This is a genomic window from Enterobacter sp. 342, from assembly GCF_036663495.1.
In the GTDB taxonomy this organism is placed as follows: Bacteria; Pseudomonadota; Gammaproteobacteria; order Enterobacterales; family Enterobacteriaceae; genus Enterobacter.
Window position 1 is genome coordinate 1 of sequence record NZ_JAWUEI010000025.1, and the last position, 57,671, is coordinate 57,671.

At 52.7% G+C, this 57,671-nt stretch carries 50 protein-coding genes and 7 tRNA genes; 48 read left to right on the forward strand and 9 right to left on the reverse strand.

What is annotated here, in order from left to right:
* Positions 1 to 563: 563 nt before the first annotated feature.
* Complete coding sequence (locus V6E55_RS18075) at positions 564 to 770, reverse strand: YbfA family protein (protein WP_028019445.1); 207 nt, start codon at positions 768 to 770, stop codon at positions 564 to 566.
* A gap of 309 nt (positions 771 to 1,079) precedes the next feature.
* Between V6E55_RS18075 and kdpF the strand changes: the two genes are divergently transcribed.
* The 9 genes from kdpF (at position 1,080) to potE (ending at position 13,012) form a co-directional block, all read left to right on the forward strand.
* Entirely contained in the window at positions 1,080 to 1,169 is a 90-nt protein-coding gene (gene kdpF / locus V6E55_RS18080) for a K(+)-transporting ATPase subunit F (RefSeq protein WP_014069365.1), read from the forward strand.
* A complete protein-coding gene (gene kdpA, locus V6E55_RS18085; protein ID WP_316943526.1) occupies positions 1,169 to 2,848 on the forward strand; it encodes a potassium-transporting ATPase subunit KdpA in 1,680 nt (559 codons plus the stop codon). The genes kdpF and kdpA overlap by 1 nt, the downstream gene beginning before the upstream one ends.
* Before the next feature lie 18 nt (positions 2,849 to 2,866).
* Positions 2,867 to 4,915, forward strand: a complete 2,049-nt coding sequence (kdpB, locus tag V6E55_RS18090; RefSeq protein ID WP_114980070.1) for a potassium-transporting ATPase subunit KdpB — start codon at positions 2,867 to 2,869, stop codon at positions 4,913 to 4,915.
* A 12-nt stretch (positions 4,916 to 4,927) separates the two neighbouring features.
* Complete coding sequence (kdpC, locus tag V6E55_RS18095) at positions 4,928 to 5,503, forward strand: potassium-transporting ATPase subunit KdpC (protein WP_114980069.1); 576 nt, start codon at positions 4,928 to 4,930, stop codon at positions 5,501 to 5,503.
* Positions 5,504 to 8,191, forward strand: a complete 2,688-nt coding sequence (gene kdpD / locus V6E55_RS18100) for a two-component system sensor histidine kinase KdpD (protein ID WP_236921269.1) — start codon at positions 5,504 to 5,506, stop codon at positions 8,189 to 8,191.
* The gene (gene kdpE / locus V6E55_RS18105; RefSeq protein WP_028019450.1) at positions 8,188 to 8,865 is read left to right on the forward strand and encodes a two-component system response regulator KdpE; all 678 of its coding nucleotides are present in this window, start codon (positions 8,188 to 8,190) and stop codon (positions 8,863 to 8,865) included. The genes kdpD and kdpE overlap by 4 nt, the downstream gene beginning before the upstream one ends.
* A gap of 279 nt (positions 8,866 to 9,144) precedes the next feature.
* Complete coding sequence (gene speFL / locus V6E55_RS18110) at positions 9,145 to 9,249, forward strand: leader peptide SpeFL (protein WP_003858645.1); 105 nt, start codon at positions 9,145 to 9,147, stop codon at positions 9,247 to 9,249.
* Between the two features lie 254 nt (positions 9,250 to 9,503).
* Positions 9,504 to 11,702: an ornithine decarboxylase SpeF gene (gene speF / locus V6E55_RS18115; protein WP_114980067.1), complete on the forward strand. Its 2,199-nt coding sequence runs from the start codon at positions 9,504 to 9,506 to the stop codon at positions 11,700 to 11,702.
* A complete protein-coding gene (gene potE / locus V6E55_RS18120) occupies positions 11,699 to 13,012 on the forward strand; it encodes a putrescine-ornithine antiporter (RefSeq protein WP_014831099.1) in 1,314 nt (437 codons plus the stop codon). The genes speF and potE overlap by 4 nt, the downstream gene beginning before the upstream one ends.
* A gap of 34 nt (positions 13,013 to 13,046) precedes the next feature.
* On the opposite strand, the gene pgm is transcribed toward potE, so the two are convergent.
* Both pgm and seqA read right to left on the reverse strand, forming a co-directional pair.
* Positions 13,047 to 14,687 carry a phosphoglucomutase (alpha-D-glucose-1,6-bisphosphate-dependent) gene (gene pgm, locus V6E55_RS18125; RefSeq protein WP_129996440.1) on the reverse strand — a complete coding sequence of 547 codons (1,641 nt, stop codon included), beginning with the start codon at positions 14,685 to 14,687 and terminating at the stop codon, positions 13,047 to 13,049.
* 24 nt (positions 14,688 to 14,711) lie between these two features.
* Positions 14,712 to 15,260, reverse strand: coding sequence for a replication initiation negative regulator SeqA (gene seqA / locus V6E55_RS18130; protein ID WP_129996441.1), 549 nt, complete (start codon positions 15,258 to 15,260; stop codon positions 14,712 to 14,714).
* A gap of 183 nt (positions 15,261 to 15,443) precedes the next feature.
* On the opposite strand from seqA, the gene ybfF reads away from it, so the two are divergent.
* The 4 genes from ybfF to fur all read left to right on the forward strand — a co-directional run bounded on the left by ybfF (position 15,444) and on the right by fur (position 18,056).
* Positions 15,444 to 16,217 (forward strand): esterase, encoded by a 774-nt coding sequence (ybfF, locus tag V6E55_RS18135; protein WP_316943531.1) that lies wholly within the window; start codon positions 15,444 to 15,446, stop codon positions 16,215 to 16,217.
* A gap of 128 nt (positions 16,218 to 16,345) precedes the next feature.
* Complete coding sequence (ybfE, locus tag V6E55_RS18140) at positions 16,346 to 16,633, forward strand: LexA regulated protein (RefSeq protein WP_014883017.1); 288 nt, start codon at positions 16,346 to 16,348, stop codon at positions 16,631 to 16,633.
* 155 nt (positions 16,634 to 16,788) lie between these two features.
* Positions 16,789 to 17,319 (forward strand): flavodoxin FldA, encoded by a 531-nt coding sequence (fldA, locus tag V6E55_RS18145; protein WP_008501067.1) that lies wholly within the window; start codon positions 16,789 to 16,791, stop codon positions 17,317 to 17,319.
* A gap of 290 nt (positions 17,320 to 17,609) precedes the next feature.
* The gene (gene fur / locus V6E55_RS18150) at positions 17,610 to 18,056 is read left to right on the forward strand and encodes a ferric iron uptake transcriptional regulator (RefSeq protein ID WP_014169146.1); all 447 of its coding nucleotides are present in this window, start codon (positions 17,610 to 17,612) and stop codon (positions 18,054 to 18,056) included.
* Positions 18,057 to 18,163: 107 nt separating this feature from the next.
* On the opposite strand, the gene chiQ is transcribed toward fur, so the two are convergent.
* The 4 genes from chiQ to nagE form a co-directional block, all read right to left on the reverse strand.
* Entirely contained in the window at positions 18,164 to 18,493 is a 330-nt protein-coding gene (gene chiQ, locus V6E55_RS18155) for a ChiQ/YbfN family lipoprotein (protein ID WP_114980073.1), read from the reverse strand.
* A 15-nt stretch (positions 18,494 to 18,508) separates the two neighbouring features.
* On the reverse strand, positions 18,509 to 19,906 hold the full coding sequence (gene chiP, locus V6E55_RS18160; RefSeq protein WP_236919990.1) for a chitoporin ChiP: 1,398 nt from the start codon (positions 19,904 to 19,906) through the stop codon (positions 18,509 to 18,511).
* A 448-nt stretch (positions 19,907 to 20,354) separates the two neighbouring features.
* A complete protein-coding gene (gene glnS, locus V6E55_RS18165) occupies positions 20,355 to 22,022 on the reverse strand; it encodes a glutamine--tRNA ligase (protein ID WP_316943534.1) in 1,668 nt (555 codons plus the stop codon).
* Between the two features lie 169 nt (positions 22,023 to 22,191).
* A complete protein-coding gene (nagE, locus tag V6E55_RS18170) occupies positions 22,192 to 24,213 on the reverse strand; it encodes an N-acetylglucosamine-specific PTS transporter subunit IIBC (protein WP_316943536.1) in 2,022 nt (673 codons plus the stop codon).
* 326 nt (positions 24,214 to 24,539) lie between these two features.
* On the opposite strand from nagE, the gene nagB reads away from it, so the two are divergent.
* The 12 genes from nagB to V6E55_RS18230 all read left to right on the forward strand — a co-directional run bounded on the left by nagB (position 24,540) and on the right by V6E55_RS18230 (position 31,409).
* Positions 24,540 to 25,340 carry a glucosamine-6-phosphate deaminase gene (nagB, locus tag V6E55_RS18175; protein WP_023310765.1) on the forward strand — a complete coding sequence of 267 codons (801 nt, stop codon included), beginning with the start codon at positions 24,540 to 24,542 and terminating at the stop codon, positions 25,338 to 25,340.
* 55 nt (positions 25,341 to 25,395) lie between these two features.
* A complete protein-coding gene (gene nagA / locus V6E55_RS18180; RefSeq protein WP_316943538.1) occupies positions 25,396 to 26,544 on the forward strand; it encodes an N-acetylglucosamine-6-phosphate deacetylase in 1,149 nt (382 codons plus the stop codon).
* Positions 26,545 to 26,552: 8 nt separating this feature from the next.
* Entirely contained in the window at positions 26,553 to 27,773 is a 1,221-nt protein-coding gene (nagC, locus tag V6E55_RS18185; RefSeq protein ID WP_316943539.1) for a DNA-binding transcriptional regulator NagC, read from the forward strand.
* A gap of 45 nt (positions 27,774 to 27,818) precedes the next feature.
* Positions 27,819 to 28,571: a ribonucleotide monophosphatase NagD gene (gene nagD, locus V6E55_RS18190; RefSeq protein WP_023310763.1), complete on the forward strand. Its 753-nt coding sequence runs from the start codon at positions 27,819 to 27,821 to the stop codon at positions 28,569 to 28,571.
* A gap of 249 nt (positions 28,572 to 28,820) precedes the next feature.
* Positions 28,821 to 30,485 carry an asparagine synthase B gene (gene asnB / locus V6E55_RS18195; protein ID WP_114980060.1) on the forward strand — a complete coding sequence of 555 codons (1,665 nt, stop codon included), beginning with the start codon at positions 28,821 to 28,823 and terminating at the stop codon, positions 30,483 to 30,485.
* 226 nt (positions 30,486 to 30,711) lie between these two features.
* Positions 30,712 to 30,788 (forward strand) — tRNA-Met (locus V6E55_RS18200).
* A gap of 8 nt (positions 30,789 to 30,796) precedes the next feature.
* Positions 30,797 to 30,881, forward strand: a tRNA-Leu gene (locus V6E55_RS18205).
* 23 nt (positions 30,882 to 30,904) lie between these two features.
* Positions 30,905 to 30,979 (forward strand) — tRNA-Gln (locus V6E55_RS18210).
* Positions 30,980 to 31,011: 32 nt separating this feature from the next.
* A tRNA-Gln gene (locus V6E55_RS18215) sits at positions 31,012 to 31,086 on the forward strand.
* A 17-nt stretch (positions 31,087 to 31,103) separates the two neighbouring features.
* A tRNA-Met gene (locus V6E55_RS18220) sits at positions 31,104 to 31,180 on the forward strand.
* 44 nt (positions 31,181 to 31,224) lie between these two features.
* Positions 31,225 to 31,299 (forward strand) — tRNA-Gln (locus V6E55_RS18225).
* Positions 31,300 to 31,334: 35 nt separating this feature from the next.
* A tRNA-Gln gene (locus tag V6E55_RS18230) sits at positions 31,335 to 31,409 on the forward strand.
* Between the two features lie 108 nt (positions 31,410 to 31,517).
* On the opposite strand, the gene ubiF is transcribed toward V6E55_RS18230, so the two are convergent.
* The gene (gene ubiF, locus V6E55_RS18235; protein WP_236919993.1) at positions 31,518 to 32,693 is read right to left on the reverse strand and encodes a 3-demethoxyubiquinol 3-hydroxylase; all 1,176 of its coding nucleotides are present in this window, start codon (positions 32,691 to 32,693) and stop codon (positions 31,518 to 31,520) included.
* A 135-nt stretch (positions 32,694 to 32,828) separates the two neighbouring features.
* On the opposite strand from ubiF, the gene miaB reads away from it, so the two are divergent.
* From miaB to rihA, 10 genes are all read left to right on the forward strand, one after another.
* Positions 32,829 to 34,253 carry a tRNA (N6-isopentenyl adenosine(37)-C2)-methylthiotransferase MiaB gene (gene miaB / locus V6E55_RS18240; protein ID WP_316943540.1) on the forward strand — a complete coding sequence of 475 codons (1,425 nt, stop codon included), beginning with the start codon at positions 32,829 to 32,831 and terminating at the stop codon, positions 34,251 to 34,253.
* A gap of 154 nt (positions 34,254 to 34,407) precedes the next feature.
* Complete coding sequence (locus tag V6E55_RS18245) at positions 34,408 to 35,454, forward strand: PhoH family protein (protein ID WP_028019464.1); 1,047 nt, start codon at positions 34,408 to 34,410, stop codon at positions 35,452 to 35,454.
* The gene (ybeY, locus tag V6E55_RS18250; RefSeq protein ID WP_003858677.1) at positions 35,451 to 35,918 is read left to right on the forward strand and encodes an rRNA maturation RNase YbeY; all 468 of its coding nucleotides are present in this window, start codon (positions 35,451 to 35,453) and stop codon (positions 35,916 to 35,918) included. The genes V6E55_RS18245 and ybeY overlap by 4 nt, the downstream gene beginning before the upstream one ends.
* 90 nt (positions 35,919 to 36,008) lie before the next feature.
* Positions 36,009 to 36,887, forward strand: coding sequence for a CNNM family magnesium/cobalt transport protein CorC (gene corC / locus V6E55_RS18255; RefSeq protein WP_028019465.1), 879 nt, complete (start codon positions 36,009 to 36,011; stop codon positions 36,885 to 36,887).
* 5 nt (positions 36,888 to 36,892) lie between these two features.
* A complete protein-coding gene (gene lnt, locus V6E55_RS18260; RefSeq protein ID WP_316943541.1) occupies positions 36,893 to 38,431 on the forward strand; it encodes an apolipoprotein N-acyltransferase in 1,539 nt (512 codons plus the stop codon).
* 384 nt (positions 38,432 to 38,815) lie between these two features.
* Positions 38,816 to 39,721, forward strand: a complete 906-nt coding sequence (locus V6E55_RS18265; RefSeq protein WP_014069338.1) for an amino acid ABC transporter substrate-binding protein — start codon at positions 38,816 to 38,818, stop codon at positions 39,719 to 39,721.
* A gap of 155 nt (positions 39,722 to 39,876) precedes the next feature.
* A complete protein-coding gene (locus V6E55_RS18270) occupies positions 39,877 to 40,617 on the forward strand; it encodes an amino acid ABC transporter permease (protein ID WP_316943542.1) in 741 nt (246 codons plus the stop codon).
* Positions 40,617 to 41,291, forward strand: coding sequence for a glutamate/aspartate ABC transporter permease GltK (gene gltK, locus V6E55_RS18275; protein ID WP_014883002.1), 675 nt, complete (start codon positions 40,617 to 40,619; stop codon positions 41,289 to 41,291). The genes V6E55_RS18270 and gltK overlap by 1 nt, the downstream gene beginning before the upstream one ends.
* The gene (locus tag V6E55_RS18280; RefSeq protein ID WP_014883001.1) at positions 41,291 to 42,016 is read left to right on the forward strand and encodes an amino acid ABC transporter ATP-binding protein; all 726 of its coding nucleotides are present in this window, start codon (positions 41,291 to 41,293) and stop codon (positions 42,014 to 42,016) included. The genes gltK and V6E55_RS18280 overlap by 1 nt, the downstream gene beginning before the upstream one ends.
* Positions 42,017 to 42,136: 120 nt before the next feature.
* Positions 42,137 to 43,078 carry a pyrimidine-specific ribonucleoside hydrolase RihA gene (gene rihA / locus V6E55_RS18285; protein ID WP_236919996.1) on the forward strand — a complete coding sequence of 314 codons (942 nt, stop codon included), beginning with the start codon at positions 42,137 to 42,139 and terminating at the stop codon, positions 43,076 to 43,078.
* A gap of 55 nt (positions 43,079 to 43,133) precedes the next feature.
* Here the strand turns inward: rihA and V6E55_RS18290 are convergent, their stop codons facing one another.
* Complete coding sequence (locus V6E55_RS18290) at positions 43,134 to 43,616, reverse strand: zinc ribbon-containing protein (RefSeq protein WP_028019469.1); 483 nt, start codon at positions 43,614 to 43,616, stop codon at positions 43,134 to 43,136.
* Positions 43,617 to 43,830: 214 nt separating this feature from the next.
* Here V6E55_RS18290 and leuS point away from each other — a divergent pair, with 214 nt between their 5' ends.
* From leuS to V6E55_RS18355, 13 genes are all read left to right on the forward strand, one after another.
* Positions 43,831 to 46,413 (forward strand): leucine--tRNA ligase, encoded by a 2,583-nt coding sequence (gene leuS, locus V6E55_RS18295; RefSeq protein ID WP_316943544.1) that lies wholly within the window; start codon positions 43,831 to 43,833, stop codon positions 46,411 to 46,413.
* Positions 46,414 to 46,427: 14 nt separating this feature from the next.
* Positions 46,428 to 46,997 carry an LPS assembly lipoprotein LptE gene (lptE, locus tag V6E55_RS18300; protein ID WP_236919997.1) on the forward strand — a complete coding sequence of 190 codons (570 nt, stop codon included), beginning with the start codon at positions 46,428 to 46,430 and terminating at the stop codon, positions 46,995 to 46,997.
* Complete coding sequence (gene holA / locus V6E55_RS18305; protein WP_316943545.1) at positions 46,997 to 48,028, forward strand: DNA polymerase III subunit delta; 1,032 nt, start codon at positions 46,997 to 46,999, stop codon at positions 48,026 to 48,028. Before lptE ends, holA begins: the two co-directional genes overlap by 1 nt.
* Complete coding sequence (gene nadD / locus V6E55_RS18310) at positions 48,021 to 48,686, forward strand: nicotinate-nucleotide adenylyltransferase (RefSeq protein WP_236919999.1); 666 nt, start codon at positions 48,021 to 48,023, stop codon at positions 48,684 to 48,686. The genes holA and nadD overlap by 8 nt, the downstream gene beginning before the upstream one ends.
* A gap of 269 nt (positions 48,687 to 48,955) precedes the next feature.
* Entirely contained in the window at positions 48,956 to 49,273 is a 318-nt protein-coding gene (rsfS, locus tag V6E55_RS18315) for a ribosome silencing factor (protein ID WP_003858696.1), read from the forward strand.
* Positions 49,274 to 49,276: 3 nt separating this feature from the next.
* Positions 49,277 to 49,744, forward strand: a complete 468-nt coding sequence (rlmH, locus tag V6E55_RS18320) for a 23S rRNA (pseudouridine(1915)-N(3))-methyltransferase RlmH (protein WP_003858701.1) — start codon at positions 49,277 to 49,279, stop codon at positions 49,742 to 49,744.
* Between the two features lie 29 nt (positions 49,745 to 49,773).
* Positions 49,774 to 51,675 (forward strand): peptidoglycan DD-transpeptidase MrdA, encoded by a 1,902-nt coding sequence (mrdA, locus tag V6E55_RS18325; RefSeq protein WP_129996453.1) that lies wholly within the window; start codon positions 49,774 to 49,776, stop codon positions 51,673 to 51,675.
* A gap of 2 nt (positions 51,676 to 51,677) precedes the next feature.
* Positions 51,678 to 52,790, forward strand: a complete 1,113-nt coding sequence (gene mrdB, locus V6E55_RS18330) for a peptidoglycan glycosyltransferase MrdB (protein ID WP_014169118.1) — start codon at positions 51,678 to 51,680, stop codon at positions 52,788 to 52,790.
* 16 nt (positions 52,791 to 52,806) lie between these two features.
* Complete coding sequence (rlpA, locus tag V6E55_RS18335; protein ID WP_316943548.1) at positions 52,807 to 53,919, forward strand: endolytic peptidoglycan transglycosylase RlpA; 1,113 nt, start codon at positions 52,807 to 52,809, stop codon at positions 53,917 to 53,919.
* Positions 53,920 to 54,058: 139 nt separating this feature from the next.
* A complete protein-coding gene (gene dacA, locus V6E55_RS18340) occupies positions 54,059 to 55,270 on the forward strand; it encodes a D-alanyl-D-alanine carboxypeptidase DacA (RefSeq protein WP_028019477.1) in 1,212 nt (403 codons plus the stop codon).
* A gap of 105 nt (positions 55,271 to 55,375) precedes the next feature.
* Positions 55,376 to 55,639, forward strand: coding sequence for a DUF493 family protein YbeD (gene ybeD, locus V6E55_RS18345; RefSeq protein ID WP_003858718.1), 264 nt, complete (start codon positions 55,376 to 55,378; stop codon positions 55,637 to 55,639).
* Between the two features lie 94 nt (positions 55,640 to 55,733).
* Positions 55,734 to 56,375: a lipoyl(octanoyl) transferase LipB gene (lipB, locus tag V6E55_RS18350; protein ID WP_129996455.1), complete on the forward strand. Its 642-nt coding sequence runs from the start codon at positions 55,734 to 55,736 to the stop codon at positions 56,373 to 56,375.
* A gap of 291 nt (positions 56,376 to 56,666) precedes the next feature.
* Positions 56,667 to 57,620 carry a YbeF family transcriptional regulator gene (locus tag V6E55_RS18355; RefSeq protein WP_316943550.1) on the forward strand — a complete coding sequence of 318 codons (954 nt, stop codon included), beginning with the start codon at positions 56,667 to 56,669 and terminating at the stop codon, positions 57,618 to 57,620.
* Positions 57,621 to 57,671 lie beyond the last annotated feature (51 nt).

Genomic DNA, 57,671 nt, shown 5'->3' on the forward strand with positions numbered 1-57,671 from the left:
GAGTCCGGTACAATACCGAACTCAGGCCATGTCAGCCGCCAGTTAAGAAAGTGTCCAATATATGGGGTTCACTTCACGGGGCGGCCTTAACGCTACTTGTCCTGCGCTATCGTGGTTAAAGTAACAAACACATCCGGTTCATCACTTTTTACAACGAGTACGCTGGCGACAATGAACGCGATGCATATATAGCGTTTCATTATGCGGTCCCTGCAGCTAACCGCTCCACCGTTCACCACCGGTGATAAGTCGGTGGACACAAGCTCTGTGTGGAGCCTGACTCACGGTTGTGGAAATACCTCTCCCGTGACCGGTGCCCATTTGCGAGATGGCGGAAAGGGACGCTGCATAGTAATCTCCACACGAACGAAGCGTAATCCATTAAAATGGTTTTTAAGAATATATTTATGATCTAAGCATTTGAATATTAGACTTGCAGAAGTATGCTTGGAAACCTCTGTGTGAGAGCTTGAAAACCACCCAACGGACCGCGAATCCCGAGGGACAAAAAAACCGCCACATTGCTGTTGGCGGTTTTTTTATTGCTGTGTGTAATCTTTGTATCAGTAGAAATCGCAGGTCGCTTTCTCTGCCTGGTCCATCCACACCGGCTTCTCGCTGGTTTTCGCCCAGACGCGGTGCAGATAGCTGTAAAAACGTGCGCGATCTTTCCAGAACAGCATCACCGGCAGAGCCAGCACACCAGCCACTACGGCGAAAGTGCGACGCATGAAAACGATATGAGCCGGAAACTCTTTATAAAGATCCATATTTTTCTCCCCTATAGTTGGCCGGAAACGTCATCCGGAAAATTCAAAATCTGTGACTTGGATAAAATAATATCGCTTTGTTTGTAATTTTACTACTCATCCGACCACTTATTTTTATCCGTTTAGTGAAAATTTACACTCGCGCCGTAATTAAGTTACAAAAAAGTTAACAGTTTACTTATCAATGGTTAAATTGTGGGCTTTGTCATTTTTATACTTTTTTTACACCCGCCCTCCCCATTTTTGCGAAATCTTTGCGCCAGAAATCCTACCGTTAACACAACAACAAAAGTCACCCGGAGGTGGATTGTGAGTGCAGGTCTTATTGCCGGCATCGTGCTGGTGTTCCTGTTATTGGGTTATCTGGTTTATGCCCTGATTAATGCGGAGGCATTCTGATGGCTGCTCAGGCGTTTTTGCTTATTGCCAGCTTCTTAGTGGTATTGTTCGTTCTGGCAAGGCCACTGGGAACAGGACTGGCACGGCTGATCAACAACGTACCTTTGCCGGGCACGGGAAGCGTTGAAAAAGGGATCTGGCGTGTACTGGGAGTTCGTGATCAGGAAATGAACTGGCGTCAATATCTGACAGCCATTCTGCTGCTGAATATCGTTGGGCTTATTGCCCTTTTTGCCATGCTGATGTTGCAGGGTATCCTGCCGTTCAATCCGCAACAATTACCAGGCCTGTCCTGGCATCTTGCGTTGAACACGGCAGTCAGCTTTGTCACCAATACCAACTGGCAATCCTATGCCGGTGAAACCACGCTCAGCTATTTCAGCCAGATGGTCGGTTTAACCGTGCAGAACTTCCTCTCGGCGGCCACAGGTATCGCCGTTATCTTCGCGCTGACGCGTGCTTTTGCACGTCAAAAAATCAGTACGTTGGGTAACGCCTGGGTGGACCTGACGCGCATCACGCTGTGGATCCTGCTGCCGATTGCTCTGCTGATCGCGCTGTTCTTTATTCAGCAAGGCACCCTGCAAAACGTGCTGCCTTACGCGCCTTATACCTCACTGGAAGGTGCAAAACAGCTCCTGCCGATGGGGCCGGTAGCATCGCAGGAAGCCATTAAGATGCTCGGAACGAACGGTGGCGGCTTCTTTAATGCTAACTCGTCTCATCCGTTTGAAAACCCAACCGCCTTGACCAATTTTGTGCAGATACTGGCGATTTTCCTGATCCCTGCCGCACTCTGCTTTGCCTTTGGTGATGTGGTCAATGATCGACGTCAGGGACGTACGCTGCTGTGGACCATGTCGCTGATCTTCGTGGTCTGTGTTGCGCTGGTCATGTGGGCAGAATGGCAGGGTAATCCGCATTTCCTCTCACTGGGTGCTGATAGCGCGATCAACATGGAAGGTAAGGAGAGCCGCTTTGGCATTCTCGCCAGTAGCCTGTATGCCGTCGTCACCACAGCGGCATCCTGCGGGGCGGTAAATGCTATGCATGATTCCTTTACGGCACTGGGTGGCATGATCCCAATGTGGCTGATGCAGATAGGCGAAGTGGTATTTGGCGGGGTAGGTTCTGGTCTTTACGGCATGCTGCTGTTTGTGCTGCTGGCGGTGTTTATTGCCGGTCTGATGATTGGACGAACCCCGGAATATCTCGGTAAAAAAATCGACGTTCGCGAGATGAAATTAACTGCACTGGCGATTCTGGTCACCCCTGCTCTCGTGCTGCTCAGCGCGGCGCTGGCGCTGATGACCGAAGCCGGACGCAGCGGCATCTTTAATCCAGGTATTCACGGTTTTAGCGAAGTGCTGTATGCCGTCTCCTCTGCCGCTAACAACAACGGTAGCGCCTTTGCCGGCTTGAGCGCCAACTCGCCATTCTGGAACTGCCTGCTGGCGTTCTGCATGTTCTTTGGTCGCTTTGGCGTCATTGTGCCGGTCATGGCCATTGCCGGATCGCTGGTGAGTAAAAAAATTCAACCGACCACCACTGGCACATTGCCGACCCACGGCGCGCTGTTTATCGGCCTGTTGACAGGCACCGTGTTGCTGGTCGGCGCCCTGACCTTTATCCCCGCCCTCGCGTTAGGCCCGGTCGCGGAATTCCTCTCTTTACGCTGATTTTGCGGAGAAATTGTCATGAGTCGTAAACAACTGGCCCTGCTCGAACCGTCATTAGTTCGCCAGGCGCTTATGGATGCGGTGAAAAAGTTGAGTCCGCGCGTCCAGTGGCACAACCCGGTGATGTTTATTGTCTGGGCGGGCAGTGTTCTGACCACCGCCCTGGCGATTGCCATGGGAACTGGCCACATGCCGGGAAATACGATGTTTACCGGCGCCATCAGCCTGTGGCTGTGGTTTACCGTGCTATTTGCCAACTTTGCAGAAGCATTGGCGGAAGGCCGGAGTAAAGCGCAGGCCAACAGCCTGAAAGGGGTAAAAAAGACCGCCTTCGCGCGCAAGTTGCGTGAACCGAAATACGGTGCACAGATGGATCACGTTCCGGCGGATGAACTGCGTAAGGGTGATGTGGTACTGGTGGAAGCCGGCGACATTATCCCTTGTGACGGTGAAGTGATTGAAGGCGGCGCATCTGTGGATGAAAGCGCCATCACCGGTGAATCCGCGCCGGTTATCCGTGAGTCCGGCGGTGATTTCGCCTCCGTGACGGGCGGGACGCGCATTCTCTCTGACTGGCTGGTGATCCAGTGTAGCGTTAACCCAGGGGAAACGTTCCTCGACCGGATGATCGCCATGGTAGAAGGCGCGCAGCGTCGTAAAACACCTAACGAAATCGCACTGACCATTCTGCTCGTGGCCTTGACGATCGTCTTCCTGCTGGCAACCGCGACGCTGTGGCCGTTCTCCGCCTACGGTGGCACTGCGGTGACCATTACCGTTCTGGTGGCGCTGCTGGTCTGCTTGATCCCAACCACGATTGGCGGCCTGTTGTCGGCTATCGGTGTGGCAGGTATGAGCCGTATGCTTGGTGCCAACGTCATCGCTACCAGTGGACGTGCCGTTGAAGCCGCTGGTGACGTGGATGTGTTGCTGCTGGATAAAACCGGGACCATTACCCTCGGCAACCGCCAGGCATCTGAGTTTTTACCTGCCCCAGGCGTGGATGAAAAAACGCTGGCAGATGCCGCGCAACTCTCTTCTCTTGCCGATGAAACACCGGAAGGCCGCAGTATCGTGATTCTCGCCAAGCAGCGCTTTAACCTGCGCCAGCGCGACGTTCAGAGTCTGCATGCCACTTTCGTGCCCTTCACCGCGCAAACCCGCATGAGTGGGATTAACATTCAGGATCGCATGATCCGTAAAGGCTCCGTTGATGCCATTCGTCGCCATATTGAAGCCAACAACGGTCATTTCCCACCGGAAGTAGACAACCTGGTTGAGAGTGTTGCGCGTCAGGGTGCCACACCGCTGGTGGTGGCAGAGGGAGCGCATGTTCTGGGGGTGATTGCCCTGAAGGATATCGTCAAAGGCGGCATCAAAGAACGTTTTGCCCAGTTGCGTAAAATGGGGATCAAAACGGTGATGATCACCGGGGACAACCGTCTTACTGCCGCGGCGATTGCCGCCGAAGCGGGAGTCGATGATTTTCTTTCCGAAGCAACACCGGAAGCCAAACTGGCATTAATCCGCCAGTACCAGGCGGAAGGTCGTCTGGTGGCAATGACCGGGGACGGCACCAACGATGCCCCTGCCCTGGCGCAGGCCGACGTGGCAGTGGCGATGAACTCCGGTACCCAGGCGGCAAAAGAAGCGGGCAACATGGTCGATCTCGACTCTAACCCGACCAAGCTAATTGAAGTGGTGCACATCGGCAAACAGATGCTGATGACGCGCGGTTCGTTGACCACGTTCAGTATCGCCAATGACGTGGCAAAATATTTCGCCATTATTCCGGCCGCATTTGCTGCGACCTATCCACAACTGAATGCACTGAATGTGATGCACCTGCACTCTCCGGCCTCGGCCATTCTGAGCGCAGTGATCTTTAACGCCTTGATTATTGTCTTCCTGATCCCGCTGGCGCTGAAAGGCGTGAGCTATAAACCGCTCACTGCGGCCGCCATGCTGCGCCGCAACCTGTGGATTTACGGCCTGGGCGGACTGGTGGTGCCCTTCATCGGCATCAAGGTTATCGACCTGCTGTTGACGCTGTTCGGCCTGGTTTAAAAGGTGAATCAAATGACGATGTTACGCCCCGCTATACTTCTGTTTATTCTGCTGTCTCTTATTACTGGCGGGCTGTATCCGCTGGTGACCACCGCGCTGGGCCAGTGGTGGTTTAAGGATCAGGCCAATGGCTCGCTGATTATGCAAAACGGTGAAAATCGCGGTTCGCGCCTGATTGGACAGAACTTTACGGATGCCCGTTACTTCCAGGGACGCCCTTCCGCCACTGCTGAAAGCCCGTATAATCCGATGGCTTCCGGCGGCAGCAACCTGGCAGGCAGCAACCCAGAGCTGGACAAAGCCGTCGCTGAACGAGTGGCAGCCCTGCGCACCGCCAATCCGCAGGCCAGCCGTGAGGTTCCCGTGGAACTGGTGACGGCCTCTGCCAGCGGGCTGGACTATAGCCTGACGCCAGCAGCAGTGGCATGGCAGATCCCGCGCGTCGCCGCTGCCCGTCAGTTGACCGTCGAGCAGGTCAGCCAGCTGGTTGCTGAGCACACGCAGAAACCACTGGTCAGTTTCATCGGCATGCCTGTGGTAAATATTGTTGAGCTGAATCTGGCGCTGGACGCGCTAAGGAAAAACTAAATGACCGACGAGCCCATGCGCCCGGATCCGGACAGGCTGCTAGAACAGACGGCTGAAGCCCATCGTGGCAAATTGAAAATCTTCTTCGGCGCCTGTGCAGGCGTCGGGAAAACCTTTGCCATGCTGACAGAAGCCCAGCGGCTTCGGGCACAGGGGCTCGATATTCTGATCGGCGTGGTGGAAACCCACGGACGCAAGGAGACAGCGTCACTGCTGAAGGGGCTGGCTACCCAGCCGCCCCGACGCATTAGCCACCGTGGTCGGTTAGTCACCGAATTCGATCTCGATGCCGCCCTCGCCCGTCGTCCCGCGCTTATCCTGATGGATGAACTGGCGCACAGCAATGCGCCAGGCTCACGCCATCCGAAACGCTGGCAGGATGTTGAAGAGTTACTTGAAGCCGGTATTGATGTTTTCACCACGGTAAATGTTCAGCACCTCGAAAGCCTGAACGACGTGGTCAGTGGCGTGACCGGTATTCAGGTACGTGAGACCGTGCCTGATCCTTTCTTCGATTCCGCGGACGAAGTGGTGCTGGTCGACCTTCCGCCTGATGATTTGCGCCAGCGCCTGCACGAAGGCAAAGTCTATATCGCCGGCCAGGCCGAGCGCGCCATCGAACATTTCTTCCGCAAAGGCAACCTGATTGCCCTGCGCGAACTGGCTTTACGCCGAACCGCTGACCGTGTTGACGATCAGATGCGTGCCTGGCGTGATCTGCAAGGCCAGGAACGCGTCTGGCATACGCGGGATGCCATCCTCCTGTGTATAGGTCACGGCAGCGGCAATGAAAAACTTGTCCGCACCGCCGCTCGCCTTGCGGCCAAATTTGGCAGTATCTGGCATGCCGTGTATGTCGAAACGCCGCAGCTTCACGCGCTACCTGAAAACCAGCGCCGGGCAATTCTGAGTTCGCTGCGCCTGGCCCAGGAGCTGGGCGCGGAAACGGCGACCCTGTCCGATCCTCAGGAAGATAAAGCTATTCTGCGCTACGCACGTGAGCACAACCTGGGGAAAATCGTGATTGGTCGTCGCCAGCATCGTCGCTGGTTTAGCCGCGAATCTTTTGCCGACAAACTGGCCCGCCGTGCACCCGATCTTGATCTGGTGGTCGTGGCGCTGGATGACAAACCCACGCCGTTACCCAACCGCGCGCCTGACAGCCGAACCTTTGCTGATAAATGGCGAATTCAGCTTCGCGGTTGCTTTGTCGCCGTGATGCTTTGCGCCCTGATTACCGTGATTGCCAGCCAGTGGCTGATTGCCTTCGACGCCGCTAACCTGGTGATGATTTATCTTCTCGGCGTGGTGGTGGTGGCGCTCTTTTACGGACGCTGGCCGTCAGTACTGGCGACAGTGATTAATGTCATCAGCTTTGATCTGTTCTTTATTGCCCCCAAGGGAACGCTTGCTGTGTCGGATGTGCAATACATCCTGACCTTTGCCGTGATGCTTACTGTCGGGCTGGTGATCGGTAATTTGACAGCGGGTGTACGCTATCAGGCGCGTATTGCCCGTTATCGCGAACAACGCACGCGTCATCTCTATGAGATGTCGAAATCGCTGGCGGTGGGCCGCACACCGCTGGATATCGTGCAGACCAGCGAGCAGTTTATTCGCTCGACGTTTCATGCCAGCAACCTGATTTTACTCCCGGACGAACACGGCAAGTTGCGCCCACTGACGTCGGCCTCAGGCATGACCCCCTGGGATGAAGCCATCGCGCGTTGGAGCTTTGACAAGGGGTTACCTGCAGGCGCGGGGACAGACACCCTGCCCGGCGTGCCTTATCAAATTTTGCCGCTGCGCAGTGCCGATAAAAACCAGGGGTTGGTTATCGTTGAGCCGTCAAATCTGCGTCAACTGATGATCCCTGAGCAGCAACGACTGCTGGAAACCTTTACGCTGCTGGTTGCCAGCGCACTGGAACGGCTGGCGCTGACTGCCAGCGAAGAACAGGCTCGTCTGGCAAGCGAGCGTGAGAGTATTCGTAACTCATTGCTTGCGGCGCTCTCTCACGATCTGCGGACCCCGCTCACCGTCCTGTTTGGTCAGTCAGAAATCCTGACCCTGGATTTGGCGGCAGAAGGGTCAAAACATGCCCTTCAGGCCAGTGAGATCCGTCAGCATGTACTGAATACCACGCGTCTGGTGAATAACCTGCTTGATATGGCGCGTATTCAGTCAGGCGGATTTAACCTCAAAAAAGAGTGGCTCACGCTCGAAGAGGTGGTTGGTAGCGCGCTGAAAATGCTGGAGCCAGGCCTTGGCGGGCGCCATATTGCGTTGAACATGCCCGAACCGCTTACCTTAATTCACGTTGATGGTCCGCTGTTTGAACGGGTGCTGATCAACTTGCTGGAAAATGCCGGTAAGTATGCGGGATCCAGCGCCCAGATTGGGGTCGATGCGACAGTGGAAGATCAGACGCTTCGTCTTGAAGTCTGGGATACCGGGCCAGGTATTCCTGCCGGACAAGAGCTGGCCATTTTCGAAAAATTCGCGCGTGGCAATAAGGAGTCGGCCATTCCGGGCGTTGGGCTGGGTCTGGCCATTTGCCAGGCGATTATTGATGTCCATGGCGGGACCATTTCCGCAGAGAACCGTCCGGATGGGGGGGCGCGTTTTTGTGTTACACTTCCTCTGGAAACCCCACCAGAACTTAATGAATTACCAGAGGATTTGTGATCAACGTTCTGATTGTTGAAGATGAGATCGCCATTAGCCGGTTTCTGCGTGCTGCGCTGGAAGGAGATGGCTTGCGCGTTCATGATGCCGGCACACTCCAGCGAGGGTTGATTGAAGCCGCCACGCGCAAGCCGGACCTGGTGATACTCGATCTGGGGTTGCCGGATGGTGACGGTATCGATTTTATCCGTGAAGTACGTCAATGGAGCCAGATGCCCATTCTGGTGCTTTCAGCACGTACTGAAGAGACGGATAAAATCGCGGCGCTGGACGCCGGAGCAGATGACTACCTTATTAAACCTTTCGGCATAGGCGAGCTCCAGGCTCGCCTTCGTGTGGCGCTGCGTCGTCACAGCGCCACCACGCCCGCCGATCCCACCTACACGTTTGGTGATATCCAGGTTGACCTTGCCGCCCGGCGCATTGTGCGTGGTGAGGAGGAGATCCATCTTACCCCAATAGAATTTCGACTGCTTGCCGTGTTGCTCAATAACCACGGGAAGGTGCTCACCCAACGCCAACTACTGAGCCAGGTGTGGGGGCCAAATGCCGTGGAGCATAGTCACTATTTACGCATATATATGGGACACCTTCGTCAGAAACTCGAAGTCGACCCCGCTCGCCCTCGTCATTTATTAACTGAAACCGGTATCGGTTATCGGTTTATGCTTTGAATAATTATTCATTTTATTTATAAATAAAAATAAGCTCGCTTATTAAATATTCGAAAAATAACCCTATGGTTATTTTTCTGTCTTATTTTTGCCCATTCAAAACATTAATAACACAACCCATTAACGCATAACCAACAAATCAGCATTTTGATTTGCGATATTCATCAAAAACGAATATTTATTTCTGATTTGATCGGTTAATGGTGATCTTCTTCACAGTTCATTGCCCTTTCCTGGATAAAATGACCATGCTTTCAATTACTGAAAGGAAAATGAAACATGGAAAACAATAATCGCTTAATGCCCCATATAAGGCGGACAACACATATCATGATGTTTGCCCACCGAAACTGCTTTGACTTTCATCTCTTTAATGCCCGGTAGTCCTTCGACTTCTGGCGCACCCGCTTACAGGTCATCCTGAAACTCGTTTATTTACAGGCAATTGTCTGTGAACCCGTGCGCTTATTCATCTTAATTCAGACTCATCTGCAACCGGGCAGACTGAATTTCAATCATCAAAAAGCAATTCACTGATTTTAATCAGCGGTCACTCTTTGCTTTTTTTCCGGAAAATTATCGATTTCTTTTTTACAGGGAATCGAGGGACTTCTATTACCTAAAATAAAGAGAGAAAAATGAAAAATTTAAAAATCGCAGCCAGCCGTGCATGCCCGGATTGCTTTACCACCCAGCGTGAACTCGTGGATGTCAGAGCCTCTGATTATATTGATGTTGCCGCTATTGTTCTGGCGGTCAGCGATATTTCCAGCGGCATTCTGGAAGAAATAGAAGCCACCGGGTTTGGCATTCCTGTTTTTGTCGCAACGCACAAAGAAGAGATCATCCCGGCAGACTATTTATCGCGCATTCACGGCGTTTTCGAACATTCAGACACCAGCAACGACTATTATGGACGTCAACTGGAAGCGGCGGCCCAGAAGTATGAAACCCAGTTGCGCCCACCGTTTTTCCGCGCCCTGGTTGACTACGTGAAACAGGGCAACAGTGCATTTGACTGCCCGGGGCATCAGGGTGGGCAGTTCTTCCGCCGCCATCCTGCCGGTAATCAGTTTGTCGATTTCTTTGGCGAGACGCTCTTCCGTTCCGATCTGTGCAACGCCGACGTAGCGATGGGCGATCTGCTGATCCATGAAGGTGCACCGTGCATTGCACAGCAACATGCGGCGAAAGTCTTTAATGCTGATAAGACCTACTTCGTGCTGAATGGAACGTCATCATCCAACAAAGTGGTGCTTAACGCCCTGCTCACCCCTGGCGACCTGGTCCTGTTCGACCGTAACAACCATAAATCGAACCATCACGGTGCCCTCCTCCAGGCAGGTGCAACACCGGTCTATCTGGAAACTGCGCGTAACCCGTACGGCTTTATCGGGGGTATTGACGCCCACTGCTTTGAAGAGAGTTATCTGCGCGAGCTGGTATCAGAAGTCGCACCAGGCAGAGCACGTGATGCACGTCCGTTCCGCCTGGCTGTGATCCAGCTAGGTACTTACGATGGCACCATTTATAACGCTCGCCAGGTGGTGGATAAGATTGGCCCTCTGTGTGACTACATCCTGTTTGACTCGGCCTGGGTAGGTTACGAGCAGTTTATTCCGATGATGGCCGACTGCTCTCCACTGCTGCTGGAACTGAACGAAAACGACCCGGGCATTCTGGTGACCCAGTCCGTGCATAAACAGCAGGCTGGCTTCTCGCAAACCTCGCAGATCCACAAGAAAGACAGTCACATCAAAGGTCAACAGCGCTATGTGCCCCATAAGCGTCTGAATAATGCCTTTATGATGCACGCCTCCACCAGCCCGTTCTATCCGCTGTTTGCCGCACTGGATATCAACGCTCGCATGCATGAAGGCCAGAGTGGCCGCAACATGTGGATGGACTGCGTGGTCACCGGTATCGAAGCGCGTAAGCTGATCCTGCAGAACTGTCAGTATCTGCGTCCATTCGTGCCAGATATGGTGGATGGTCGTCCGTGGGAAAGCTGGGAGACGGCGGAAATCGCTACCGATCTGCGCTTCTTCCATTTTGTTCCCGGTGAGAACTGGCATGCTTTTGAGGGCTACGCCGAACATCAATATTTTATCGATCCGTGCAAACTGCTGCTGACCACGCCAGGCATTAACGCGCGTACCGGCGAGTATGAGGATTTCGGGGTACCTGCCACAATCCTTGCCAACTTCCTGCGTGAAAACGGCATTGTGCCGGAGAAATGTGACCTCAACTCGATCCTGTTCCTGCTCACCCCAGCAGAGGATATGGGCAAGCTCCAGCAACTGGTGGCACAGCTGGTGCGCTTCGAAAAACTGCTCGAGAGCGATGTTCCGCTGAAAGACGTCCTGCCTTCTCTTTACAAACAACATCCTGAGCGTTACGCAGATTACACCCTGCGCCAGATTTGCCAGGAGATGCATGACCTGTATGCCCGTCACAACGTGAAACAGCTGCAAAAAGAGATGTTCCGCAAATCTCACTTCCCACGCGTGATGATGAACCCACAAGACGCGAACTACGCCTATCTGCGCGGTGAAGTTGAACTGGTGTCCCTGCGCGACGCGGAAGGTCGCATCGCCGCCGAAGGTGCACTCCCTTATCCACCAGGAGTGTTGTGTGTTGTCCCAGGGGAAGTCTGGGGCGGTTCCGTACTGCGCTACTTTGCTGCACTGGAAGAAGGCATCAACCTTCTGCCGGGCTTCGCACCGGAACTGCAGGGTGTGTATGTCGAGGAGTGTGAAGGTCGCAAAGAGGTTCGTTGCAACGTCATCAAACAACCCACCGCTCAGCCTGCACTGCTGAAAGGAGAAAAATTATGAGTAAATCCAATAAAATGGGCGTGGTGCAGCTGACCATCCTCACCATGGTGAACATGATGGGGTCAGGGATCATCATGCTGCCGACCAAGCTTGCAGAAGTGGGAACCATTTCGATTATCTCCTGGCTGGTGACCGCCGTAGGGTCAATGGCACTGGCATGGGCCTTTGCCAAATGCGGGATGTTCAGCCGCAAGTCAGGCGGGATGGGGGGCTATGCAGAATACGCCTTTGGTAAGTCAGGCAACTTTATGGCCAACTATACCTATGGTGTGTCATTGCTGATCGCCAACGTGGCGATTGCCATTTCCGCTGTGGGTTACGGTACGGAGCTGTTTGGTGCCACTCTGAGCCCGGTACAAATTGGGCTGGCGACCATCGGTGTGCTGTGGATCTGCACCGTGGCTAACTTTGGCGGTGCGCGTATCACCGGGCAACTCAGCAGCATCACTGTCTGGGGCGTGATTATCCCGGTTGTTGGCCTGTGCATCATTGGCTGGTTCTGGTTTAGCCCAACGCTGTATGCTAATTCCTGGAACCCTCACCATGTACCGTTCTTTACCGCAGTGGGTTCTTCCATTGCCATGACGCTTTGGGCATTCCTCGGTCTGGAATCTGCCTGCGCGAATGCGGAAGTGGTTGAGAACCCTGAGAAGAACGTCCCGATTGCGGTCCTTGGCGGAACGCTGGGCGCGGCGGTGATCTATATCGTCTCGACTAACGTGATTGCCGGGATTGTGCCAAACATGGATCTGGCTAACTCTACGGCGCCGTTTGGTCTGGCCTTCGCGCAGATGTTCACCCCGGAAGTCGGGAAAGTGATCATGGGTCTGATGGTCATGTCCTGCTGCGGTTCACTCCTCGGCTGGCAGTTCACCATCGCTCAGGTCTTTAAATCCTCGGCTGACGAAGGGTATTTCCCGAAAATCTTCTCCCGCGTCACCAAAGCGGATGCACCGGTGCAGGGCATGCTGGCGATTGTCATCTTCCAGAGTGGATTATCGCTGATGACCATTAGCCCGTCGCTGAACAGCCAGTTCAACGTGCTGGTTAACCTGGCGGTCGTGACGAACATCATTCCGTATATTCTGTCGATGGCGGCGCTGGTGATTATTCAGAAGGTGGCGAAGGTGGATCCACGCAAAGCGCGGGCGGCCAATATCGTGGCGCTGATTGGGGCAATCTACAGCTTCTATGCACTCTACTCATCCGGCCAGGAAGCGATGCTTTACGGCGCAATGGTCACCTTTATGGGCTGGACGCTGTACGGTCTGGTGTCACCACGGTTCGAGTTAAAGAATAAGCACAGCTAAAAAAAAGGGAGCCATTCGGCTCCCTTTTTCATTCTTACGCGTTTTTCAACACTTCACTGACAATCTCTACCGCTTCTTTCTCAATCTGCTGACGATGTTCAGCGCCGAGGAAGCTTTCGCAATAGATCTTGTACGCATCTTCGGTACCGGATGGACGCGCGGCGAACCAGCCATTTTCAGTCATCACTTTCAGACCGCCAATAGAGGCTCCGTTACCCGGTGCAGCCGTCAGGCGTGCAGTGATCGGGTCGCCAGCCAGCGTGCTCGCACTGACCATCTCCGGAGAGAGTTTGGACAGGGCGGCTTTCTGAGCTGAAGTCGCGCTAGCCTGGATACGGTTATAGCTTGGTGCACCAAAGCGTGCAGCCAGCTCATTGTAGTGTTCCTGCGGGTTTTTACCGGTGACAGCGGTAATTTCCGCCGCCAGCAGGCACATAATGATGCCGTCTTTATCGGTTGACCATGGCGTGCCGTCGAAACGCAGGAAAGATGCCCCCGCGCTCTCTTCACCGCCAAAGCCGAAGCTGCCGTCATGCAGACCGTCAACAAACCATTTGAAACCAACAGGCACTTCCACCAGCTTACGACCCAGCGCGTCGACCACACGGTCGATCATCGCAGAGGAGACCAGCGTTTTACCCACAGCAACCTCTTTGCCCCACTGCGGACGGTGCTGGAACAGGTAGTTAATCGCCACCGCCAGGTAATGGTTCGGGTTCATCAGCCCTGCCGGGGTGACGATACCATGACGGTCGTAATCCGGGTCATTGGCAAATGCCAGATCAAATTTGTCGCGCAGCGCCAGCAGGCCCGCCATTGCACATTCTGAGGAGCAGTCCATACGGATTGCACCGTCTTTATCCAGATGCATAAAGCGGAAGGTCTGATCGACGTGATCGTTCACGATGGTCAGATCCAACTTGTAATGCTCAGCAATGCGTTTCCAGTATTCAATACCGGAGCCACCGAGCGGATCCACACCCAGTTTCAGACCGGCTTTCTGAATCGCCGCCATGTCGACGATATCCGCCAGCCCTTCAATAAACGGCTGCACCAGATCCTGCTCTTTCACATGACCAGATGCCATCGCAGCATCCAGAGAAATACGTTTCACACCTTTCAGGTCATCTGCTAACAAGGCGTTAGCACGATCTTCCACCACTTTGGTGACGTTAGTATCAGCCGGGCCGCCATTAGGCGGGTTGTATTTGATACCACCGTCTTCCGGCGGGTTATGGGATGGCGTGATAACGATCCCGTCAGCCAGAGCGCCCCCTTTCTTGTTGTGCACAAGAATGGCGTTAGACACCGCAGGCGTTGGCGTGAATCCGTTATTCTCCTGAATAATCACATCAACGCCGTTTGCAGCCAGCACTTCCAGAACAGAAATGAATGCCGGCTCAGACAAAGCATGGGTATCTTTTCCCACATAGCATGGACCGGTAACGCCATTTTTGGCGCGCTCTTCCGCAATGGCCTGAGCAATGGCCAGAATGTGCGGTTCGTTAAAGCTATGGCGCGCCGCGCTACCGCGGTGACCAGATGTACCAAACTTCACGGCGTGTTCTGCATTGCCCACAACCGGCTTCAGAACGTAATACTGCGCGGTCAGCTGAGCGACATTAATCAAATCGCTTTGTTGTGCAGGTTGGCCTGCACGGCTGTGATTTGCCATTACCGGGTCCTTCTGATGCAAGGGTTAAATTGTACCGCAAACCTTTTCAATCAATTCCGCCGGGAACTGCATAGACTGCATGATGTGTTCAATCATGCTGCACTTGCGGCCCGTATTGGTATTGGTGATCACCCAGTACGGAGTGCCAGGGACATGTTTGGGTTTGGTTTGATTGCCATTTTGCAGCAGCGTCTGCTCGTCACCCGCGAAATAGACGCGAGTACGACCGTGCAGCGACTCGGTCGCTTCAGCAAACGCTTTGTTATCCAGTGAGTAGAGTGTAGACAGCACCAGCATAAAGCGGTTAACCGCCTTTTTTTGCTCCGCATATTCATCGGACAGCAGCAGCTCGCGCATCGCCCGCACTTTATCTTTTGCCGGTGTCACGGCAGGTTTTGCTTGTGCAACAACGCTCGGCTGAGACACGACATCTTTGGTAACTGGGGTGACAGGCTGTGAAACGGCGGAAATTTTAAGCATGCGCCGTAAAATGTCGGACGCGCTCTCCCCGATATGCCGCGTCTGGCTGGCAATATACTGATAGAGTTCGTCATCAACTTCGATTGTTTTCATCTTAATCCAGTGCGATATCTTATCTGAATACAAGTCATTGGGATTATAAGGTCAAATCCCAACAGCGGATAGCGTCAAACCAGGTTGGCGGCAAAAGTCAGATTAAACTGGAACCTTGCAGCCGGGCGGCAGAATGGTCAACATGATACCCTAACCTGACATACGTAAAAAAAGAACTTTGCCATGAAATTGAATACCCGAGCGCAAACTGCACAATCGCCGAACAATAATTCTCCCATCGTACTGGTTCACGGACTTTTTGGCAGCCTGGATAACCTGGGCGTGCTGGCGCGCGATCTGGTTAGCGATCACGACATTTTGCAAGTCGACATGCGCAATCACGGTCTTTCAGGGCGCTCAGAAGAGATGACCTACGCGGCAATGGCGCAGGATCTGCTGGATACGCTGGATGCCAACAACCTGCAAAAAGTCACCCTCATCGGGCATTCAATGGGCGGTAAAGCGGTGATGGCCCTGACGGCGCTGGCACCTGAGAGAATTCAGGGTCTGGTGGTGATCGATGTTGCTCCGGTGGATTACGACGTTCGCCGCCATGACGAAATTTTCGCGGCGATCAACGCGGTAACAGCGGCTGGTGCCGCAACGCGTCAACAAGCGGCTGCCGTCATGCGTGAGCATCTTGATGAAGAGGGTGTCGTGCAGTTCCTGCTGAAGTCATTTGTTGACGGACAATGGCGTTTTAACGTGCCAGTGCTCTGGGAGCAGTACAACAATATCGTAGGCTGGGAAACGGTACCTGCCTGGCCGCACCCTACCCTCTTTATTCGTGGCGGCAACTCGCCTTACGTCACCGACGCGTACCGCGACGCATTGCTGGCACAATTCCCGCAGGCTCGTGCCCATGTCATCGCCGGGGCTGGACACTGGGTTCACGCGGAAAAACCTGACGCCGTATTGCGCGCCATTCGCCGCTATCTTGCTGATACTGCAAATTGATTAAAAAGAGAGCGACTGGAAGGCTGCAGGCTTCCAGTCGTTGGCGTGCCGTTTTTGGTGATGTATGATGGCGCGCTTATCGCCCGGGCATTAGCAGGGCGGCTTGTTTCCCCCGAAGTCTCAGAATCATGGCCAAAGAACAAACGGACCGTACGACACTAGATCTGTTCGCGAATGAGCGTCGCCCGGGACGACCGAAAACGAATCCGCTTTCGCGCGATGAACAGCTGCGTATCAATAAACGCAATCAGCTTAAACGCGATAAAAATCGTGGGCTTAAGCGTGTCGAACTGAAGCTCAACGCCGACGCCGTCGATGCGCTTAACGAGCTGGCTGAGGCACGTAATATCAGTCGCAGCGAGCTCATTGAAGAGATGTTGATCGCTCAACTTGAGACATTGCGCAGCCAGGCATAAGTCTGAAAATCCCCTTTATCACCTTTTTCATGTAGCACAGAGTGCAGTCCTGCGCGATAGCTGTTTCCGCAGGGTTGCCAGTTCTGCTATTATTGCCCTTATCCGTGGCCGAATTGCGCCACCATACTATTAAGTTTCAAGAGGTTATTTTACTCATGGCAATCATCGGCATTTTCTTCGGCAGTGATACCGGCAATACCGAAAACATCGCAAAAAACATTCAAAAACAGCTCGGTAAAGACGTTGCTGATGTGCATGACATCGCCAAGAGCAGCAAAGAAGATCTCGAAGGCTATGACATTCTGCTGCTGGGTATTCCAACCTGGTACTACGGTGAAGCCCAGTGCGACTGGGATGATTTCTTCCCGACGCTGGAAGAAGTTGATTTCAACGGCAAACTGGTTGCTCTGTTTGGCTGTGGCGATCAGGAAGACTACGCGGAATATTTCTGTGATGCGCTGGGTACCATCCGCGACATCATTGAGCCAAATGGTGCGGTTATCGTCGGCCACTGGCCAACGGCGGGCTACCACTTTGAAGCCTCTAAAGGCCTGGCTGATGATGATCATTTCGTGGGTCTGGCCATCGACGAAGACCGCCAGCCAGAACTGACCGCAGAACGCGTTGAGAAATGGGTTAAGCAGATCCGTGAAGAACTGCACCTGGATGATATTCTTAACGCCTGATTTTTATCGTGGCGCAACTGCGGTTGCGCCCGAGCCTCAGGTCGTACCGATTAAATTAATTGCTACAATCTTTTAACTTTTTCGCCCAGACCTGTACAATGTCTCCCTGATAAAATGTGGTTTCTATTGAGCAAGTTTGTCGGTGATACCCCATTTTTATAAGCATATTTTGCCTGAGACTTGCTGTTTTCATTTAGACATGGCAGTTCTATAATGAGACGCATTATCCAAGGTGCATTTTCTGTCACTTCCTACAGAAGTGATTCGTTTAGCAACAGGACAGATTCCGCATGACTGACAACAATACCGCATTAAAGAAGGCTGGCCTGAAAGTTACGCTTCCTCGGTTAAAAATCCTTGAAGTGCTTCAGGGTCCAGACAATCACCATGTCAGTGCGGAAGACCTTTATAAACGCCTTATTGACATGGGTGAAGAAATTGGGCTCGCTACCGTCTATCGCGTGCTGAACCAGTTTGATGACGCGGGCATTGTTACCCGTCATAATTTCGAAGGCGGTAAATCTGTATTCGAACTGACCCAGCAACAGCACCACGATCACCTGATCTGCCTCGACTGTGGCAAGGTCATTGAATTTAGCGATGACTCCATCGAAGCGCGTCAGCGTGAAATCGCGGCTCGTCATGGCATCCGCCTGACCAACCACAGCCTGTACCTGTATGGTCACTGTGCTGAAGGTGATTGCCGCGAAGACGATCACGCGCACGACGCTAAATAACTCAAGCTTTCATACTCTGAGCCAGCCGTAAGGTTGGCTTTTTTTTGCCTGCTATTTGACGCAAAAAAGCCCGGTAGCGTTGTGCTACCGGGCATAATGACAGCAAATTATTTGCTGTTGTTACTGCGGATCTCTTTCCAGATCTGGTCGCAACGCTTCGCCACTTCCTGATCGTTTCCGGTTTTACGTGCCTGAATACAGGCCTGGTAATCCATCACGCGAACGTTTTCCTGTGTGGCGAACTGCTCATGTGCCTTCTCTTTCTTCAGCACATTCAGCACGCTCTGACAGGCTTCGATCTTCTCCGGCGAGCCTTCCGCCGTGTTGATGCAGGCGCTATACGCCTCTTTAAGACGCGAGTCCTCTTTCGGTGCCTGCTCCTGCGCACACCCCACCAGCCCCGCAGCCAGCAACGCGACGATTACGATATTTTTCATCATGTTCAGTCTCCATTAGAAGATGGTGAATGGAGCGATAACCATGAATTTCACGTCACGCTCATCCTGGAAGATGTTGCCGTAACCGCCCGCATAGCTCGGAATGTCGGAGTGATTGTCATACTGGGTGAAGTGCAGTTTGAACATCGTGCCTTTAGCGCGGCCGTCCTGCAGGGTATAGATGGCATCCAGGCTGTAAGAAGACTCTTTCAGGCGATAGTTTGGATCGTAGTAAGCATCCGGTGTGGCCATATCTGCAGGTTTTGCATCCCAGGCATAAGCGTACGATGCGCCCACCGCCCAGCCAGGCAGATTCCAGTTTTTCAGGTCATACATTGCACCGAAGAACACCGCTTTTTCGCCGTCGGCGTTGAAGTCAGAGCGGTTATCCCACCAGATATCAAGACGACCGTTAGACGATGCATAGGTTGGGGTCATACGCTGCAGGAAGTACCCCTGCTGCCCTTCTGCCTTCACCCATGTCCCTTCCAGGCGCAAATCAACCTGACCGACTTTGTAGCCGAAGGTGAGAGCCTGCAACCACGCGGTGCCGTCATAGATATCATTGACGCCACCATTACTGACTTTATCGCGCGTACCGTAGAACTGGTAGCTGGTGCTCAGTGGGCTACCCGCGATATCAAATTTATAGCTGGCCTTGGCAAGGTACTGATCGATGTAACCTTGAGCCTGGCCGAATGCCGCCTCAAGTACCAGGTCGTTTTTAAAATCGTATTTAGCACCTACTGAATGGAGGTAATCTACTTTGGTTTTCTTATCGTTCTGGTAGAACTTGTCCATTTCGATATGCCATGGTGCTTTGTACTCGTTGGTCCACATATAGGAGAAGCTCAACGCACCTGCATCACCGTAATCAAAGTTGGCACCCGCTTCCGCCCCCTGGTAAGTACCCGGCATAAAGCTCCAGTGTGGTGCTAACAATGTCTGACCGGTTGGCTGAATATAACCACCGCGCGCCCATACCGGGCCGTATTTGAATTTCGCTGCTGCCTTATACAAGCTGATACCGCTTTTATCTCCGGACCAGTCTTCTTTATAGGCTTTATTACTGGAAGAGAACGCAATTTCGTTTGGGTGGGCACTGTCGCCGTTTTCTGCCATTTCAATTGCCGTGAATGCAGCAATATCCAGACCAAACATATCGGCAGCATAACCAGACTGGAAATCCAGATTGGCGTTCCAGGTGGAGTGAGAAAGGTTGGTTTTGTATTTATCTTCAGTGACGTCTTTACGATCACGCTCACGCTGCCAGTAGTAGATCCCCCCTGTGAGGGTTGAGTCATCAATAAAACCTGCTGCCTTCGCCTCTGGTGCAATCACCAGACCCGACATTGCTGTCACACCGGCAATAGCCAGCGCCAGCGCACTACGTTTGCCACTGAACGTACGCATAGATTATTCCTCTTTGACGAATTAAAACGCCTTAAACGGCGAAAAATATAAAAGACCTAATGGTCAGGGGTAGTTAGAAATACCCTCGAATTAACTACCGCCTTTAGGTTATTTTTCGCGACGCGAATTATCAATGCTTTTCAGCGAACAAAAGTCAGGATTATGACGAAGTGCACATAATTGGTAGTGATTTGTAACATCTGTACCAATGCGAGGATTTACAGGGAATAACGCGTATTTTGAGGGTGCGTCGACCGTTTATTCTGTGTATTTTTTGTCCTTAAGGCTATTCGTAAATATTGAAACTTTTTTTGAGTAAAATAAGTAGCACCTCATTGACCTGAATTTCGCACATACCTTATTTGAGCTGCGCGTTAATGGCCTGATCGTTAAATAAAAAAACGCCGCTTATCGCGGCGTTTGTCTCTCATTGACCAGAATGGCAATATTATTCGCCGATCTTAGCCCAGGTGTCACGCAGACCAACAGTACGGTTAAACACCGGTTTTTCCGCCGTGCTGTAACGGCTATCCAGGCAGAAGTAACCTTCGCGTTCGAACTGGAACGCTTTACCCGCTTCAGCCGCTTTTAAAGACGGCTCTACATAACCCTGTTTAATCACCAGAGATTCCTGGTTGATCGTCGCCAGGAAGTCTTCGGCAGCACCAGGGTTAGGGACACTGAACAGACGATCGTACAAGCGAATTTCAACAGGCACCGCGTGTGCAGCGCTTACCCAATGGATAACGCCTTTCACTTTGCGGCCATCTGCCGGATCTTTGCTCAGGGTTTCAGCATCATAAGAACAGAAGATGGTAGTGATATTACCCTCCGCATCTTTCTCTACGCGCTCGGCCTTGATGACGTAGGCATTACGCAGACGCACCTCTTTACCCAATACCAGGCGCTTGTACTGCTTGTTCGCTTCTTCGCGGAAGTCAGCACGATCGATCCAGATTTCAGCGCTGAACGGTACGTCACGGCTACCCATTTCCGGTTTACTCGGATGGTTAGGCATGGACACCAGCTCGCTTTCACCCTGCGGGTAGTTTTCGATAACCAGTTTCACTGGGTCGATAACCGCCATTGCGCGCGGTGCGTTTTCGTTGAGATCTTCGCGAATGCAGGATTCCAGGGACGCCATTTCAATGGTGTTATCCTGCTTAGTCACACCGATGCGTTTGCAGAACTCACGAATAGAAGCCGCGGTGTAACCACGACGACGCAGACCAGAGATGGTCGGCATACGCGGATCGTCCCAGCCTTCAACATGCTTGTCGGTCACCAGCAGGTTCAGCTTACGCTTGGACATCACGGTGTATTCCAGATTCAGACGAGAGAACTCGTACTGACGTGGATGTACAGGGATAGTGATGTTATCCAGTACCCAGTCGTACAGACGACGGTTGTCCTGGAACTCCAGCGTACACAGAGAGTGAGTAATGCCTTCCAGCGCATCGCTGATGCAGTGAGTGAAGTCGTACATCGGGTAGATGCACCACTTGTTACCGGTCTGGTGGTGTTCCGCAAACTTAATGCGGTACAGCACCGGGTCGCGCATCACGATGAACGGAGATGCCATGTCGATTTTGGCACGCAGACAGGCTTTGCCTTCTTCGAAACCACCGGCACGCATTTTTTCAAACAGCGCCAGGTTCTCTTCCACGCTGCGATCGCGGTATGGGCTGTTTTTGCCCGGCGCGGTCAGCGAGCCGCGGTATTCACGGATCTCATCGGCAGACAGCTCGTCGACGTACGCCAGACCTTTGTTAATCAGCTCTACTGCATAGGCATACAGCTGATCAAAATAGTCAGAGGAGTAGCAGATGTCGCCAGACCAGTTGAAGCCCAGCCATTGCACGTCGTTCTTGATGGACTCAACGTATTCGATGTCTTCTTTTACTGGGTTGGTGTCATCGAAACGCAGGTTGCACTGCCCCTGGTAGTCCTGGGCAATGCCAAAGTTCAGGCAGATAGATTTCGCGTGACCAATATGCAGGTAACCGTTCGGCTCCGGCGGGAAACGCGTATGAATTGTGGTGTGCTTACCACTGGCCAGATCTTCATCGATGATCTGACGAATAAAGTTACTCGGGCGGGCTTCTGCCTCACTCATCGTGGATTCCTCAAAGCGTAAACAACGTATAACGGCATATGATCTTATAAGCCGGACGTAGTGACAACCCTTAAAACGGCTCTGAAGAAAATAATGGGGGCATTTGCTGCAAAAAAAAGCGGCGAGGGATATCCCCCGCCGCTTAAGGCATGACTCTACTCAGGAGCGATTACTTGCCTTTAATCTCATACAGTGGTGTTTGACCCGCAACCACCTGACCTTTCGCCTGAATGACCAGGCCACTGAAGTCATCAATGTTGCTGCAAACAACCGGACTAATCATTGAGCGCGCGTTGGCGTTCAGGAAGTCCAGATCCATTTCCAGGATTGGCTGCCCTGCGACCACTTCAGCACCCTCTTCCACCAGGCGAGTAAAGCCCTGGCCGTTCAGCGCAACGGTATCAATACCCATGTGGACAACGATCTCAGCACCATTCTCGGTTTCGAGGCAGAACGCATGGTTGGTATTGAAGATTTTTACGATGGTACCGGCTGCTGGTGACACCACGGTTTTTTCCGTTGGCTTCACAGCGACACCGTCACCGACCGCTTTGCTGGCGAAGGCTTCGTCAGGTACCTGCTCAATGGCAACCACGTCACCAGTCACTGGGGAAACCAGTGCGGCAATCGTTTTAGCATTTGGTACTGCCTGCGGTTTTACTGCAGCAGGTGAAGCGGCTGGCGCAGCACTTGCTTCCGCAGCGGCTACCGGACCTGTCGTTTTCATGGCATTGGCAATTTTTTCCGCCACAAAGCCAACGATAATCTGCACGCTGGTTTTGTTCAGACGGATAACACCGGATGCACCCAAGCGTTTAGCCAGCGCTTCGTTCACCAGAGAAGAGTCTTTTACGTTCAGACGCAGACGGGTGATACATGCGTCGATACCGGTCAGGTTGTCAGAACCACCGACAGCGGCGATGTATTGACGCGCCAGACCTGCAACATCCTGGTCTTTGTCCGCACTCACATTCACATCCTGACCATCCGCTTCGCTACCGGCAACAGCCAGCTCACGACCCGGGGTCATCAGGTTGAATTTGGTGATAGTGAAACGGAACACCATGTAGTAGATCGCGAAGAACACCAGACCTTGCGGGATCAGCATCCACCAGTGGGTCGCCAGTGGGTTACGGGACGACAGCACCATATCCACCAGACCGGCACTGAAGCCGAAGCCCGCAATCCAGTGCATGCTGGCAGCAATGAACACAGAGATACCCGTCAGCACAGCGTGGATCACATACAGCACAGGTGCCACGAACATGAAGGAGAATTCCAGCGGTTCAGTGATACCGGTGAAGAAAGCTGCAAATGCACCCGCCATCATGATACCCAGAACTTTCGCTTTGTTCTCTGGACGTGCGCAGTGGTAGATAGCCAGCGCTGCACCTGGCAGGCCGAACATCATGATTGGGAAGAAGCCCGCCTGGTAACGACCGGTGATACCGACAACCGCTTTACCTGCTTCGATGGACTGTGCGCCACCCAGGAAGTTAGGAATATCGTTAATACCGGCAACATCGAACCAGAATACGGAGTTCAGCGCGTGGTGCAGACCGACCGGGATCAGCAGACGGTTGAAGAACGCGTATACGCCCGCACCGACAGAGCCCAGCTTCTGGATGTGCTCACCGAAGTTCACCAGACCGTCGAAGATCATCGGCCAGACGTACATCATGATGAACGCAACAATGATCATCACAAACGAGGTCAGGATGGGGACCAGACGGCGACCGCTAAAGAAGGAGAGCGCTTTTGGTAGCTCTACGCTGCTGAAGCGGTTATACAGTTCAGCGGAGATGATACCTACAAGGATACCGACAAACTGGTTGCTGATCTTACCGAATGCCGCCGGAACCTGGTCCGCCGGAATTTTTTGGATCATGGCCACCGCTGCTGGTGAGCAGAGAGTGGTTAACACGAGGAAACCGACAAAACCGGTCAGCGCAGCGGCACCGTCTTTGTCTTTAGACATACCGTAAGCCACACCAATCGCGAACAACACGGACATGTTGTCGATAATGGCGGAGCCTGACTTGATAAAGAACGCCGCCAGCGCGCTGGTATTACCCCAGCCGTTGGGGTCGATCCAGTAGCCGACACCCATCAGGATGGCTGCGGCAGGCAGCGTGGCGACCGGCACCATAAGTGCGCGACCAACCTTTTGTAAATAACCTAGAATACTCACTTTCTTCCCCCTATGAGACCCCGTTTAAGGCATGTTCTCAGCTCTGTTTTTTATTGTGTCACGAACTATAAATACAGTTGATGATTCACTGGCATTGTGAGTGTGTGAAAAATTAATTCGTATCGCAAATTAAACACGTATTTTTTGTGATTTTTGTCACCAAATATCGTTATTAACCCTCCCTTGCACTGGCTAACAGCGAAAACTTATTTTATCATTCAAAAAATCAAGACGGATTGATCCGGCCTGAAAGATTCCAGGTTACGCTTAATTCAGGTTCCGATAGCCATCCGCCCACTCTTCTACTTTAACTCTTGAGGTGAACAATGAGACTGATTCCCCTGGCAACTGCTGAACAAGTTGGTAAATGGGCCGCTCGCCATATCGTTAACCGTATTAACGCATTTAAACCTACTGCTGATCGTCCTTTCGTTCTTGGTCTTCCGACTGGTGGCACACCACTGACCGCGTATAAGGCACTGGTTGAGATGCATAAAGCAGGCCAGGTTAGCTTTAAACATGTTGTGACCTTCAATATGGACGAATATGTTGGCTTACCAAAGGATCACCCGGAAAGCTACCATAGCTTTATGCACCGCAATTTCTTTGATCACGTTGATATTCCATCTGAAAATATTAACCTGCTGAATGGAAACGCGCCTGATATTGACGCAGAATGTCGTCAGTATGAAGAAAAAATCCGTTCCTACGGTAAAATCCACCTGTTTATGGGTGGTGTAGGTAACGATGGTCATATCGCGTTTAACGAACCGGCGTCTTCTCTGGCTTCCCGTACCCGTATTAAAACGCTGACCCATGACACGCGCGTGGCAAACTCCCGCTTCTTTGACGGTGATGTTAACCAGGTTCCAAAATACGCCCTGACCGTAGGTGTAGGTACCCTGCTGGATGCCGAAGAAGTGATGATTCTGGTCCTGGGCGGCGTGAAAGCGCAGGCGCTCCAGGCTGCCGTTGAAGGCAACGTTAACCACATGTGGACCATCAGTTGCCTGCAGCTGCATCCGAAATCAGTCATCGTTTGTGACGAACCGTCCACGATGGAGCTGAAAGTGAAAACGCTGAAATACTTCAACGAATTAGAAGCAGAGAACATCAAAGGTCTGTAATTGAATAACCGCCTCTTCATCAAGAGGCGGCCGCTTTTTTTAACCGGGGGTCGTTATGTACGCTTTAACCCACGGTCGGATTTATACCGGCCATGATATTCTGGATGACCATGCGATTGTTATCGCTAATGGCCTGATTGAACGTGTTTGCCCGCTGGCAGAACTGCCGCCGGAGATTGAACAGCGCTCACTCAATGGAGCAGTAATCTCCCCCGGTTTCATCGACGTACAGCTCAACGGCTGCGGCGGTGTGCAATTCAATGACACTGCGGATGCGGTGACGGTAGAAACGCTGGAGATCATGCAAAAAGCCAACGAGAAATCGGGCTGCACCAGCTATCTGCCAACGCTCATCACCAGCAGTGATGACCTTATGAAACATGGCATCCGCGTGATGCGTGAATACCTGGCAAAACACCCGAATCAGGCGCTGGGTCTGCACCTTGAAGGGCCATGGCTGAATATGGTTAAAAAAGGGACGCATAACCCGAATTACGTGCGTAAACCTGATGCGGAGCTGGTTGATTACATGTGTGCTAACGCCGATGTGATCACCAAAGTGACGCTGGCGCCTGAAATGACAGGTACGGATGTCATCAGCAAACTGGCTGCCGCCGGGATTATCGTTTCAGCGGGTCACTCAAACGCGACGCTGAAAGAAGCCAAAGCGGGTTTCCGCGCGGGCATTACCTTCGCCACGCACCTCTACAACGCAATGCCGTATATAACCGGTCGTGAACCGGGTCTGGTCGGAGCGATTCTGGATGAGCCAGACGTCTACTGCGGTATTATTGCTGACGGCTTACATGTCGATTACACCAACATTCGTAATGCCAAACGGCTGAAAGGTGACAAGCTTTGTCTGGTCACCGATGCCACCGCGCCAGCAGGTGCAAATATTGAGCAGTTCATTTTTGCCGGTAAAACAATATACTACCGCAATGGACTGTGTGTGGATGAGAACGGCACGCTGAGTGGTTCTGCCCTGACCATGATTGAAGGGGTACGCAACCTGGTTGAGTATTGCGGTATTGCCCTCGATGAAGTGCTGCGTATGGCAACGCTTTATCCGGCGCGCGCAATGGGCGTTGATAAACAGCTTGGCGGAATTGCACCAGGTATGGTTGCAAACCTGACGGCATTCACACACGATTATAAAATTATTAAGACCATCGTTAATGGTAACGAGGTCGTCACTGAGTAAGTAAAAGTATGACACCAGGCGGACAAGCTCAAATCGGTAATGTCGATCTCGTTAAACAACTTAACAGCGCGGCAGTTTATCGCCTGATTGACCAGCACGGGCCAATCTCACGCATTCAGATAGCCGAACAAAGCCAGCTTGCTCCCGCCAGCGTGACAAAAATTACACGTCAGCTTATTGAGCGCGGCCTGATTAAAGAAGTCGATCAACAGGCCTCCACCGGAGGCCGCCGCGCTATCTCTATTATTACCGAAACCCGTAATTTTCAGGCGATTGGCGTCCGCCTTGGCCGTCATGACACTACGCTTACGCTCTACGATCTGAGTAGCAAAGCCATTGCAGAAGAGCACTACCCCCTTCCGGAACGCACTCAGGAGACCCTGGAACACGCGCTGCTGAATACCATCGCGCAGTTTATTGAAAGCTGTCAGCGTAAAATCCGTGAACTCATCGCCATCTCCGTGATTCTGCCTGGTCTGGTCGACCCTGAAAGCGGTGTGATCCGCTATATGCCGCACATCCAGGTTGAAAACTGGGGGCTGGTCGAAGCGCTGGAAAAGCGCTTTAAAGTGACCTGTTTTGTAGGCCATGACATTCGCTCTCTGGCGCTGGCAGAGCACTATTTTGGTGCCAGTCAGGACTGCGAAGACTCTATTCTGGTGCGCGTTCACCGCGGTACTGGTGCAGGCATTATCTCTAACGGGCGTATTTTTATTGGTCGCAACGGTAATGTCGGTGAGATCGGCCATATTCAGGTCGAGCCGCTTGGCGAACGTTGCCACTGCGGAAATTTTGGTTGTCTTGAGACCATTGCCGCCAATACGGCCATTGAGCAGCGTGTTCGCCATTTGCTTGAACAGGGTTATCAAAGCCGCGTCACACTGGACGATTGCAAGATAGGAACCATCTGTAAAGCAGCCAATAAAGGCGACGCGCTGGCCTGTGAGGTGATCGAGCAAGTTGGACGTCACCTGGGCAAAACCATTGCTATCGCGATTAACCTGTTTAACCCGCAAAAAGTGGTGATCGCCGGTGAAATTGTTGAAGCGGAAAAGGTACTGCTGCCCGCCATTGAGGGCTGTATTAATACCCAGGCGCTGAAAGCATTCCGCCAGAATCTCCCGGTCGTTCGTTCAAAGCTTGACCATCGTTCAGCGATTGGCGCATTCGCGCTGGTAAAACGTGCGATGCTCAACGGCATTCTGTTGCAGCATTTGCTGGAAAGTTGATCGAACCTTATAGTAACGCCTTCTTTTTTTGATGTCGGACTGTCCATGACCATTAAGAATGTAATTTGTGATATCGACGGCGTGCTGATGCACGACAACGTTGCTGTGCCAGGTGCTGCGGAGTTTCTTCACCGCATCATCGACAAAGGAATGCCTCTGGTTCTTCTCACGAACTACCCTTCTCAGACCGGTCAGGATCTGGCGAACCGTTTTGCCACAGCCGGTGTCGACGTGCCGGACAGCGTTTTTTATACCTCGGCGATGGCAACGGCTGATTTTCTGAAACGTCAGGAAGGAAAAAAAGCCTACGTGGTCGGTGAAGGCGCGCTGATCCACGAACTGTACAAAGCCGGTTTTACCATCACCGATGTGAACCCAGACTTTGTGATTGTGGGTGAAACGCGCTCCTTTAACTGGGAGATGATGCATAAAGCGGCATACTTTGTCGCCAGCGGCGCGCGTTTTATCGCCACCAACCCGGATACGCACGGTCGTGGCTTTTATCCGGCATGCGGCGCGCTCTGCGCCGGTATCGAGAAAATCTCTGGTCGTCAGCCGTTTGTAGTCGGGAAACCTAGCCCGTGGATCATCCGTGCCGCACTGAACAAAATGCAGGCTCACTCTGAAGAAACCGTCATTGTCGGCGACAATCTCCGCACCGATATTCTGGCCGGTTTCCAGGCAGGTCTTGAAACTATTCTGGTGCTCTCTGGCGTCTCTCAGCTTGATGACATTGATTCGATGCCGTTCCGGCCGAGCTGGATTTACCCCTCCGTCGATGAAATTGACATTATCTGATACCAAACCACGCCTCAGGGCGTGGTTTTTCATTTACAGCCCTGCCAAACAAAACCCTATCTAACAAAAATCACGTTTTATTGAATAATCATCAATAAAAGCATGCCTGACATACTCGTTTTTCACTATTCAGCAATTACCATTGCACTATTTCCGTTTTCGCCCGTAAAACGCTTGCGCACCCTGTCCCTTTGCGGCATTTTCATAAGCAAGCAACATCACAATGCAACAGGGTTAACGGAGAAGGTTATGTGTTCTATTTTTGGCGTACTGGATATTAAAACTGACGCGGGCGAACTGCGTAAAAAAGCACTCGAATTGTCCCGCCTGATGCGCCATCGCGGCCCGGACTGGTCCGGCGTTTACGCCAGCGATAAAGCCATTCTGGCTCACGAACGTCTGTCGATCGTAGACGTCAACGCTGGTGCTCAGCCGCTGTATAACGAGAAAAAAACGCACGCGCTGGCTGTCAACGGTGAAATCTACAACCATCAGGCACTGCGTGCAGAGTACGGCGACCGCTACGCGTTCCAGACCGGTTCTGACTGTGAAGTGATCCTCGCGCTGTATCAGGAGAAAGGGCCGGAGTTCCTGGACGACCTGCAGGGTATGTTTGCCTTCGCACTGTACGACAGCGAAAAAGACGCTTACCTGATTGGCCGTGACCACATTGGTATTATCCCGCTGTACATGGGCCACGATGAACACGGCAACTTCTATGTTGCCTCTGAAATGAAAGCGCTGGTGCCGGTTTGCCGCACCATTAAAGAGTTCCCGGCAGGTAGCTACCTGTGGAGCAAAGACGGCGAGATCCGTCAGTATTATCAGCGCGACTGGTTCGAGTACGACGCGGTGAAAGACAACGTCACTGATAAAGCGGAGTTGCGCCAGGCGCTGGAAGACTCCGTTAAAAGCCACCTGATGTCAGACGTGCCATACGGCGTGCTGCTCTCCGGCGGTCTGGATTCTTCCGTGATCTCCGCGATCACCAAGAAATTTGCCGCCCGTCGCGTGGAAGATCAGGAACGCTCTGAAGCCTGGTGGCCTCAGTTGCACTCCTTTGCTGTTGGTCTGGAAGGCGCTCCTGACCTGAAAGCCGCGCAGGAAGTGGCAAACCATCTTGGTACTGTGCACCACGAGATTCACTTCACCGTGCAGGAAGGCCTGGATGCGATCCGCGATGTTATCTATCACATTGAAACCTATGACGTGACCACCATCCGCGCCTCTACGCCGATGTATCTGATGTCGCGTAAAATCAAAGCGATGGGCATCAAGATGGTGCTGTCTGGCGAAGGTTCTGACGAAGTGTTTGGCGGCTACCTCTACTTCCATAAAGCGCCGAACGCCAAAGAGTTGCACGAAGAGACAGTGCGTAAACTGCAAGCGCTGCATATGTTTGACTGTGCGCGTGCCAACAAAGCGATGTCGGCCTGGGGTGTTGAAGCGCGTGTTCCGTTCCTGGATAAGAAATTCCTCGACGTCGCGATGCGTATCAACCCGCAGGACAAGATGTGCGGCAACGGCAAAATGGAAAAACATATCCTGCGCGAATGTTTTGAATCCTACTTGCCAGCTAGCGTGGCATGGCGTCAGAAAGAGCAGTTCTCTGACGGTGTAGGTTACAGTTGGATTGACACCCTGAAAGAGGTGGCGGCAAAACAGGTTTCCGACCAACAACTGGAAACGGCGAGCTTCCGCTTCCCGTACAACACGCCGGGGTCTAAAGAGGCGTACCTGTACCGTGAGATCTTTGAAGAACTCTTCCCGGTTCCAAGCGCGGCAGAGTGTGTACCAGGTGGTCCTTCCGTCGCCTGCTCTTCAGCAAAAGCAATTGAATGGGATGAATCTTTCAAGGCAATGAACGATCCATCAGGACGTGCTGTAGGCGTTCACCAGTCAGCATATAAATGATTGTCTGAATGACTAACAGGCCCTCCGGGGCCTGTTTTTTTTGCATTGTATTAAGCTGGACAAAAACGATTAATAACCAATAATTGCCGAATATTCGGTCACGCTGTTCGCAACCTAACCAAACAGTCACATTCCGGCCATTTTCGTTGAAAAAGGTGTTGACGCTGCAAGGGTCTATACGCATAATGCGCCCCGCAACGCCGATAAGGTAACGCGAAAAAAAGATGGCTACGTAGCTCAGTTGGTTAGAGCACATCACTCATAATGATGGGGTCACAGGTTCGAATCCCGTCGTAGCCACCATCTTTTTTGCGGGAGTGGCGAAATTGGTAGACGCACCAGATTTAGGTTCTGGCGCCGCAAGGTGTGCGAGTTCAAGTCTCGCCTCCCGCACCATTCCCAGGTAAGCGTTGCACGGATGGGGTATCGCCAAGCGGTAAGGCACCGGTTTTTGATACCGGCATTCCCTGGTTCGAATCCAGGTACCCCAGCCATATTTCTTCGATTTTGCGGTTCTCCGCGGTATTGGGGTATCGCCAAGCGGTAAGGCACCGGTTTTTGATACCGGCATTCCCTGGTTCGAATCCAGGTACCCCAGCCATCGAAGATTGCAGTACTGGCTACGTAGCTCAGTTGGTTAGAGCACATCACTCATAATGATGGGGTCACAGGTTCGAATCCCGTCGTAGCCACCAAATTAGTAATCTGTCGGGTAATTCGATAGACTAGAAAAAATTGTTGGGGTATCGCCAAGCGGTAAGGCTCTGGTTTCTGATACCAGCATTCCGAGGTTCGAATCCTCGTACCCCAGCCAATTTAAAAAAGTCGTTAAACACTGTTTAACGCAATTGGGGTGTCGCCAAGCGGTAAGGCTCTGGTTTCTGATACCAGCATTCCGGGGTTCGAATCCCTGCACCCCAGCCACTTAGTAACAAAAAAGCCCGCTCTGCGGGCTTTTTTGTTTTTGTTGCTAGTATTGTGCGGCCTGATGCCCTCACCTTGACCCTCTCCCACGGGGAGAGGGAATAAAGTTTAGAGTCCGAGGGCGTATTTCAACGCCTGACGCTTCAGACCACCGGCACGTTCAGCCGCCATCAATCCAATATTACGCAGAATACGCACCGGCCCTACGTCATTGCTGAACCCTGCGTAGAACAGATCCATCCCTGATTGCATGATGAAGTTATCCGCCATACGCCGCGTCTGGTAACGCTTAAGTACCTGATGGCTTGACCAGTCCTCGGCGTGCCCGCGAGCACTACTCAGCACATCCAGTAACGCATCAACATCACGATACCCCAGGTTTACCCCCTGCCCTGCCAGCGGGTGAATGGTATGCGCCGCATCTCCTACCAGTGCCAGCCCTTCGCGCGTGTATTGCAATGCGTGTCGACGAGTCAGCGGGAACGCTCCTGCCGCAACCGGCGTCACATATCCCAGGCGGCTCGGGAAGTGGCGCATAATTTCGTCTTGCAGTTGTGCCATCGAAAGCCCCTGCAACTGACGAATACGCGCCGGTTTGTCGTACCACACCAGCGACGCCCAGTTATCAAACAACGGTAAAAACGCGTGCGGACCATTCGGTGTAAAGTGCTGCCAGGTGCTCTCTCCTGGGGCATTCTCACACTGAACAGTAATCAGCATACAGGACTGTTGATACTGCCAGGCATGAACCCCAATCCCCGCCATCTCTCTGACCTGTGAGTTGGCACCATCAGCGCCCACCACCAGCTTCACGGCTAATTCATCATCATTATCCAGCGTCAGGCGATATCCATTGTCATGACGATGCAGGGCTTTGAGCGACGATGGGACACGCAACGTTACCTTCGGGTGTGTCTCCAGCGCCTGCCAGAGCGCCCGCTGGAGGACGTTGTTTTCCACCATATAGCCCAGACGGGGCAGTTTGAGTTCAGCGGCATCAAACGCGACGTGGGCATTTTCCCACTCCCACGTTTCGAGACGGCTGTAAGGGTGAGCACGCATCGTCAGCACCGTGTCCCAAACGCCCAGTCCGCGCAGTAGATCAACTGAGGCGGCACTGATCGCGGAAATACGCACATCCGGCTTTGCCGTCGGGTCAAACGTAGCAGGAGCAGCCTGCTCGATAACCGTTACCTCAAATCCCTGCTGCGCCAGCCCCAGCGCCAGTGCGCCGCCGACCATACCGCCGCCGACAACGGCGATTTCGGTTTGTTGGAGTGTCATGGTCAATTTTCCTTATTGCAGAATCCCTTAAGTTTACCGGATTTTTGGGGTAAGGAGGTTGACAACCTTCATACTGGTCACAACCGCACCAAAGCATTACAATACGCGGCTTGCAATCCTGAGCTGAGCAAGTCGATGACTAAAAAACTCCATATAAAAACCTGGGGCTGTCAGATGAACGAATACGATTCATCCAAGATGGCCGATCTGCTGGATACAACCCACGGATACCAGCTGACTGAAAATGCGAAAGAAGCCGATGTGCTGCTGCTAAACACCTGTTCTATTCGTGAAAAAGCGCAGGAAAAAGTCTTTCATGTGTTAGGTCGCTGGAAACTTCTCAAACGAAAAAATCCGGACCTGATCATAGGTGTTGGCGGTTGTGTTGCGTCGCAGGAAGGGAAACTGATCCGCCAGAGAGCCCCGTATGTGGATATTGTCTTTGGCCCTCAGACCCTGCACCGCCTGCCTGAGATGATCAATCAGGTTCGCGGCAATCGTAGCCCGGTTGTTGACGTCAGCTTCCCGGAGATTGAAAAATTTGACCGTCTGCCTGAGCCGCGCGCTGATGGCCCGACCGCTTTTGTCTCTATCATGGAAGGCTGCAACAAATACTGTACTTACTGCGTGGTGCCTTACACGCGCGGTGAAGAGGTTAGCCGCCCAGCAGATGACATTCTGTTTGAAGTCGCGCAGCTTGCCGCGCAGGGCGTACGCGAAGTGAACCTGCTGGGTCAGAACGTTAACGCCTGGCGCGGTGAGAACTATGACGGCAGCACCGGCAGCTTTGCTGAACTGCTGCGTCTGGTTGCTGCCATTGATGGCATCGACCGCATTCGCTTCACCACCAGCCACCCGATGGAATTTACCGATGACATCATTGATGTTTATCGCGACACGCCGGAACTGGTGAGCTTCCTGCACCTGCCTATCCAGTGTGGTTCTGACCGCGTGCTGAACCTGATGGGGCGCCCACATACGGTACTGGAGTACAAATCCACGATCCGTAAGCTGCGTGAAGCCCGTCCTGATATCCAGATTAGCTCGGACTTTATCGTCGGCTTCCCTGGCGAAACTGCCGATGACTTTGAGCGCACCATGAAACTCATTGGCGACGTGAATTTTGACGTTAGCTACAGCTTCATCTTCTCTGCACGTCCTGGAACACCTGCGGCAGATATGGTTGACGATGTGCCGGAAGAAGAGAAAAAGCAGCGTCTGTATATTCTGCAGGAGCGTATCAACCAGCAGGCCAATGCCTGGAGCCGTCGTATGCTTGGTACTGTCCAGCGTATTCTGGTTGAAGGCACCTCCCGCAAGAGCATAATGGAACTCTCCGGTCGTACCGAAAATAACCGCGTGGTGAACTTCGAAGGCACCCCGGATATGATCGGTAAATTCGTGGACGTCGAGATTGTGGAAGTGCTGACCAACTCGCTGCGTGCGAAGGTGGTACGTACCGAGAACGACATGGGTCTGCGTATAGCAGAATCTCCGGAATCCGTCATTTCCCGTACCCGTAAAGAAAACGATTCTGGCGTGGGTATCTATCAGCCTTAATGCGTTCAGGCCTGCCTTTCTGGCAGGCCTTGTAATTCCCCTCTTCGCCCCCAATATCCATCGCAATGCTTGCGCCTTTATTCTGTGGCGTGAATAATTTCGGTAATGACAGTTTTATGATGCCAGCCCGACTAAACACTCAAAGAGGAACGGTTTGAATATAGACACGCGTGAAATTAGCCTTGAGCCAGCAGACAACGCTCGCCTGCTGAGCCTGTGCGGGCCGTTTGATGACAACATCAAACAACTGGAGCGACGTCTGGGTATCGAAATCAATCGTCGCGATAATCATTTCAAACTGACCGGACGCCCTATCTGCGTCAACGCCGCTGCGGATATTCTGCGTAGTCTGTATGTGGATACCTCCCCAATGCGCGGCGAAATTCAGGATATCGAACCAGAACAGATCCACCTCGCCATTAAAGAAGCGCGAGTGCTTGAGCAGAGCGCAGAAAGTGTGCCTGACTACGGCAAAGCGATTAACATCAAAACCAAACGTGGCGTGATTAAGCCGCGTACGCCAAATCAGGCGCAGTACATCGCGAATATCCTCGACCATGACATCACCTTCGGCGTAGGACCGGCCGGTACCGGTAAAACCTATCTGGCGGTCGCCGCGGCAGTGGATGCGCTGGAGCGTCAGGAGATCCGCCGTATTCTGCTGACCCGCCCTGCGGTTGAAGCGGGCGAGAAACTGGGCTTCCTGCCAGGCGATCTGAGCCAGAAAGTCGACCCGTACCTGCGTCCTTTATACGATGCGCTATTCGAAATGCTCGGTTTTGAAAAAGTTGAGAAACTTATTGAGCGTAACGTTATCGAAGTTGCTCCGCTCGCTTATATGCGCGGTCGTACACTGAACGATGCGTTTATCATTCTCGATGAAAGTCAGAACACCACCATCGAACAGATGAAGATGTTCCTGACGCGTATCGGCTTTAACTCGAAAGCGGTCATTACCGGTGACGTCACCCAGATTGACCTGCCGCGCAGCACCAAATCTGGCCTGCGTCACGCCATTGAGGTGCTGGCCGAGGTCGAAGAAATCAGCTTTAACTTCTTCCACAGCGAAGACGTCGTACGCCACCCGGTTGTCGCGCGTATTGTTAACGCCTACGAGGCTTGGGAAGAAGCCGATCAGAAGCGTAAGGCCGAACTGGCAGCAGAACGTAAGCGCGAAGCGCAGGAGCAAGAACAAAAATGAGTCAGGTGATCCTCGATTTACAGTTGGCCTGTGAAGATAACTCCGGCATGCCAGAAGAGGCGCAGTTTCAGAAATGGCTGGATGCCGTTATCCCCCAGTTTCAGGAAGAATCAGAAGTCACGATTCGCCTGGTGGATGAAGCCGAAAGCCATGAGCTTAACCTGACCTATCGTGGGAAAGATAAGCCGACTAACGTGCTCTCTTTCCCGTTCGAAGCTCCACCGGGCATTGAGATGCCACTGCTGGGCGATCTGATCATCTGCCGCCAGGTGGTTGAGCAGGAAGCCAAAGAGCAGCAAAAACCCCTTGAAGCCCACTGGGCGCATATGGTGGTACATGGCAGCCTGCATCTGCTCGGCTACGATCATATAGAAGATGACGAAGCAGAAGAGATGGAGTCCCTCGAGACAGAGATAATGCTTGCTCTGGGCTATGAGGATCCGTACATTGCCGAGAAAGAATAGTCAGTCTCCCCCACTGACTAACATGCCGCCACGTAAGGAAATCGCGTGGCGGTAAACGTTGAACTAACAAGAGAACCCTTAACAAACGCCATGAGCGACGACAATTCACACAGTAGCGACACGACAAACGGTAAAAAGGGATTTTTCTCCCTCATTCTGAACCAGCTTTTCCACGGCGAACCGAAAAACCGTGATGAACTGCTGGAGCTGATTCGTGATTCCGGGCAAAACGACCTTATCGATGAAGATACGCGCGAAATGCTCGAAGGGGTCATGGACATCGCCGACCAGCGTGTTCGCGATATCATGATCCCCCGTTCGCAAATGATCACCCTGAAACGTAACCAGACCCTGGACGAGTGCCTCGATGTGATTATCGAATCCGCTCACTCACGTTTCCCGGTCATCAGCGAAGACAAAGATCACATCGAAGGGATTTTGATGGCGAAAGATCTGCTGCCGTTTATGCGCAGCGATTCTGACGCTTTCAGCATGGAAAAAGTGTTACGCCAGGCCGTGGTTGTGCCGGAAAGTAAACGTGTGGATCGGATGCTGAAAGAGTTTCGCTCTCAGCGTTACCACATGGCGATTGTTATTGATGAATTTGGCGGTGTGTCGGGTCTTGTCACGATCGAAGATATTCTTGAGCTGATCGTGGGAGAAATCGAAGATGAGTATGACGAAGAAGAAGATATCGACTTCCGTCAACTGAGCCGCCACACCTGGACTGTGCGTGCGCTGGCCTCGATTGAAGACTTTAACGACGCCTTCGGTACCCACTTCAGCGATGAAGAGGTCGATACCATTGGCGGTCTGGTGATGCAGGCCTTTGGCCACCTCCCGGCGCGCGGTGAGACCGTTGACATCGACGGTTACCAGTTCAAGGTGGCGATGGCCGACAGCCGACGTATTATACAGGTTCATGTCAGAACGCCGGATGACTCACCGGTGCCAAAACTGGAAGATTAATGTAAATGGCATTTGCCCCACTGCTTGAACGCCAGCGCGTCCGTTTGCTGCTGGCGCTGTTACTCGGAGCCAGCGGTACGCTGGCTTTTTCTCCTTACGATTTCTGGCCCGCCGCCATACTCTCCCTGATGGGGTTACAGGGGCTTACCCTGAATCGTCGTCCGGTGCAGGCCGCTGCAATTGGCTACTTCTGGGGATTGGGGCTGTTTGGCTCCGGTATCAACTGGGTCTACGTCAGCATTGCTCAGTTTGGCGGTATGCCTGGGCCGGTGAACGTTTTCCTGGTCGTCCTGCTCGCCGCCTATCTCTCGCTCTATACCGGGCTGTTCGCCGGCATTCTTTCTCGTCTGTGGCCAAAAACGACCTGGCTGCGCGTCGCCATTGCGGCGCCGGTTGTCTGGCAAATTACCGAGTTCCTGCGTGGCTGGGTATTGACCGGGTTCCCATGGCTGCAGTTCGGTTACAGCCAGATTGACGGGCCGCTGAAAGGCCTGGCACCGGTGATGGGCGTTGAGGCGATTACCTTCCTGCTGATGGTTGTCAGCGGCCTGCTGGTACTGGCGCTGGTCAAGCGCTGCTGGAAGCCGCTGGTTGTGGCGCTGGTACTGTTCGCACTGCCCTTCCCGCTGCGCTATATCCAGTGGTATACCCTGGAGCCAGAACGCGCTACGCAGGTTTCCATGGTGCAGGGAGATATCCCACAGGCCATGAAGTGGGATGAAAAGCAGCTTCTGAATACGCTGAAAATCTACGCCAACGCGACCGAAGAGGTCATGGGCAAATCACAGCTGATTATCTGGCCGGAATCTGCAATCCCGGACCTGGAAATAAACCAGCAGCCATTCCTGAACATGATGAACGACCTGCTGCTCGCGCGCGGCAGCACGCTGATTACCGGTATTGTTGATGCGCGCCTGAATCAGCAGAACCGTTATGACACCTATAACACCATCATTACCCTCGGCAAAGATAGCGAATACAGCTACAACTCCACTGACCGGTACAACAAGAATCACCTGGTTCCGTTTGGTGAATTTGTCCCGCTGGAGTCGATTCTGCGTCCGCTGGCACCGTTCTTTGACCTGCCGATGTCCTCTTTCAGCCGTGGTCCATACGTTCAGCCACAGCTGCATGCGCACGGTTTTGCCCTGACCGCAGCCATTTGCTACGAAATTATCCTTGGCGAGCAGGTACGCGATAACTTCCGCCCGGACACGGACTACCTTCTGACCATCTCCAATGATGCGTGGTTTGGTAAGTCTATTGGCCCATGGCAACACTTCCAGATGGCGCGGATGCGTTCCCTGGAGCTGGCGCGTCCACTGCTGCGTAGCACCAACAACGGCATCACCGCCGTAATTGGTCCACAGGGTGAAGTTCAGGCCATGATCCCGCAATTTACCCGTGAAGTGCTGACCACCAAAGTCACGCCAACTACAGGCCTGACGCCGTACGCTCGTACCGGCAACTGGTCACTGTGGATCCTGACCGCGCTGTTTGGTTTTGGCGCTGTGCTGATGAGTCTCCGTCAGCGTCGTAAATAACTTTACCTTCTGTTGCCGGGTGGCGCTGACGCTTACCCGGCCTACTTTTCCATACTGTAGCCACCACCCGACAATTCCCTCCAGACTCCAATTCTGGCACGCCTATTGCTTTGTTTATTCAAGTAAACGCAGTTTGGCTTAACGTGCAACCTGGTCGCACCAGCGCAGATCATCGGTAGCACCGAAACGGTGCAACGAGAGATTTTTGCCTCTGAATGGTGCGGCGCGCTTCGCAAAAATAAACAATAACGCAGCAAAATCTTTACATTAAGCCAGACTAAATGTTAACAAGCTTGCATAACACTGCACTCGCATAGCGCGAGATATAACAACATCACAATGGGTATCAATGCGTCACTGGCGCTGATAAAAAAGGAGTTGGGTATGCAATTACGTAAACTGGCCACAGCAATGCTGGTTATGGGGATGTCTGCAGGCGTGGTTCACGCTGAAGACGCTCCGGCTGCCGGAAGCACTCTCGACAAGATTGCCAAAAACGGCGTGATCGTGGTCGGCCACCGTGAATCTTCTGTTCCGTTCTCTTACTACGACAACACGCAAAAAGTCGTGGGTTATTCACAGGATTACTCCAACGCCATCGTTGAAGCCGTGAAGAAAAAGCTGAACAAACCTGACCTGCAGGTGAAGCTGATCCCAATCACTTCACAAAACCGTATTCCACTGCTGCAAAACGGCACCTTCGATTTTGAGTGTGGCTCCACCACCAACAACCTTGAGCGTCAGAAACAGGCTGCTTTCTCTGACACCATCTTCGTGGTAGGTACCCGTCTGCTGACCAAAAAAGGCGGCGAGATTAAAGATTTTGCTGATCTGAAAGGCAAAGCGGTCGTTGTCACCTCCGGTACCACCTCAGAAGTGCTGCTGCACAAACTGAATGATGAGAAGAAAATGGATATGCGCATCATCAGCGCGAAAGACCATGGCGACTCCTTCCGTACCCTGGAAAGTGGCCGCGCTGTCGCGTTTATGATGGATGACGCCCTGCTGGCGGGCGAACGCGCGAAAGCGAAGAAACCGGACAACTGGGAAATCGTCGGTACTGCACAGTCAAAAGAAGCTTATGGCTGCATGCTGCGTAAAGACGATGCTGAGTTCAAAAAACTGATCGATGACACCATCGCCCAGGCACAAACCTCCGGCGAAGCGGAAAAATGGTTCGATAAGTGGTTCAAGAACCCAATTCCACCAAAAAACCTGAACATGAACTTTGAACTGTCTGACGACATGAAAGCGCTGTTCAAATCACCAAATGACAAGGCTCTTAACTAATTAGAACAACAGGGGCGGGATATCCTGCCCTCTCGATTGTCGGGAAGCATGGACAGACTATACGTTGAGTGGTCGTTCCCCACTCAGCGCGAAAAATAAGCTTCTCACCAATCTTCGAGGGTAGCGCTGCTACCCTTTTTTTTCTGGAGTTTATTATGTCAATAGACTGGAACTGGGGCATATTTCTGCAACAAGCCCCGTTCGGCAACACCACCTATCTTGGCTGGTTATGGAGCGGCTTTCAGGTCACTGTGGCTTTATCCATAACGGCATGGATTATCGCGTTTCTTGTCGGCTCACTGTTCGGTATTTTGCGTACCGTCCCTAACCGTTTTCTTTCAACCCTCGGCACTTTGTATGTGGAACTGTTCCGTAACGTTCCGCTGATTGTGCAGTTCTTTACCTGGTATCTGGTGATTCCGGAACTGCTGCCGGAAAATATTGGTACGTGGTTCAAGTCGGAACTGGATCCTAACGTTCAGTTCTTTGTCTCCTCAATGCTCTGTCTGGGGCTGTTTACCGCTGCCCGCGTGTGCGAGCAGGTGCGAGCCGCTATTCAGTCATTGCCGCGTGGACAAAAAAATGCAGGTCTGGCGATGGGATTAACACTGCCACAAACCTACCGTTATGTGCTGCTGCCTAACGCCTACCGCGTTATCGTTCCACCGATGACCTCTGAGATGATGAACCTGGTGAAAAACTCGGCCATCGCCTCGACCATCGGCCTGGTGGATATGGCTGCGCAGGCGGGTAAGCTGCTGGATTATTCCGCTCATGCGTGGGAATCCTTCACCGCGATCACGCTCGCCTATGTTCTGATTAACGCTTTCATCATGCTGGTGATGAACCTGGTTGAACGCAAAATCCGCCTGCCGGGTAATCTGGGGGGCAAATAATGTACGAATTTGACTGGAGTTCCATTGTTCCATCCATGCCATACCTGCTTGATGGCCTGGTGATTACCTTAAAAATCACCGTTATCGCCATCATCATCGGTATTGTCTGGGGTACCCTGCTGGCGGTCATGCGCTTGTCGAGCTTTAAGCCGCTCGCCTGGTTCGCAACGGCCTACGTTAACGTTTTCCGCTCCATCCCACTGGTGATGGTTCTGCTGTGGTTTTACCTGATTGTTCCTGGCTTCCTGCAAAACGTACTGGGACTGTCACCGAAAACCGATATCCGCCTGATCTCCGCGATGGTGGCGTTCTCCATGTTTGAGGCTGCTTACTATTCAGAGATTATCCGTGCGGGTATCCAGAGTATTTCTCGTGGGCAATCCAGTGCCGCACTGGCACTGGGGATGACACACTGGCAGTCCATGCAGCTCATCATTCTGCCGCAGGCGTTTCGCGCCATGGTTCCGCTCCTGCTGACTCAGGGCATCGTACTGTTCCAGGATACCTCTCTGGTATATGTACTCAGCCTGGCAGACTTCTTCCGTACCGCCTCCACCATCGGTGAGCGTGATGGTACGCAGGTAGAAATGGTGCTCTTCGCGGGTGCGGTCTATTTTGTGATTAGTTTAAGTGCGTCGCTGTTGGTCAGTTGGCTGAAGAAAAGGACGGTATAATGATTTCCCTGAAAAATGTTTCTAAATGGTATGGGCACTTTCAGGTGCTGACCGACTGCTCCACCGAAGTGAAAAAAGGCGACGTGGTGGTAGTGTGCGGACCGTCAGGTTCCGGTAAATCCACGCTGATCAAAACCGTCAACGGACTGGAGCCGGTGCAGCAGGGTGAGATCGTCGTCAATGGCACTAAAGTCAATGACAAAAAAACCAATCTCGCCCAGCTTCGCTCTCACGTTGGCATGGTGTTCCAGCATTTTGAGCTGTTCCCTCACCTCTCCATTATTGAGAACCTGACACTGGCGCAGGTAAAAGTGCTTAAGCGCGATAAAAAAGCGTCGCGCGAGAAAGGGCTGAAACTCCTGGAACGCGTTGGGCTCTCTGCGCATGCCGATAAATTCCCGGCACAACTTTCGGGTGGCCAACAGCAGCGTGTGGCGATCGCCCGCGCGCTGTGCATGGATCCGGTGGCAATGCTGTTTGATGAGCCAACATCGGCGCTCGATCCAGAGATGATCAACGAAGTGCTGGACGTCATGGTCGAACTGGCACACGAAGGGATGACCATGATGGTGGTGACCCACGAAATGGGCTTCGCCCGCAAAGTGGCAAACCGCGTGATCTTTATGGACGAAGGGAAGATCGTGGAAGACTCACCGAAAGAAGAGTTCTTCGCTAACCCGAAATCAGAACGTGCGAAAGATTTCCTCGCGAAAATCCTGCACTAATACTCTCAGTGCGCAATCTGCGGATTGCGCACTGCTTCACGCTTTAGCCCACATCTTCTCGCCGGCGTCACATTACAGCGTTAACCTTGTCACAAAATAACGCTATAAATGGAGAACGCTATGGCACACCCCATCATTCTCGATTGCGATCCGGGTCATGATGACGCGATCGCTCTCGTCCTTGCACTTGCCTCCCCTGAGCTGGATGTCAAAGCCGTAACCTCTTCTGCCGGAAACCAGACACCCGATAAAACCCTGCGTAACGTCCTGCGCATGTTGACACTGCTTAAACGCAGCGATATTCCTGTCGCCGGCGGGGCTGTTAAGCCTCTGATGCGCGAGCTGATCATTGCCGACAACGTTCACGGTGAAAGCGGGCTGGACGGTCCGGCACTGCCGGAGCCGGGTTTCGCCCCGCAACACTGCACTGCCGTGGAGCTGATGGCGAAGGTGCTTCGTGAAAGTGACGAGCCGGTAACGCTGGTGGCAACCGGACCGCAAACCAACGTTGCGCTGCTGCTTAACAGCCATCCGGAACTGCACAGTAAAATTTCCCGTATCGTGATAATGGGTGGAGCAATGGGGCTGGGCAACTGGACGCCTGCGGCGGAGTTCAACATCTTTGTCGACCCGGAAGCCGCTGAGATTGTCTTCCAGTCCGGCTTACCAATTGTGATGGCGGGGCTGGACGTTACCCATCGCGCGCAGATTATGACGGACGATATTGAGCGTTTCCGCTCGGTGGGCAATACGGTCGCGACAACCGTGGCCGAACTGCTCGACTTCTTTATGGAGTATCACAAAGCCGAGAAGTGGGGCTTCCACGGCGCGCCCCTGCATGATCCATGCACCATTGCCTGGCTACTGAAGCCGGAGATGTTTACCACAGTGGAACGCTGGGTCGGTGTGGAGACGCAGGGGAAATATACCCAGGGGATGACGGTAGTGGATTACTACTCACTGACGGGAAATGCGCCGAATACCACGGTGATGGTGGATATCGATCGGCAGGCGTTTGTGGATTTGCTGGCGGAGAGACTCAAGTACTACGCTGCGGCCTGATACCCTCACCTTAACCCTCTCCCACGGGGGAGAGGGCGCAAACCTGTGCTTTTATTTAGGGCTCAAACGGCCGACGCTGAAACTGATCGTGCCCACATTTCGGACATAACGGCAGCACTTCCGGCGTATACACCGCGATATGGTGATGGCATTTCTCGCAGACCAGATTCCCCAGACCAACCACTTCACCACTGTGATACACACCATGATGGTTCAAATCCTGAAACACCTCGCGCCACTCCAGCTGTGTTTTATCGGTGATATCCACCAGTTCCTGCCACAGGCTCTCTTTAATCACCCGCATGAACACGCTGTCAGTGACCTCATCCTGGCTCTCCTGGTAGCTGCGCGCGAATTCTTCCAGGTCACGGCGTACCGCGCGGGTTACCTCTTCCACTTCGGTGCGCGTTAACTCACCCGTTTGCGTCACGCGGGCACGCGCCTGCTCCACCAGCGCGTCAATATCGCGCTCGCCGTTACGCAGCCGTTCCGTCAGTGTCGCCACCAGTTCGCGGTAAAATTGAGCAACCTTGTTCATCATTTTGCCTCCCGGGTAAGTAACTATTTCTAATAATAGACCTTATTTCGTCGCCGCTTTGTCAGGTGAAGCACAGACCCGGTAAATTCCTGCAATGTGCATTTGTGCGAAAGGCTGTTTTGACGCGGACGTTTGGGCTATGCTATGCGGATCTGAAATATCACATCCATTGGCTACATTTGTAGCTGTATTGAAAACAGGACCACTGGCTGCCATGCAAGAGCAATACCGCCCGGAAGAGATAGAATCGAAAGTCCAGCAACACTGGGACGAGAAGCGCACCTTTGAAGTAACCGAAGACGAGAGCAAAGAGAAGTATTACTGCCTGTCGATGCTTCCCTATCCTTCTGGTCGACTACACATGGGCCACGTGCGTAACTACACCATTGGTGATGTGATCGCCCGCTACCAGCGTATGCTGGGCAAAAACGTTCTGCAGCCAATCGGCTGGGATGCGTTCGGTCTGCCTGCAGAAGGCGCTGCGGTAAAAAACAACACCGCACCTGCCCCGTGGACGTATGACAATATCGCGTACATGAAAAACCAGCTTAAAATGCTGGGCTTTGGTTATGACTGGAGCCGCGAGCTGGCAACCTGCACCCCGGAATACTATCGCTGGGAACAGAAATTCTTCACCGAGCTGTACAAAAAAGGCCTGGTGTATAAGAAGACCTCTGCTGTTAACTGGTGTCCAAATGACCAGACTGTTCTCGCGAACGAACAGGTTATTGATGGCTGCTGCTGGCGTTGTGATACCAAAGTTGAGCGTAAAGAGATCCCACAGTGGTTTATCAAAATCACGGCTTATGCTGACGAACTGCTGAACGATCTGGATACACTGGATCACTGGCCAGATACCGTAAAAACCATGCAGCGCAACTGGATCGGCCGTTCTGAAGGCGTGGAAATCACCTTCAACGTTGAGAATTACGACCAGACCCTGACCGTCTACACCACCCGTCCAGACACCTTCATGGGCGCGACCTACCTGGCCGTGGCTGCGGGTCACCCTCTGTCGCAGAAAGCGGCGGAGAACAATCCGGAACTGGCAACCTTCATCGACGAATGCCGCAACACCAAAGTGGCCGAAGCCGACATGGCGACGATGGAGAAAAAAGGCGTCGCGACAGGCTTCTATGCTAAGCACCCACTGACAGGCGAAGCGATCCCTGTTTGGGCCGCGAACTTCGTTCTGATGGAGTACGGTACAGGTGCTGTGATGGCTGTTCCAGGCCACGATCAGCGCGACTACGAGTTTGCTACCAAATACAGCCTGCCGATTAAAGCTGTTATCCTGGCCGCCGATGGTTCTGAACCTGACCTGTCCGCGCAAGCGCTGACTGAAAAAGGCACCCTGTTCAACTCCGGTGAATTTAGCGGTCTGAGCTTCGAAGACGGTTTTAATGCCATTGCAGACAAACTGGCCTCTCTGGGCGTGGGCGAGCGTAAAGTTAACTTCCGTCTGCGCGACTGGGGCGTTTCTCGTCAGCGTTACTGGGGTGCTCCAATTCCAATGGTGACACTGGAAGACGGCACCGTGATGCCAACGCCGGAAGATCAACTGCCGGTGATCCTGCCAGAAGACGTGGTAATGGACGGTATCACCAGCCCGATCAAAGCCGATCCTGAGTGGGCAAAAACCACCGTCAACGGCCAGCCTGCGCTGCGTGAAACCGACACCTTTGACACCTTTATGGAGTCCTCCTGGTACTATGCGCGCTACACCTGCCCGCAGTATAAAGAGGGTATGCTGGACTCTGATGCAGCGAACTACTGGCTGCCAGTAGACATTTACATCGGTGGTATCGAACATGCCATCATGCACCTGCTCTACTTCCGCTTCTTCCACAAACTGATGCGTGATGCCGGCATGGTGAACTCTGACGAACCAGCAAAACAGCTGCTGTGTCAGGGTATGGTACTGGCTGATGCCTTCTACTACGTGGGTGCAAACGGCGAGCGTAACTGGGTGTCTCCAGTGGATGCGATTGTTGAGCGTGATGAGAAAGGCCGCATTGTGAAGGCGAAAGACGCCGAAGGTCATGAACTGGTCTATACCGGCATGAGCAAGATGTCTAAATCCAAAAACAACGGCATCGACCCACAGGTGATGGTTGAACGTTACGGCGCGGATACCGTGCGTCTGTTCATGATGTTTGCTTCTCCGGCAGACATGACCCTGGAGTGGCAGGAATCAGGTGTGGAAGGTGCAAACCGCTTCCTGAAACGCGTCTGGAAACTGGTTTACGAACACACCGCACAGGGTGATGCTCCGGCACTGAACGCAGCTGCACTGACTGAAGATCAGCAGGCGCTGCGTCGTGATGTTCATAAAACGATTGCGAAAGTGACCGATGATATTGGTCGTCGTCAGACCTTCAATACCGCAATTGCGGCTATTATGGAACTGATGAACAAGCTGGCGAAAGCCCCGCAGGACGGCGAGCAAGATCGTGCCTTAATGCGTGAAGCATTGCTGGCCGTCGTTCGCATGCTGAACCCGTTCACTCCGCATGTCAGCTTCACTCTGTGGCAGGAACTGAAAGGCGAAGGCGATATCGACAATGCGCCGTGGCCACAGGCCGACGAAGCCGCGATGGTAGAAAACACCACGCTGGTCGTCGTCCAGGTAAACGGCAAAGTCCGCGGTAAAATTACTGTGGCGGTCGATGCAACCGAAGAACAGGTTCGCGAGCGCGCGGGCCAGGAACCTCTGGTCGCAAAATATCTTGAGGGCGTTACCGTACGTAAAGTGATCTACGTACCGGGTAAATTGCTGAATCTGGTCGTTGGCTAAGCGCGGGAGGAAACGTGCGACAACTGGCAACAATACTCTTATCTCTGGCGGTGCTTGTCACCGCTGGCTGTGGCTGGCACCTGCGCAATACCACGGCGGTGCCTGCTGAGATGAAAACGATGATCTTTGATTCCGGGGATCCGAATGGCCCACTCAGCCGGGCGATCCGTAATCAGCTGCGTCTGAATGGCGTTGAGCTTGTTGAAAAAGGAACGCTTCGCCAGGATGTACCGTCTCTGCGTGTTACAGGAAGTGGACTGTCGAAAGATACAGCCTCTATCTTCCAGGATGGTCGTACTGCTGAATATCAGATGGTGCTGACGGTCAGCGCAGCAGTTCTGATCCCGGGTAAAGACATCTACCCGATCAGCACGAAAGTCTATCGTTCTTTCTTTGATAACCCGCAGACGGCGCTGGCAAAAGATGCTGAACAGCAGATTATCATCAACGAAATGTATGACAAGGCAGCGGAACAGTTGATCCGTAAACTGCCAAGCATTGCCGCGTCGAACAAACAAGGCTCTGACATCATCGAAAAACCTGATGCAGACACGCCGACAGTTTCAACGTCGATGGGTAACTGATGATCAGGTTGTATCCTGAACAACTCCGCGCGCAGCTCAATGAAGGGCTGCGCGCGGCGTATCTGCTGCTCGGAAACGATCCGCTGTTACTTCAGGAAAGTCTTGATGCCGTTCGCCATGTGGCAGCGACTCAGGGCTTTGATGAACATCACACGTTCCAGGTGGATAACAGTACCGACTGGAATGCTATCTTCTCCCTATGTCAGGCGATGAGCCTGTTCGCGTCGCGCCAGACGATCCAGATCCTGCTCCCGGAAAATGGCCCTAACGCGGCGATCAATGAACAGCTGGCTACGCTGGTTAGCCTGTTGCATAGTGATCTGCTGCTAATTGTACGTGGCAACAAGCTTACCAAAGCGCAAGAAAACGCTGCATGGGTTACCCAACTGGCGACTCACGCAGTACTGGTCAGCTGCCAGACGCCTGAACAGGCACATCTGCCAAAGTGGGTCGCCGCGCGCGCAAAACAGCATAACCTTCAGTTGGATGACGCAGCGAATCAACTGCTTTGCTACTGCTATGAAGGGAACCTGCTGGCACTGGCACAGGCACTGGACAGGCTCTCCTTGCTGTGGCCAGACGGCAAACTGACCTTGCCACGCGTAGAGCAGGCCGTTAACGATGCGGCGCACTTTACGCCATTCCATTGGGTGGATGCCTTGCTGTCGGCTAAGAGCAAACGCGCCCTGCATATTTTGCAGCAACTACGGCTTGAAGGCAGCGAACCCGTCATTTTGCTGCGCACGCTGCAGCGCGAATTGCTTCTGTTGATTTCCCTCAAGCGTCAGTCGGCCAATACACCGTTAAGATCGCTGTTTGATAAACATCGCGTATGGCAAAATCGCAGGGCTTTGACCACTGAGGCAATCAACCGCCTGAGCCACGAGCAGCTTCGTCAGGCCGTGCAGCTGTTGATGCGCGCAGAGCTTACGTTAAAACAAGATTACGGCCAGTCGGTCTGGGCAGAGCTGGAAAGCCTTTCTCTGTTGCTCTGCCATAAGGCGCTGGCAGATGTATTTATTGATGGATAGTATGCATTCTTTACAGGCCCTGTATGGCGGCACCTTTGACCCGGTACATTACGGGCATCTGAAGCCGGTCGAAATTCTGGCGAATCTGATCGGTCTTCAGCGTGTCACCATTATGCCCAATAATGTTCCGCCACACCGTCCCCAGCCTGAGGCGACCAGCGAGCAACGCAAAGAGATGCTGGCCCTGGCCATTGCGGATAAACCACTTTTCAAACTTGATGAACGTGAATTGCGTCGCGCCACCCCCTCCTGGACGTCACAAACGCTGCAGGAGTGGCGGACCGAGCAAGGCCCTGACAAGCCGCTAGCCTTCATTATTGGCCAGGATTCACTCCTGAATTTCCCAACATGGCATCAGTATGAAACCATTCTGGACAACAGCCACCTGCTTGTCTGCCGCCGTCCGGGTTATCCGCTGACGATGCGCGAAGAACAGTATCAGCAATGGCTGGAAGACCATCTCACCGATAATGTTGAAGATCTCCACAATCAGCCTGCCGGGAAGATTTATCTGGCAGAAACACCATGGTTCGATATCTCTGCGACTCTCATTCGCGAGCGTTTGCAACACGGTTTAGCGTGTGACGATCTGCTGCCCGCATCGGTGCTGGCGTATATTCATGCGCATGGGTTGTATCAGAAAAGTGCAGATGCCTGACCCGGGGCCATAAAAAGTGGCTTATTGATTATCCTGCCTTGACAGAGTAAGCCATACTGTTATCCTCCGCTGCCAGACTTTCCCGCCGATCATTGCTTTACAGAAATTGTTTTACAAAAATGGCGATGCAATCTCAGGCGGAGGGTGGGATGATACCCGCCTTCAAAAGCCCGGCCGGAGACATTTGTCCCGACACAGGTGCTAGTTCAGGTATACTGTCTGGCCACGAATTCATAGTTATACAATCTCGTTCACCCCAGGGGGAAAACTTGCAGGGTAAAGCACTCCAGGATTTTGTTATTGACAAAATTGATGACCTGAAAGGTCAGGACATCATCGCTATCGACGTTAAGGGTAAATCCAGTATTACGGACTGCATGATTATCTGCACCGGTACCTCTACACGTCATGTTGTTTCGATTGCCGATCACGTGGTTCAGGAATCACGTGCAGCCGGACTGTTGCCGCTTGGTGTTGAAGGTGAAGCGACGGCTGACTGGGTGGTTGTCGACCTCGGCGATGTGATTGTCCATGTCATGCAGGAAGAAAGCCGTCGCCTGTATGAACTGGAAAAACTCTGGGGTTAATGCGTGAAGTTGCAACTGGTCGCCGTCGGCACCAAAATGCCGGACTGGGTACAAACCGGTTTTACTGAGTATCTGCGTCGTTTCCCAAAAGACATGCCGTTCGAACTGGTGGAGATCCCCGCCGGAAAGCGCGGCAAGAACGCCGATATCAAACGTATTCTTGATAAAGAGGGCGAACTGATGCTGGCTGCCGCAGGCAAAAACCGCATCGTCACCCTCGATATCCCAGGAAAACCCTGGGATACGCCGCAACTGGCGCACGAACTGGAGCGCTGGAAGCAGGATGGCCGTGACGTCAGTCTGTTGATTGGCGGGCCAGAAGGGTTATCCCCTGCCTGCAAAGCGGCAGCAGAACAAAGTTGGTCTCTCTCCGCGTTGACGCTTCCCCATCCGCTCGTTCGGGTACTGGTGGCAGAAAGCCTGTATCGCGCGTGGAGCATTACGACCAACCACCCCTATCACCGCGAATAGTGACTTGACCAGGGTAGATTAAGCAGCGGATGAAACTACAGAATTCTTTTCGCGACTATACGGCTGAGTCCGCGCTGTTTGTGCGCCGGGCGCTGGTCGCCTTTACGGGGATTTTGCTGCTTACCGGCGTGCTGATCGCCAACCTTTATAATCTGCAAATTGTCCGCTTTACCGATTACCAGACGCGTTCAAACGAAAACCGCATTAAGCTGGTGCCGATCGCACCCAGCCGCGGCATCATTTACGACCGTAATGGCACCCCGCTGGCGTTAAACCGCACCATCTATCAAATCGAGATGATGCCGGAAAAAGTCGATAATGTTCAGGATACGCTGGAAGCGCTAAGAAGCGTTGTCGATCTTAACGATGACGATATCGCCGCTTTCAAAAAAGAACGGGCCCGCTCTCACCGTTTCACCTCCATTCCGGTTAAAACCAATCTGACGGAAGTCCAGGTTGCCCGCTTTGCGGTAAACCAGTACCGTTTCCCAGGCGTGGAAGTGAAGGGTTACAAACGTCGCTACTACCCTTATGGCTCTGCACTGACACATGTAATTGGCTACGTATCCAAAATTAACGATAAAGACGTCGATCGTCTCGATAAAGACGGCAAGCTGGCGAACTACGCCGCGACGCACGATATCGGTAAGCTGGGGATTGAACGTTATTACGAAGATGTTCTGCACGGTCAGACTGGCTATGAAGAGGTTGAGGTTAACAACCGTGGCCGCGTTATTCGCCAGCTTAAAGAAGTGCCGCCTCAGGCGGGACATGACGTCTATCTGACGCTCGACCTCAAACTGCAGCAGTATATTGAAACCTTACTGGCAGGCAGCCGTGCAGCCGTTGTGGTCACCGATCCGCGTACCGGTGGCATTCTGGCAATGGTTTCTATGCCAAGTTATGACCCGAACCTGTTTGTCGACGGCATCTCCAGTAAAGACTATTCCGGTCTGCTGAATGACCCGAATACGCCACTGGTGAACCGCGCGACACAAGGTGTTTACCCGCCAGCGTCAACGGTTAAACCGTACGTGGCGGTTTCTGCATTGAGTGCCGGTGTTATCAACCGTAATACCAGCCTGTTTGACCCGGGCTGGTGGCAGTTGCCAGGTTCTGATAAACGCTACCGTGACTGGAAAAAATGGGGCCACGGTCATCTGAACATCACCAAATCGCTGGAGGAGTCTGCGGATACCTTCTTCTATCAGGTGGCGTATGACATGGGGATCGACCGCCTTTCAGAGTGGATGAGCAAATTCGGTTACGGGCACTACACCGGCGTTGACCTTGCAGAAGAACGTTCCGGTAATATGCCAACGCGTGAATGGAAGCTGAAACGCTTTAAAAAACCATGGTACCAGGGCGATACCATTCCGGTGGGTATCGGACAGGGTTACTGGACAGCAACACCGCTTCAGATGAACAAAGCCATGATGATCCTCATCAATGACGGTGTCGTGAAAGTTCCACATCTGCTACTGAGTACGGTTGAAGACGGTAAAAAAGTGCCCTGGAACCAGCCGCATGAAGCGCCTGTGGGGGATATTCATTCCGGCTTCTGGGAAATCGCTAAAGACGGTATGTACGGCGTAGCAAACCGCCCTAACGGTACCGCGCATAAGTATTTCGCTGGTACGCCATATAAAGTGGCCGCGAAATCAGGTACTGCGCAGGTGTTTGGCCTGAAAGCCAATGAAACCTATAACGCGCACCGCATTGCCGAACGACTGCGTGACCATAAACTGATGACGGCATTTGCCCCTTATGATAACCCGCAGGTGGCGGTGGCGATGATTCTGGAGAACGGCGGTGCCGGGCCTGCAGTAGGGACCATCATGCGCCAGATCCTTGACCACATTATGCTGGGCGATAACAACACCGAACTGCCGGCTGAAAACCCGGCCGCCGCTGCGGCGGAGGATCAATAATCATGACGGATAATCCAAATAAGAAATCGCTGTGGGATAAAATCCACATCGACCCAGCCATGCTGCTGATCCTGCTGGCTCTGCTGGTTTACAGCGCCCTGGTTATCTGGAGTGCCAGTGGCCAGGACATCGGCATGATGGAGCGCAAAATCGGCCAGATCGCGATGGGTCTGGTTATTATGGTGGTCATGGCGCAGATCCCGCCGCGCGTCTATGAAGGCTGGGCGCCGTATCTGTATATATTCTGTATTGTGTTGCTGGTTGCGGTTGACGCCTTCGGCGCTATCTCTAAAGGCGCACAGCGCTGGCTGGATCTTGGTGTGGTTCGCTTCCAGCCTTCTGAAATTGCCAAAATCGCCGTTCCATTGATGGTGGCACGTTTTATCAACCGTGACGTCTGCCCGCCGTCGCTAAAAAATACCGCCATCGCGCTGGTGCTGATTTTCCTGCCGACACTGCTGGTTGCCGCGCAGCCTGACCTTGGCACCTCAATCTTAATCGCCCTCTCCGGCCTGTTTGTTCTCTTCCTGTCAGGCTTAAGCTGGCGTCTGATTGGTATCGCGGTGGTACTGGTTGCGGCTTTCATTCCTATTCTCTGGTTCTTCCTGATGCATGATTACCAGCGCCAGCGCGTAATGATGTTGCTCGATCCAGAAACCGATCCGCTGGGTGCGGGCTATCATATTATCCAGTCCAAGATTGCAATTGGCTCCGGTGGTCTGCGCGGTAAAGGCTGGCTACACGGTACCCAATCTCAGCTGGAATTTTTACCGGAACGCCACACTGACTTTATCTTTGCGGTACTGGCGGAAGAGCTGGGGCTGGTTGGCATCTTAATATTGCTGGCACTCTACGTGCTGCTAATCATGCGCGGATTGTGGATTGCTGCTCGGGCGCAAACCACCTTTGGTCGCGTCATGGCTGGCGGGTTAATGTTGATTTTATTCGTTTATGTCTTCGTAAATATTGGTATGGTGAGTGGTATTCTGCCAGTAGTAGGCGTACCGCTGCCGCTGGTGAGTTACGGAGGCTCGGCACTGATCGTGTTGATGGCCGGGTTTGGTATCGTGATGTCGATCCATACCCACAGAAAAATGTTGTCAAAAAGCGTATAAAAATAAGGGGTTCGGAATGCGTAAGCAGTGGCTGGGGATCTGCATCGCGGCAAGTTTACTTGCGGCCTGCACAAGTGATGATGGTCAGCAACAGGCAACCGTCGCGCCACCGCAGCCTGCGGTTTGTAATGGCCCGATCGTTGAAATCAGCGGTGCCGATCCCGTTTATGAACCGCTAAATGCCAGCGCGAATCAGGATTACGAGCGCGACGGCAAAAGCTACAAAATTGTTCAGGATCCTACCCGTTTCAGTCAGGCTGGCTTTGCCGCCATTTATGATGCTGAACCCGGTAGTAACCTGACCGCATCGGGCGAAGCCTTCGACCCAATGCAGCTTACGGCTGCGCACCCGACGCTGCCGATCCCAAGTTATGCGCGTATAACGAACCTCGCGAATGGGCGAATGATCGTGGTGAAAATTAACGATCGCGGCCCATACGGTAATGACCGGGTGATCTCTCTGTCCCGCGCAGCCGCTGACCGCCTGAACACCTCGAACAATACCAAAGTCCGTATTGATCCGATTATTGTGGCGCAGGATGGTTCGCTGTCCGGCCCTGGCACAGCATGTACCACGGTGGCAAAACAGACTTATGCCCTTCCTGACCGTCCGAATCTGGACGGCGGAATGGGGAGCGTGTCTTCACCGGCAGAGCCTGCTCAGCCTGGTGGGGAGATTCGCGCCATCAGCAACGACACCCTGCAAAGCGACGACTCGACCGGCGCGCCGGTAAAGAGTAGCGGCTTTCTTGGCGCACCAACGACCTTAGCCGCAGGTGTGCTGGAAGGCAGTGAACCTACCCCAGCACCCGCTCCTGTTACTGCTCCAGCTACCCAGCCAGCCCCTGTCACGGCCCCGACCGTGACGCAAAGTGCGCCAGTTACTGCGCCAGCAGCGGTCAGTGGCAATTATGTGGTTCAGGTAGGCGCAGTGAGCGATCAGGCCCGAGCCAAACAGTATCAGCAGCGTCTGAGCCAGCAGTTTGGCGTACCAGGACGTGTTGAGCAGAATGGCGCGGTCTGGCGCATTCAAATGGGGCCGTTTGCCAGCAAATCGCAGGCAGCGTCCTTGCAACAACGTTTACAGAATGAAGCTCAACTTCAGTCATTTATCGCTGTTGCGAAATAATGAACCGGCGGTATCCGAATTGTCAGTTAGTGTAAAACACATTCACAAACTCATGCTTAAAGTCGGATGCCTGCCTGAATAGCATTTGCTATAGTAGGGCACTTTTTTTAATTCCATCACGGATGTCGTAGTTCTGACCATGAAGACCACTTTTTCCGCTCGTTTTGTGCAGCGCATGGCGCTGACCACGGCCCTTTGCGCTACTGCACTCTCTGCAGCTCACGCCGATGACCTGAATATCAAGACCATGATCCCTGGTGTTCCGCAAATTGATGCGGAATCCTACATCCTGATCGACTACAACTCTGGCAAAGTGCTGGCGGAACAGAACGCCGATGCTCGCCGTGACCCGGCTAGCCTGACCAAAATGATGACCAGCTACGTTATCGGCCAGGCGATGAAAGCAGGTAAATTCAAAGAATCAGACCTGGTCACCATCGGTAACGATGCGTGGGCAACCGGGAACCCTGTTTTCAAAGGTTCCTCTCTGATGTTCCTGAAACCAGGTATGCAGGTTCCTGTTTCTCAGTTGATCCGTGGTATCAACCTGCAGTCTGGTAACGATGCCTGCGTAGCCATGGCCGATTTCGCCGCCGGCAGCCAGGATGCTTTCGTCGGTTTGATGAACAGTTACGTTACCGCGCTGGGTCTGAAAAACAGCCATTTCCAGACCGTACATGGTCTGGACGCCGATGGCCAGTACAGCTCCGCACGTGATATGGCGCTGATTGGTCAGGCATTGATCCGCGACGTACCTAATGAGTACTCCATCTATAAAGAGAAAGAGTTCACCTTCAACGGTATTCGTCAGACCAACCGTAATGGCTTGCTGTGGGATAACAGCCTGAATGTTGACGGTATCAAAACGGGTCATACCGACAAAGCCGGCTACAACCTGGTGGCCTCTGCTACAGAAGGCCAGATGCGCCTGATCTCTGCCGTGATGGGCGGTCGTACCTTTAAAGGCCGTGAAACAGAAAGCAAAAAACTGCTGACCTGGGGCTTCCGTTTCTTCGAAACCGTGAACCCACTGAAAGCAGGTAAAGAGTTTGCTTCAGAACCAGTCTGGTTCGGCGATAACGACCGTGCCTCCCTCGGCGTTGATAAAGATCTGTACCTGACCATTCCTCGTGGTCGTATGAAAGATCTGAAAGCCAGCTACGTCCTGAACAGCACCGAACTGCATGCGCCACTGCAGAAAAACCAGGTGGTGGGGACGATCAACTTCCAGCTGGATGGAAAGACTATCGATCAGCGACCACTGGTTGTTCTGCAAGAAATTCCTGAAGGCAATTTCTTCGGCAAAATCATTGATTACATTAAATTGATGTTCCATCACTGGTTTGGTTAAAAATTGAACACTTGAAAGTGTGATTTTGATCCCCATATACTAAGTATCCTGATAACTCCCACCTGACGTGGGAGTTATTCTTTTTGACGTTACGCCGGAGCTGACATGAAAACCAAACTTAACGAACTGCTTGAATTCCCTACCCCGTTTACCTACAAAGTAATGGGTCTGGCGAAACCTGAGCTGGTTGATCAGGTGGTTGAAGTGGTACAGCGCCATGCGCCCGGTGACTACTCTCCGTCAGTAAAACCAAGCAGCAAGGGCAACTACCACTCGGTTTCTATTACCATCACTGCAACACACATTGAGCAGGTTGAGACGCTGTACGAAGAACTCGGCAATATCGAAATTGTTCGTATGGTGCTGTAGTCCCTTTTCGGTTACCCGGTTTGCCGGGTAACCCCTCTCCCCGCTGTGATATACTCCCCTTCATCTTATGTCCTTCGTCTTCGGAGACGCCGTTTTGTATCAGGATAAAATTCTGGTCCGTCACCTCGGGCTGCAACCTTATGAGCCTGTCTCCCAGGCTATGCATGACTTCACGGATTCACGCGATGATACAACCCCTGATGAGATCTGGCTGGTCGAACACCTGCCAGTCTTTACACAGGGCCAGGCGGGAAAAGCGGAACATTTATTAATGACGGGTGATATCCCGGTTATTCAGAGCGACCGCGGCGGGCAGGTGACTTACCACGGACCCGGGCAACAGGTGATGTACGTCCTGCTTAATCTGAAGCGCAGAAAGCTGGGTGTGCGTGAACTGGTTACCTTACTGGAACAAACTGTCGTCAACACGCTGGCGGAATATGGCATTGACGCTCACCCGCGCGCCGATGCACCTGGTGTCTATGTCGGCGAAATGAAGATCTGCTCTCTGGGGCTGCGTATTCGAAAAGGTTGTTCATTTCACGGTCTGGCGCTGAATATTAATATGGATCTTACGCCTTTTCAGCGCATAAACCCCTGCGGCTACGCTGGTATGGAAATGACACAAATGCGCCAGTGGGTCGACACGGCTGCGCCAGAAAATATTCGTCCTGTGCTTTTGAAGCACATGTTAGCGTTACTTAACAATCCCCCGCACGAATATATCCCTGCTTAATATATTATACAACATGGCTCGATAATTTGACGGGCCAGTGTTTATTTACCGCTTTTACGCTTTACAATAATCTACAGATTCTATATTTTCGAAGCGCCCGAATATTACCGTTACATATTATTTAGCCTCCAGTAAGCGCAACACGCAGGATCTAAGTAACTTGAGTGATAATCACACAACTGTTTGTTTTTGATATACAAGTGAAACAAAACCAACACTTTACGAATCTCTACAGGCATAATAAATAAATTCAACTATCATTCATAATGTGAATGTATACGGAGTAAAAGCGTGGAGTCTACTAATTTACCAGCTAAACGCCTGAATGACCCTGGTGGCGAAGACAAGCCGCAAATTTTTCGGACTTTACGTAATATTGACCTCAATTTACTGACTATTTTTGAGGCAGTATATGTCCATAAGGGTATCGTTAATGCTGCGAAAATTCTTAATCTCACGCCATCAGCAATAAGTCAGTCAATCCAAAAGCTACGCGCTATATTTCCTGACCCGTTATTTATCCGTAAGGGTCAGGGGGTAACACCGACAGCTTACGCCACACATCTCCACGAGTACATCAGCCAGGGGCTGGAGTCTATCCTGGGCGCACTGGATTTAACCGGGAGCTACGATAAGCAGAGAACCATCACCATCGGCTGTTCCCCTTCTGTGGGTGTACTGGTGATGCCTGCAATCTTCCAGACCGTCAAAGAGCATGCTCCGCAGCTCCTGCTACGCAATGTGCCTCTCAACGAACCTGACATTCAGCTTGCCCAGTTTCAGACGGACCTGATTATTGAAAGCGGCAGTTTCAACGCCAGAGCCCTGGGGCAAAATGTGCTTTATGCAGATAATCTGGTTCTGGTTTGCCGCCAGCAGCACCCTGCTCTCAGCGAGCCATTAACCATTGAAAACTTGCGCAACTATGATCATTCATCATTCATGACCGAAGGGCAGTCTAATCATGTTCTGCGCCAGCGGATTGATGAAATCTTCCCGGAACGTCAGATTAGTTTCAGCAGCTACAATATGTTTACCACCGCATCCCTGATTGGCAGCAGTGACATGCTCTGTATCATGCCTTCGCGGCTGTATAACCTGCTGCGAAAATGCTGGCCGCTGGAAAGCATTCCCCTCAGTCAACTTAATGCGGAATCTATCGAGATTTCACTGCATTACAACAAACTGAGTTTGCGCGACCCGGTACTGGAAAACGTCATCCGCATTATCCGTCAGGCCTTCTGACAGATTTAGCCAGCACAAGACCCTGCTACAGGCAGGGCAAAAGGCACAAAA

What these genes read in the sequence shown, in the direction of transcription:
- V6E55_RS18075 (WP_028019445.1), bottom strand. Translation starts at nt 770, where the DNA reads ATGGATCTTTATAAAGAGTTTCCGGCTCATATCGTTTTCATGCGTCGC.
- kdpA (WP_316943526.1), top strand. Translation starts at nt 1,169, where the DNA reads ATGGCTGCTCAGGCGTTTTTGCTTATTGCCAGCTTCTTAGTGGTATTG.
- kdpB (WP_114980070.1), top strand. Translation starts at nt 2,867, where the DNA reads ATGAGTCGTAAACAACTGGCCCTGCTCGAACCGTCATTAGTTCGCCAG.
- kdpC (WP_114980069.1), top strand. Translation starts at nt 4,928, where the DNA reads ATGACGATGTTACGCCCCGCTATACTTCTGTTTATTCTGCTGTCTCTT.
- kdpD (WP_236921269.1), top strand. Translation starts at nt 5,504, where the DNA reads ATGACCGACGAGCCCATGCGCCCGGATCCGGACAGGCTGCTAGAACAG.
- speFL (WP_003858645.1), top strand. Translation starts at nt 9,145, where the DNA reads ATGGAAAACAATAATCGCTTAATGCCCCATATAAGGCGGACAACACAT.
- speF (WP_114980067.1), top strand. Translation starts at nt 9,504, where the DNA reads ATGAAAAATTTAAAAATCGCAGCCAGCCGTGCATGCCCGGATTGCTTT.
- potE (WP_014831099.1), top strand. Translation starts at nt 11,699, where the DNA reads ATGAGTAAATCCAATAAAATGGGCGTGGTGCAGCTGACCATCCTCACC.
- pgm (WP_129996440.1), bottom strand. Translation starts at nt 14,687, where the DNA reads ATGGCAAATCACAGCCGTGCAGGCCAACCTGCACAACAAAGCGATTTG.
- seqA (WP_129996441.1), bottom strand. Translation starts at nt 15,260, where the DNA reads ATGAAAACAATCGAAGTTGATGACGAACTCTATCAGTATATTGCCAGC.
- ybfF (WP_316943531.1), top strand. Translation starts at nt 15,444, where the DNA reads ATGAAATTGAATACCCGAGCGCAAACTGCACAATCGCCGAACAATAAT.
- ybfE (WP_014883017.1), top strand. Translation starts at nt 16,346, where the DNA reads ATGGCCAAAGAACAAACGGACCGTACGACACTAGATCTGTTCGCGAAT.
- fldA (WP_008501067.1), top strand. Translation starts at nt 16,789, where the DNA reads ATGGCAATCATCGGCATTTTCTTCGGCAGTGATACCGGCAATACCGAA.
- fur (WP_014169146.1), top strand. Translation starts at nt 17,610, where the DNA reads ATGACTGACAACAATACCGCATTAAAGAAGGCTGGCCTGAAAGTTACG.
- chiQ (WP_114980073.1), bottom strand. Translation starts at nt 18,493, where the DNA reads ATGAAAAATATCGTAATCGTCGCGTTGCTGGCTGCGGGGCTGGTGGGG.
- chiP (WP_236919990.1), bottom strand. Translation starts at nt 19,906, where the DNA reads ATGCGTACGTTCAGTGGCAAACGTAGTGCGCTGGCGCTGGCTATTGCC.
- glnS (WP_316943534.1), bottom strand. Translation starts at nt 22,022, where the DNA reads ATGAGTGAGGCAGAAGCCCGCCCGAGTAACTTTATTCGTCAGATCATC.
- nagB (WP_023310765.1), top strand. Translation starts at nt 24,540, where the DNA reads ATGAGACTGATTCCCCTGGCAACTGCTGAACAAGTTGGTAAATGGGCC.
- nagA (WP_316943538.1), top strand. Translation starts at nt 25,396, where the DNA reads ATGTACGCTTTAACCCACGGTCGGATTTATACCGGCCATGATATTCTG.
- nagC (WP_316943539.1), top strand. Translation starts at nt 26,553, where the DNA reads ATGACACCAGGCGGACAAGCTCAAATCGGTAATGTCGATCTCGTTAAA.
- nagD (WP_023310763.1), top strand. Translation starts at nt 27,819, where the DNA reads ATGACCATTAAGAATGTAATTTGTGATATCGACGGCGTGCTGATGCAC.
- asnB (WP_114980060.1), top strand. Translation starts at nt 28,821, where the DNA reads ATGTGTTCTATTTTTGGCGTACTGGATATTAAAACTGACGCGGGCGAA.
- ubiF (WP_236919993.1), bottom strand. Translation starts at nt 32,693, where the DNA reads ATGACACTCCAACAAACCGAAATCGCCGTTGTCGGCGGCGGTATGGTC.
- miaB (WP_316943540.1), top strand. Translation starts at nt 32,829, where the DNA reads ATGACTAAAAAACTCCATATAAAAACCTGGGGCTGTCAGATGAACGAA.
- ybeY (WP_003858677.1), top strand. Translation starts at nt 35,451, where the DNA reads ATGAGTCAGGTGATCCTCGATTTACAGTTGGCCTGTGAAGATAACTCC.
- corC (WP_028019465.1), top strand. Translation starts at nt 36,009, where the DNA reads ATGAGCGACGACAATTCACACAGTAGCGACACGACAAACGGTAAAAAG.
- lnt (WP_316943541.1), top strand. Translation starts at nt 36,893, where the DNA reads ATGGCATTTGCCCCACTGCTTGAACGCCAGCGCGTCCGTTTGCTGCTG.
- V6E55_RS18265 (WP_014069338.1), top strand. Translation starts at nt 38,816, where the DNA reads ATGCAATTACGTAAACTGGCCACAGCAATGCTGGTTATGGGGATGTCT.
- V6E55_RS18270 (WP_316943542.1), top strand. Translation starts at nt 39,877, where the DNA reads ATGTCAATAGACTGGAACTGGGGCATATTTCTGCAACAAGCCCCGTTC.
- gltK (WP_014883002.1), top strand. Translation starts at nt 40,617, where the DNA reads ATGTACGAATTTGACTGGAGTTCCATTGTTCCATCCATGCCATACCTG.
- V6E55_RS18280 (WP_014883001.1), top strand. Translation starts at nt 41,291, where the DNA reads ATGATTTCCCTGAAAAATGTTTCTAAATGGTATGGGCACTTTCAGGTG.
- rihA (WP_236919996.1), top strand. Translation starts at nt 42,137, where the DNA reads ATGGCACACCCCATCATTCTCGATTGCGATCCGGGTCATGATGACGCG.
- V6E55_RS18290 (WP_028019469.1), bottom strand. Translation starts at nt 43,616, where the DNA reads ATGAACAAGGTTGCTCAATTTTACCGCGAACTGGTGGCGACACTGACG.
- leuS (WP_316943544.1), top strand. Translation starts at nt 43,831, where the DNA reads ATGCAAGAGCAATACCGCCCGGAAGAGATAGAATCGAAAGTCCAGCAA.
- holA (WP_316943545.1), top strand. Translation starts at nt 46,997, where the DNA reads ATGATCAGGTTGTATCCTGAACAACTCCGCGCGCAGCTCAATGAAGGG.
- nadD (WP_236919999.1), top strand. Translation starts at nt 48,021, where the DNA reads ATGGATAGTATGCATTCTTTACAGGCCCTGTATGGCGGCACCTTTGAC.
- mrdA (WP_129996453.1), top strand. Translation starts at nt 49,774, where the DNA reads ATGAAACTACAGAATTCTTTTCGCGACTATACGGCTGAGTCCGCGCTG.
- mrdB (WP_014169118.1), top strand. Translation starts at nt 51,678, where the DNA reads ATGACGGATAATCCAAATAAGAAATCGCTGTGGGATAAAATCCACATC.
- rlpA (WP_316943548.1), top strand. Translation starts at nt 52,807, where the DNA reads ATGCGTAAGCAGTGGCTGGGGATCTGCATCGCGGCAAGTTTACTTGCG.
- dacA (WP_028019477.1), top strand. Translation starts at nt 54,059, where the DNA reads ATGAAGACCACTTTTTCCGCTCGTTTTGTGCAGCGCATGGCGCTGACC.
- ybeD (WP_003858718.1), top strand. Translation starts at nt 55,376, where the DNA reads ATGAAAACCAAACTTAACGAACTGCTTGAATTCCCTACCCCGTTTACC.